The 56,678-nt window shown below is 41.1% G+C and carries 57 protein-coding genes, 23 tRNA genes, 3 rRNA genes and 1 riboswitch (2 of these 84 cut by a window edge); of the genes, 21 read left to right on the plus strand and 62 right to left on the minus strand.

All coding sequences use genetic code 11. The annotated features are described in order from the left end of the window. From glgA to LG307_RS17985, 29 genes are all read right to left on the minus strand, one after another. Positions 1–50 carry the start of a glycogen synthase GlgA gene (glgA, locus tag LG307_RS17845; RefSeq protein ID WP_404444815.1) on the minus strand. Its footprint begins 1,402 nt before the window's first position, so only the first 50 of its 1,452 coding nucleotides appear in the window; the start codon lies at positions 48–50; its stop codon lies off the left edge, out of view. Then, positions 47–1,063, minus strand: coding sequence for a sugar phosphate nucleotidyltransferase (locus tag LG307_RS17850; protein WP_404444817.1), 1,017 nt, complete (start codon positions 1,061–1,063; stop codon positions 47–49). The genes glgA and LG307_RS17850 overlap by 4 nt, the downstream gene beginning before the upstream one ends. Positions 1,064–1,099: 36 nt before the next feature. Next, a complete protein-coding gene (locus LG307_RS17855; protein WP_404444820.1) occupies positions 1,100–2,257 on the minus strand; it encodes a glucose-1-phosphate adenylyltransferase in 1,158 nt (385 codons plus the stop codon). A 4-nt stretch (positions 2,258–2,261) separates the two neighbouring features. After that, a complete protein-coding gene (gene glgB / locus LG307_RS17860; protein ID WP_404450500.1) occupies positions 2,262–4,145 on the minus strand; it encodes a 1,4-alpha-glucan branching protein GlgB in 1,884 nt (627 codons plus the stop codon). 538 nt (positions 4,146–4,683) lie between these two features. Continuing rightward, positions 4,684–4,755: transfer RNA gene (locus tag LG307_RS17865), tRNA-Glu, on the minus strand. Between the two features lie 8 nt (positions 4,756–4,763). Continuing rightward, positions 4,764–4,854, minus strand: a tRNA-Ser gene (locus tag LG307_RS17870). A 4-nt stretch (positions 4,855–4,858) separates the two neighbouring features. Further along, a tRNA-Asn gene (locus LG307_RS17875) sits at positions 4,859–4,933 on the minus strand. Between the two features lie 21 nt (positions 4,934–4,954). Then, positions 4,955–5,031: transfer RNA gene (locus LG307_RS17880), tRNA-Ile, on the minus strand. Between the two features lie 7 nt (positions 5,032–5,038). After that, positions 5,039–5,112 (minus strand) — tRNA-Gly (locus LG307_RS17885). Positions 5,113–5,119: 7 nt separating this feature from the next. After that, positions 5,120–5,192, minus strand: a tRNA-His gene (locus tag LG307_RS17890). Positions 5,193–5,217: 25 nt separating this feature from the next. Further along, positions 5,218–5,293, minus strand: a tRNA-Thr gene (locus tag LG307_RS17895). A gap of 14 nt (positions 5,294–5,307) precedes the next feature. Next, a tRNA-Phe gene (locus LG307_RS17900) sits at positions 5,308–5,380 on the minus strand. A gap of 18 nt (positions 5,381–5,398) precedes the next feature. After that, a tRNA-Asp gene (locus LG307_RS17905) sits at positions 5,399–5,474 on the minus strand. A gap of 4 nt (positions 5,475–5,478) precedes the next feature. Next, positions 5,479–5,555: transfer RNA gene (locus LG307_RS17910), tRNA-Met, on the minus strand. Between the two features lie 57 nt (positions 5,556–5,612). Continuing rightward, a tRNA-Ser gene (locus LG307_RS17915) sits at positions 5,613–5,705 on the minus strand. Positions 5,706–5,720: 15 nt separating this feature from the next. After that, positions 5,721–5,797: transfer RNA gene (locus LG307_RS17920), tRNA-Ile, on the minus strand. Positions 5,798–5,801: 4 nt separating this feature from the next. Then, positions 5,802–5,878 (minus strand) — tRNA-Met (locus tag LG307_RS17925). A 40-nt stretch (positions 5,879–5,918) separates the two neighbouring features. Further along, positions 5,919–5,991: transfer RNA gene (locus LG307_RS17930), tRNA-Ala, on the minus strand. Between the two features lie 23 nt (positions 5,992–6,014). Beyond that, positions 6,015–6,091, minus strand: a tRNA-Pro gene (locus LG307_RS17935). A 4-nt stretch (positions 6,092–6,095) separates the two neighbouring features. Beyond that, positions 6,096–6,172: transfer RNA gene (locus LG307_RS17940), tRNA-Arg, on the minus strand. 23 nt (positions 6,173–6,195) lie between these two features. After that, a tRNA-Leu gene (locus tag LG307_RS17945) sits at positions 6,196–6,284 on the minus strand. A gap of 10 nt (positions 6,285–6,294) precedes the next feature. Next, positions 6,295–6,369, minus strand: a tRNA-Gly gene (locus LG307_RS17950). Positions 6,370–6,385: 16 nt separating this feature from the next. Beyond that, a tRNA-Leu gene (locus tag LG307_RS17955) sits at positions 6,386–6,466 on the minus strand. Positions 6,467–6,474: 8 nt separating this feature from the next. Continuing rightward, positions 6,475–6,550, minus strand: a tRNA-Lys gene (locus tag LG307_RS17960). A 59-nt stretch (positions 6,551–6,609) separates the two neighbouring features. After that, positions 6,610–6,685: transfer RNA gene (locus LG307_RS17965), tRNA-Thr, on the minus strand. Between the two features lie 52 nt (positions 6,686–6,737). After that, a tRNA-Val gene (locus LG307_RS17970) sits at positions 6,738–6,813 on the minus strand. 8 nt (positions 6,814–6,821) lie between these two features. Then, positions 6,822–6,938 (minus strand): 5S ribosomal RNA (gene rrf, locus LG307_RS17975). 124 nt (positions 6,939–7,062) lie between these two features. Then, positions 7,063–9,994 (minus strand): 23S ribosomal RNA (locus tag LG307_RS17980). A 225-nt stretch (positions 9,995–10,219) separates the two neighbouring features. Then, a 16S ribosomal RNA gene (locus LG307_RS17985) occupies positions 10,220–11,771 on the minus strand. Together the 16S, 23S and 5S rRNA genes with 22 tRNA genes alongside form the textbook arrangement of a ribosomal RNA operon. A 413-nt stretch (positions 11,772–12,184) precedes the next feature. Continuing rightward, a riboswitch (TPP riboswitch) is annotated at positions 12,185–12,287 on the plus strand. Between the two features lie 63 nt (positions 12,288–12,350). Here LG307_RS17985 and thiT point away from each other — a divergent pair. Then, the gene (gene thiT, locus LG307_RS17990; RefSeq protein ID WP_404444823.1) at positions 12,351–12,938 is read left to right on the plus strand and encodes an energy-coupled thiamine transporter ThiT; all 588 of its coding nucleotides are present in this window, start codon (positions 12,351–12,353) and stop codon (positions 12,936–12,938) included. A 99-nt stretch (positions 12,939–13,037) separates the two neighbouring features. After that, on the plus strand, positions 13,038–13,220 hold the full coding sequence (locus LG307_RS17995) for a hypothetical protein (RefSeq protein ID WP_404444825.1): 183 nt from the start codon (positions 13,038–13,040) through the stop codon (positions 13,218–13,220). 54 nt (positions 13,221–13,274) lie between these two features. Here the strand turns inward: LG307_RS17995 and LG307_RS18000 are convergent, their stop codons facing one another. Then, on the minus strand, positions 13,275–14,162 hold the full coding sequence (locus LG307_RS18000; protein ID WP_404444828.1) for a DMT family transporter: 888 nt from the start codon (positions 14,160–14,162) through the stop codon (positions 13,275–13,277). A 125-nt stretch (positions 14,163–14,287) separates the two neighbouring features. Between LG307_RS18000 and LG307_RS18005 the strand changes: the two genes are divergently transcribed. The 3 genes from LG307_RS18005 (at position 14,288) to LG307_RS18015 (ending at position 15,972) form a co-directional block, all read left to right on the plus strand. Beyond that, the gene (locus tag LG307_RS18005) at positions 14,288–15,001 is read left to right on the plus strand and encodes an MgtC/SapB family protein (protein WP_404444831.1); all 714 of its coding nucleotides are present in this window, start codon (positions 14,288–14,290) and stop codon (positions 14,999–15,001) included. A 61-nt stretch (positions 15,002–15,062) separates the two neighbouring features. Further along, positions 15,063–15,134 (plus strand) — tRNA-Ala (locus LG307_RS18010). Between the two features lie 142 nt (positions 15,135–15,276). Beyond that, the gene (locus tag LG307_RS18015) at positions 15,277–15,972 is read left to right on the plus strand and encodes an N-acetylmuramoyl-L-alanine amidase (protein WP_404444834.1); all 696 of its coding nucleotides are present in this window, start codon (positions 15,277–15,279) and stop codon (positions 15,970–15,972) included. A gap of 26 nt (positions 15,973–15,998) precedes the next feature. Here the strand turns inward: LG307_RS18015 and LG307_RS18020 are convergent, their stop codons facing one another. The 8 genes from LG307_RS18020 to LG307_RS18055 all read right to left on the minus strand — a co-directional run bounded on the left by LG307_RS18020 (position 15,999) and on the right by LG307_RS18055 (position 22,229). Next, positions 15,999–16,949: a TRM11 family SAM-dependent methyltransferase gene (locus LG307_RS18020; protein WP_404444837.1), complete on the minus strand. Its 951-nt coding sequence runs from the start codon at positions 16,947–16,949 to the stop codon at positions 15,999–16,001. A gap of 30 nt (positions 16,950–16,979) precedes the next feature. Beyond that, entirely contained in the window at positions 16,980–17,219 is a 240-nt protein-coding gene (locus tag LG307_RS18025; RefSeq protein ID WP_404444840.1) for a glutaredoxin family protein, read from the minus strand. 60 nt (positions 17,220–17,279) lie between these two features. After that, a complete protein-coding gene (locus LG307_RS18030) occupies positions 17,280–17,912 on the minus strand; it encodes a response regulator (protein ID WP_404444843.1) in 633 nt (210 codons plus the stop codon). A 6-nt stretch (positions 17,913–17,918) separates the two neighbouring features. Continuing rightward, positions 17,919–18,962: a histidine kinase gene (locus LG307_RS18035; protein ID WP_404444846.1), complete on the minus strand. Its 1,044-nt coding sequence runs from the start codon at positions 18,960–18,962 to the stop codon at positions 17,919–17,921. After that, positions 18,959–19,681: a cell wall-active antibiotics response protein LiaF gene (gene liaF, locus LG307_RS18040; protein ID WP_404444848.1), complete on the minus strand. Its 723-nt coding sequence runs from the start codon at positions 19,679–19,681 to the stop codon at positions 18,959–18,961. The genes LG307_RS18035 and liaF overlap by 4 nt, the downstream gene beginning before the upstream one ends. A gap of 91 nt (positions 19,682–19,772) precedes the next feature. Then, complete coding sequence (locus LG307_RS18045) at positions 19,773–20,423, minus strand: PspA/IM30 family protein (protein WP_404444851.1); 651 nt, start codon at positions 20,421–20,423, stop codon at positions 19,773–19,775. A 26-nt stretch (positions 20,424–20,449) separates the two neighbouring features. Next, the gene (locus tag LG307_RS18050; RefSeq protein WP_404444853.1) at positions 20,450–20,797 is read right to left on the minus strand and encodes a flagellar basal body rod protein; all 348 of its coding nucleotides are present in this window, start codon (positions 20,795–20,797) and stop codon (positions 20,450–20,452) included. Positions 20,798–20,954: 157 nt separating this feature from the next. Further along, on the minus strand, positions 20,955–22,229 hold the full coding sequence (locus LG307_RS18055) for an exosporium glycoprotein BclB-related protein (RefSeq protein ID WP_404444856.1): 1,275 nt from the start codon (positions 22,227–22,229) through the stop codon (positions 20,955–20,957). Positions 22,230–22,476: 247 nt separating this feature from the next. Between LG307_RS18055 and LG307_RS18060 the strand changes: the two genes are divergently transcribed. Continuing rightward, positions 22,477–23,451, plus strand: a complete 975-nt coding sequence (locus LG307_RS18060) for a S8 family peptidase (RefSeq protein WP_404444859.1) — start codon at positions 22,477–22,479, stop codon at positions 23,449–23,451. 39 nt (positions 23,452–23,490) lie between these two features. Here LG307_RS18060 and LG307_RS18065 read toward each other — a convergent pair whose 3' ends face one another. Continuing rightward, entirely contained in the window at positions 23,491–24,039 is a 549-nt protein-coding gene (locus tag LG307_RS18065) for a DUF6944 family repetitive protein (RefSeq protein WP_404444861.1), read from the minus strand. A 260-nt stretch (positions 24,040–24,299) separates the two neighbouring features. Between LG307_RS18065 and LG307_RS18070 the strand changes: the two genes are divergently transcribed. Next, positions 24,300–25,694, plus strand: a complete 1,395-nt coding sequence (locus tag LG307_RS18070) for a YjiH family protein (protein WP_404444863.1) — start codon at positions 24,300–24,302, stop codon at positions 25,692–25,694. A gap of 50 nt (positions 25,695–25,744) precedes the next feature. On the opposite strand, the gene LG307_RS18075 is transcribed toward LG307_RS18070, so the two are convergent. The 12 genes from LG307_RS18075 to LG307_RS18130 form a co-directional block, all read right to left on the minus strand. Further along, a complete protein-coding gene (locus LG307_RS18075) occupies positions 25,745–27,187 on the minus strand; it encodes a DEAD/DEAH box helicase (RefSeq protein WP_404444866.1) in 1,443 nt (480 codons plus the stop codon). Beyond that, a complete protein-coding gene (locus tag LG307_RS18080) occupies positions 27,180–28,262 on the minus strand; it encodes a metallophosphoesterase (protein ID WP_404450501.1) in 1,083 nt (360 codons plus the stop codon). Before LG307_RS18080 ends, LG307_RS18075 begins: the two co-directional genes overlap by 8 nt. A gap of 597 nt (positions 28,263–28,859) precedes the next feature. Next, the gene (locus LG307_RS18085; RefSeq protein WP_404450502.1) at positions 28,860–29,126 is read right to left on the minus strand and encodes a DUF3817 domain-containing protein; all 267 of its coding nucleotides are present in this window, start codon (positions 29,124–29,126) and stop codon (positions 28,860–28,862) included. Between the two features lie 166 nt (positions 29,127–29,292). Next, complete coding sequence (locus LG307_RS18090) at positions 29,293–29,715, minus strand: hypothetical protein (RefSeq protein ID WP_404444868.1); 423 nt, start codon at positions 29,713–29,715, stop codon at positions 29,293–29,295. Next, positions 29,712–30,017 (minus strand): antibiotic biosynthesis monooxygenase family protein, encoded by a 306-nt coding sequence (locus LG307_RS18095; protein ID WP_404444870.1) that lies wholly within the window; start codon positions 30,015–30,017, stop codon positions 29,712–29,714. The genes LG307_RS18090 and LG307_RS18095 overlap by 4 nt, the downstream gene beginning before the upstream one ends. Before the next feature lie 96 nt (positions 30,018–30,113). Beyond that, positions 30,114–30,251, minus strand: a complete 138-nt coding sequence (gene sda / locus LG307_RS18100; protein ID WP_404444873.1) for a sporulation histidine kinase inhibitor Sda — start codon at positions 30,249–30,251, stop codon at positions 30,114–30,116. A gap of 405 nt (positions 30,252–30,656) precedes the next feature. After that, a complete protein-coding gene (locus tag LG307_RS18105; RefSeq protein ID WP_404444876.1) occupies positions 30,657–31,394 on the minus strand; it encodes a LytR/AlgR family response regulator transcription factor in 738 nt (245 codons plus the stop codon). Positions 31,395–31,422: 28 nt separating this feature from the next. After that, positions 31,423–33,051: an ATP-binding protein gene (locus LG307_RS18110; protein ID WP_404444879.1), complete on the minus strand. Its 1,629-nt coding sequence runs from the start codon at positions 33,049–33,051 to the stop codon at positions 31,423–31,425. 607 nt (positions 33,052–33,658) lie between these two features. Then, complete coding sequence (locus LG307_RS18115; protein WP_404444883.1) at positions 33,659–34,720, minus strand: alpha/beta fold hydrolase; 1,062 nt, start codon at positions 34,718–34,720, stop codon at positions 33,659–33,661. Beyond that, a complete protein-coding gene (locus tag LG307_RS18120; RefSeq protein ID WP_404444885.1) occupies positions 34,686–35,147 on the minus strand; it encodes a hypothetical protein in 462 nt (153 codons plus the stop codon). The genes LG307_RS18115 and LG307_RS18120 overlap by 35 nt, the downstream gene beginning before the upstream one ends. A gap of 31 nt (positions 35,148–35,178) precedes the next feature. Continuing rightward, a complete protein-coding gene (locus LG307_RS18125) occupies positions 35,179–35,955 on the minus strand; it encodes an SDR family oxidoreductase (RefSeq protein ID WP_404444887.1) in 777 nt (258 codons plus the stop codon). Positions 35,956–36,151: 196 nt separating this feature from the next. After that, positions 36,152–36,349: a cold-shock protein gene (locus tag LG307_RS18130; protein WP_010196375.1), complete on the minus strand. Its 198-nt coding sequence runs from the start codon at positions 36,347–36,349 to the stop codon at positions 36,152–36,154. 464 nt (positions 36,350–36,813) lie between these two features. Here LG307_RS18130 and LG307_RS18135 point away from each other — a divergent pair, with 464 nt between their 5' ends. Further along, a complete protein-coding gene (locus LG307_RS18135) occupies positions 36,814–37,974 on the plus strand; it encodes a dicarboxylate/amino acid:cation symporter (protein WP_404444889.1) in 1,161 nt (386 codons plus the stop codon). Between the two features lie 59 nt (positions 37,975–38,033). Here the strand turns inward: LG307_RS18135 and LG307_RS18140 are convergent, their stop codons facing one another. Further along, on the minus strand, positions 38,034–38,219 hold the full coding sequence (locus LG307_RS18140) for a hypothetical protein (protein WP_404444892.1): 186 nt from the start codon (positions 38,217–38,219) through the stop codon (positions 38,034–38,036). Between the two features lie 111 nt (positions 38,220–38,330). Beyond that, positions 38,331–38,516, minus strand: a complete 186-nt coding sequence (locus LG307_RS18145) for an H-type small acid-soluble spore protein (protein WP_404444895.1) — start codon at positions 38,514–38,516, stop codon at positions 38,331–38,333. Positions 38,517–38,648: 132 nt separating this feature from the next. Between LG307_RS18145 and LG307_RS18150 the strand changes: the two genes are divergently transcribed. Then, entirely contained in the window at positions 38,649–38,894 is a 246-nt protein-coding gene (locus tag LG307_RS18150; RefSeq protein ID WP_404444896.1) for an atypical membrane-integrating protein (Mistic protein), read from the plus strand. A gap of 3 nt (positions 38,895–38,897) precedes the next feature. Continuing rightward, positions 38,898–39,908 (plus strand): potassium channel family protein, encoded by a 1,011-nt coding sequence (locus LG307_RS18155; protein WP_404444899.1) that lies wholly within the window; start codon positions 38,898–38,900, stop codon positions 39,906–39,908. Here the strand turns inward: LG307_RS18155 and LG307_RS18160 are convergent. The 3 genes from LG307_RS18160 to LG307_RS18170 all read right to left on the minus strand — a co-directional run bounded on the left by LG307_RS18160 (position 39,905) and on the right by LG307_RS18170 (position 42,209). Next, a complete protein-coding gene (locus tag LG307_RS18160) occupies positions 39,905–40,312 on the minus strand; it encodes a YugN-like family protein (RefSeq protein ID WP_404444901.1) in 408 nt (135 codons plus the stop codon). The two genes, LG307_RS18155 and LG307_RS18160, sit on opposite strands and share 4 nt — an antisense overlap. Positions 40,313–40,422: 110 nt before the next feature. Beyond that, a complete protein-coding gene (locus tag LG307_RS18165) occupies positions 40,423–41,772 on the minus strand; it encodes a glucose-6-phosphate isomerase (RefSeq protein WP_404444904.1) in 1,350 nt (449 codons plus the stop codon). Positions 41,773–41,960: 188 nt separating this feature from the next. Next, on the minus strand, positions 41,961–42,209 hold the full coding sequence (locus tag LG307_RS18170) for a hypothetical protein (protein WP_404444907.1): 249 nt from the start codon (positions 42,207–42,209) through the stop codon (positions 41,961–41,963). A gap of 340 nt (positions 42,210–42,549) precedes the next feature. Here LG307_RS18170 and LG307_RS18175 point away from each other — a divergent pair, with 340 nt between their 5' ends. From LG307_RS18175 to mnhG, 7 genes are read left to right on the plus strand one after another with little or no spacing between them, the layout of a single operon-like run. Then, entirely contained in the window at positions 42,550–44,961 is a 2,412-nt protein-coding gene (locus LG307_RS18175) for a Na+/H+ antiporter subunit A (RefSeq protein WP_404444909.1), read from the plus strand. Beyond that, positions 44,948–45,370, plus strand: coding sequence for a Na(+)/H(+) antiporter subunit B (locus tag LG307_RS18180; protein WP_404444911.1), 423 nt, complete (start codon positions 44,948–44,950; stop codon positions 45,368–45,370). The genes LG307_RS18175 and LG307_RS18180 overlap by 14 nt, the downstream gene beginning before the upstream one ends. After that, entirely contained in the window at positions 45,370–45,711 is a 342-nt protein-coding gene (locus LG307_RS18185) for a Na(+)/H(+) antiporter subunit C (protein ID WP_404444912.1), read from the plus strand. Before LG307_RS18180 ends, LG307_RS18185 begins: the two co-directional genes overlap by 1 nt. Beyond that, entirely contained in the window at positions 45,704–47,185 is a 1,482-nt protein-coding gene (locus tag LG307_RS18190; protein WP_404444914.1) for a Na+/H+ antiporter subunit D, read from the plus strand. The genes LG307_RS18185 and LG307_RS18190 overlap by 8 nt, the downstream gene beginning before the upstream one ends. Before the next feature lie 6 nt (positions 47,186–47,191). Continuing rightward, on the plus strand, positions 47,192–47,668 hold the full coding sequence (locus tag LG307_RS18195) for a Na+/H+ antiporter subunit E (RefSeq protein WP_404444917.1): 477 nt from the start codon (positions 47,192–47,194) through the stop codon (positions 47,666–47,668). Between the two features lies 1 nt (position 47,669). Then, positions 47,670–47,966 (plus strand): Na(+)/H(+) antiporter subunit F1, encoded by a 297-nt coding sequence (locus LG307_RS18200; protein ID WP_404444919.1) that lies wholly within the window; start codon positions 47,670–47,672, stop codon positions 47,964–47,966. After that, positions 47,950–48,342 carry a monovalent cation/H(+) antiporter subunit G gene (gene mnhG / locus LG307_RS18205; protein ID WP_404444922.1) on the plus strand — a complete coding sequence of 131 codons (393 nt, stop codon included), beginning with the start codon at positions 47,950–47,952 and terminating at the stop codon, positions 48,340–48,342. The genes LG307_RS18200 and mnhG overlap by 17 nt, the downstream gene beginning before the upstream one ends. A 53-nt stretch (positions 48,343–48,395) precedes the next feature. Here mnhG and LG307_RS18210 read toward each other — a convergent pair whose 3' ends face one another. Beyond that, on the minus strand, positions 48,396–49,559 hold the full coding sequence (locus LG307_RS18210) for an iron-containing alcohol dehydrogenase (protein ID WP_404444925.1): 1,164 nt from the start codon (positions 49,557–49,559) through the stop codon (positions 48,396–48,398). Positions 49,560–49,743: 184 nt separating this feature from the next. On the opposite strand from LG307_RS18210, the gene LG307_RS18215 reads away from it, so the two are divergent. Further along, on the plus strand, positions 49,744–49,977 hold the full coding sequence (locus LG307_RS18215) for a DUF378 domain-containing protein (RefSeq protein ID WP_064098762.1): 234 nt from the start codon (positions 49,744–49,746) through the stop codon (positions 49,975–49,977). 599 nt (positions 49,978–50,576) lie between these two features. On the opposite strand, the gene yugI is transcribed toward LG307_RS18215, so the two are convergent. Continuing rightward, positions 50,577–50,984 (minus strand): S1 domain-containing post-transcriptional regulator GSP13, encoded by a 408-nt coding sequence (yugI, locus tag LG307_RS18220; protein WP_010196422.1) that lies wholly within the window; start codon positions 50,982–50,984, stop codon positions 50,577–50,579. 288 nt (positions 50,985–51,272) lie between these two features. On the opposite strand from yugI, the gene LG307_RS18225 reads away from it, so the two are divergent. After that, a complete protein-coding gene (locus tag LG307_RS18225) occupies positions 51,273–51,635 on the plus strand; it encodes a helix-turn-helix domain-containing protein (RefSeq protein ID WP_404444927.1) in 363 nt (120 codons plus the stop codon). A 123-nt stretch (positions 51,636–51,758) separates the two neighbouring features. Here the strand turns inward: LG307_RS18225 and LG307_RS18230 are convergent, their stop codons facing one another. Together LG307_RS18230 and LG307_RS18235 are read right to left on the minus strand one after the other, a co-directional pair. Further along, positions 51,759–52,919 carry an aminotransferase gene (locus LG307_RS18230; protein WP_404444929.1) on the minus strand — a complete coding sequence of 387 codons (1,161 nt, stop codon included), beginning with the start codon at positions 52,917–52,919 and terminating at the stop codon, positions 51,759–51,761. Then, positions 52,916–53,416: an Lrp/AsnC family transcriptional regulator gene (locus LG307_RS18235; RefSeq protein ID WP_404444931.1), complete on the minus strand. Its 501-nt coding sequence runs from the start codon at positions 53,414–53,416 to the stop codon at positions 52,916–52,918. The genes LG307_RS18230 and LG307_RS18235 overlap by 4 nt, the downstream gene beginning before the upstream one ends. A 165-nt stretch (positions 53,417–53,581) precedes the next feature. On the opposite strand from LG307_RS18235, the gene LG307_RS18240 reads away from it, so the two are divergent. Further along, complete coding sequence (locus LG307_RS18240) at positions 53,582–54,421, plus strand: alpha/beta fold hydrolase (protein WP_404444933.1); 840 nt, start codon at positions 53,582–53,584, stop codon at positions 54,419–54,421. A gap of 82 nt (positions 54,422–54,503) precedes the next feature. Here LG307_RS18240 and LG307_RS18245 read toward each other — a convergent pair whose 3' ends face one another. Beyond that, positions 54,504–54,767 carry a DUF1871 family protein gene (locus tag LG307_RS18245; protein ID WP_404444935.1) on the minus strand — a complete coding sequence of 88 codons (264 nt, stop codon included), beginning with the start codon at positions 54,765–54,767 and terminating at the stop codon, positions 54,504–54,506. A gap of 109 nt (positions 54,768–54,876) precedes the next feature. Between LG307_RS18245 and LG307_RS18250 the strand changes: the two genes are divergently transcribed. Continuing rightward, positions 54,877–56,046, plus strand: coding sequence for a MalY/PatB family protein (locus LG307_RS18250; protein WP_404444937.1), 1,170 nt, complete (start codon positions 54,877–54,879; stop codon positions 56,044–56,046). A 262-nt stretch (positions 56,047–56,308) separates the two neighbouring features. Here the strand turns inward: LG307_RS18250 and LG307_RS18255 are convergent, their stop codons facing one another. Further along, a protein-coding gene (locus tag LG307_RS18255) for a histidine phosphatase family protein (protein ID WP_404444939.1) crosses the window boundary here: on the minus strand, positions 56,309–56,678 show its 3' portion. It continues 236 nt past the right edge of the window; 370 of the gene's 606 nt are visible here — the last part of the coding sequence; its start codon lies off the right edge, out of view; its stop codon occupies positions 56,309–56,311.

Raw genomic sequence — 56,678 nt, forward strand, 5'->3', positions numbered from 1 at the left:
CCTGACTTCACAAATGGGACACATTCTGATACGACAAACAATACCTTCACGAATTCATCAGAGCTCCTTGTACCGATCCTTTTTTCACTAAATACGGGGAATCTGCTTTCCCTGTTAACCTTGTACCGTTTTCTACCTTAACATCTTTGTCTAATATGACCGATTCTAAAACACAATTCTCTCCTATGACACCTTTTTGCATTACTATACTGTTCTTGACTACGGTGCCTTTTCCAATCTTTACTCCTCGAAAGATAATACTGTTCTCTACATGCCCTTCGATGATGGCACCGTTGGCAATCATGGAGTTCTTTACAAAAGCATCTTTGGAATAACTTGTTGGAGGCTCGTCTTTAACTTTTGTGAAGACTGGATGATCCTTCACAAACACTTGTTTCCAGACTACAGGATTTAACAATTCCAAGCTGTGTTCATAATAACTTTCGAGGGAATCAATCACTGCTGCATAATTGCTATACTCATAGTTGCAAATTTTATAACCGCTTGTAATATCCTCTACCACATCCATGATACTTCTATATCCCGTTTGTTCATGGTTCATGAACAATTTCACAAGCAGATCCTTCTCCAGGACATACATATCCAATGTTTCCTCTTCTTTTACCACATGGGTAATATCGCATTTGTTTTGAATATGACGATCAAGTATCAGTTTGTAGTTCATATTTGATACGGTAAAACTATTCGCGATCACGACATATTTCTGACTGCTGCGACCGAAAAAGTCCACATTCTCTTTAAAATGTTGGAAAGAACCCGTATTTTCATTTTCGGAACTTGGAAAGAAAAATAAACCATCACGCTTACGGTCCAGATCCCACTGCTTCCCAGATCCAAGATGATCCATCAGGGATCGGTACTGATAACGTGGGAAGATGGCAACATTCTGTATACCTGAATTGACCATATTCGAGAGCACAAAATCTATCAGCCTATATCGTCCTCCGAATGGGACTGCTGCTATGGAACGCTTTAATGTTAACTCTTGCATTTCTTCATTATGGATTGTTGCATTGATAATACCTAACATTGTTTTATTCATAAATGGACACCCTTCCTGTGTTTGATTTCGCGTCTTTTAACGGGTTATAGAGAAGATCCCTTTATCCATCATTTCCTCTGTCACTAATATGATTTCGTCCTCATTTTTCTCCGGGCAAATTACTGCGCCGTCCGGAATTCTAATTCCAGAAGGGATGATCGCCTTGTTCACATATACATTTTCACCAATGATGGCATCCGGCATGATGACGGAATTTTGAATGACTGAGTTTCTACCCACATTCACACCTTGGAATAATACGGAGTGATCAATTTTCCCTTCAATGAAGCACCCTTCGTTTACTAGAGAGTCCTTAACATCTGCATAAGGTGCGATAAACTGAGGAGGCTGGTTTGGGTTAACGGAATAGATCCGCCAATCATATTCAAAGAGGTTCAATTCACACTCCTCTTTTAACAGGTCCATATTGGCTTCCCATAAGCTCTTTACCGTTCCAACATCCTTCCAATATCCCTTAAACGGATAAGCTACCAATCTCTTATTTTCTTCTAATAACAAAGGAATAACATCCTTACCAAAGTCATGGCTGGATTCAGGGTTTCTGTCATCCATTTCTAGGTACTCCTTTAAGACAGACCACTTGAAAATATAGATTCCCATCGACGCTAAGTTACTCTTAGGATGTGCCGGCTTTTCATCAAATTCAACCACTTCAAGCTTCTCGTTCGTATTCATGATTCCAAACCTGCTAGCTTCTTCCCACGGAACTTCCACTACTGATATAGATACATCCGCATCCTTCTTAATATGGTAATCTAGCATTTCCTCATAATTCATTTTATAGATATGATCACCAGACAGAATAAGGACATACTCCGGATCATATTGGGTGAGATAGTTGATATTCTGATAGATGGCGCTCGCTGTTCCTGTATACCACTTCACACCTGAAGATTCGGTGTATGGGGGCAATACTGTAACCCCTCCATTTTTCCGATCAAGATCCCATGTACTTCCAATCCCGATATAAGAGTTCAGAACCAAGGGTTGGTACTGAGTCAATACACCAACAGTTGTAATACCTGAGTTCGTGCAATTACTTAATGCAAAATCAATGATTCTATATTTGCCCCCAAAAGGGACGGCCGGCTTTGCCAACGTTTTTGTCAAGGAACTGAGTCTGCTCCCTTTCCCCCCTGCCAGTAACATTGCTACACATTTATTTTTCGCCATCGCGTTATCTCTCCCCTCTAATTTTCTTCGGTCGCCATATACTTACACCAAATGATGCAACATTGACCATCATATGATAGTCCTTCCCATGATATGCTCCCTCTTTTGCACTAACTTCCTGCGCATTTAAATTGCCGCCTCCACCGAATTCTCTAGCATCCGAGCTGAAAACTTCCTCATAATCCGCAAGATATGGCACGCCTAGTTTAAACCCTTCATATGAAGCTCCCTTGAAGTTACAAACAACAACTAATGTATCACCAGGTTTTTTTCCTTTTCGGATATAAGAGAAGACACTTTGCTCCCTGTTATCTGCATCAATCCATTCAAACCCTTCTGGATCATGGTCCAATTCATACAATGCTTTATACTGCTGATAAAAAGCCAAAAGCTCCTTAAAGTAATGATGCATCTGTTGATGGGATTCATACTGATTCACTAAAAACCAATCCAACTGCTCAAGGTCTTTCCATTCGTCAAATTGCCCAAATTCCCCGCCCATATAGAGAAGTTTCTTTCCGGGGTGCGTGAGGAAAAAGCCGTACAGTAAGCGTAATTGAGCAAACTTTTCTTCATAATTTCCAGGCATTTTGTTTAACAGAGACTTCTTGCCATGAACAACTTCATCATGTGAAAAAGGCAGGATGAAATTTTCGGAAAATGCATACACGATGGAAAAAGTCACTTTGTCGTGGAGATGTGTTCTTTGCTCAGGAGTAGCCTCCATGTACCGCAAAATATCATTCATCCAACCCATGTTCCATTTGTAATTGAATCCAAGTCCTCCATTGGATGTCGGCGAGGTAACTAATGGCCAATCTGTTGAATCTTCGGCAATCATCAATACACTATAATCTTGTTCAAATACCGCTTCATTCAGCTTTCTTAAAAACTCTTGTGCAAAAGGATTCGCATGCTCTTCTTTGGAGTTTGCCCAATAAAGCATGTTGGCCACTGCATCCACTCTAAAGCCGTCAACATGGAAATACTCCATCCAGAACAATGCATTTGATATCAAAAAGCTTCTTACCTCCGGCTTCCCTAAATCAAAGTTTGCCGTTCCCCATACTTCATTCTCTCTATCGTGGTAATTTTTATATTCAAAGACTGGCGCCCCATCAAACATATACAGCCCATGAGCATCTTTACAAAAATGGCCTGGTACCCAGTCTAATATCACGCCTATGTCCTCTTGATGACATGCATCAATAAACGCCATTAACTCTTTAGGATTTCCATATCTGCTCGTAGCAGCATAATAACCCGTACCTTGATACCCCCATGAACGGTCATATGGATGTTCCACTAAAGGAAGTAATTCTATATGTGTAAATCCATGTTCTTTTATATAAGGAATCAGTTCCGTAATTAGGTCTATATAGGAGTAAAGTTCTCCGTCATCCTTTTTTTTCCACGAACCAAGGTGCAGCTCATAGATAAACATCGGTTTTTCATAAACTAATTTCCGTTTCTTCTTCCGGCGCCAGTTTTGATCTTTCCATTTGAATCCTTCTAAGTCATACACCATCGATGCAGTATTAGGTCTTACTTCTGCATGAAAAGCAAATGGATCTGCTTTATGTAATATTTCTCCGGATTGAGTAACAATTTCGTATTTATATAAATGACCTGATAGGTCTTCCTCTATTTGGATACTCCAAACACCTTCGTTATTAAGTTTTTCAAGAGGATGCATCTCTCCATTCCACTCGTTAAAAGACCCCATTACACGCACCTTCATAGCATTGGGAGCCCAAACAGTGAACCTAGTCCCCAATACTTTCTTACGGTGCCGAACTAGATGGGAGCCAAAAAGTTCATAACTTTTATACAATGTTCCCTCATGAAAAAGGTGCAGCTGAAAATCCGTCGCACTCGTAGCAATCAATTTTTTCACCCTTCCATCATTCCTTATAAAAAAGAATATTGTTATACACTACTATTCTCTTTTTTATAATATTCTCCTTTATCCGACAAGTTGAAATCGTATGACACAAATCAACAATATACATATTTTTTAATTCTTCTGTAAAAATTGTGAAATTTTAAGAAACCGTTTCCATCGTTGTCCTCACTGAAACGGCGGTAAATCAACGTTTTTGAAAGGGGTTACATTCTGAAGAAATATAACTAAATATTAGGAGGATTAATGTAGTTTTTTGTCGAAAAGTTTTTGCTATCAATACAGTCTTAAAGCATTAATGTACACGCTTACATGGATAGATTATATTAAAATAATGATTTTACTTTTGAAATTAGCGTTTGAATTGTGAATGTAAGGGGTATTAAATGTGTTGGAGTATTTCAAGGAGTGATTACTTTCATTTGGTTAAATCATCTAAATCAGATCTAAGTAGGAAACCAAGAGGAAGAAAAATGGACAAATAAAAAAAGCCATAGTATTTAAAAAATACCACAACTTTTGATGACCCGTACGGGATTCGAACCCGTGTTACCGCCGTGAAAGGGCGGTGTCTTAACCGCTTGACCAACGGGCCGGATATTCTGGCGGAGAAGGAGGGATTTGAACCCTCGCGCCGCTTACACGACCTACACCCTTAGCAGGGGCGCCTCTTCAGCCACTTGAGTACTTCCCCAGAATGGCTCCACCAGTAGGATTCGAACCTACGACCCTTCGGTTAACAGCCGAATGCTCTACCGCTGAGCTATGGTGGAATAAAACGGTATATATAAAAATGGTGGGCCTAAGTGGACTCGAACCACCGACCTCACGCTTATCAGGCGTGCGCTCTAACCAGCTGAGCTATAGGCCCACAAAAATGGAGCGGGTGATGGGAATCGAACCCACGACATCAGCTTGGAAGGCTGAGGTTTTACCATTAAACTACACCCGCTAAAAAGGGCGACTGATGGGAATCGAACCCACGAATGCCTGAACCACAATCAGGTGCGTTAACCACTTCGCCACAACCGCCATAATAATATTTATTTAGTAAAAATGGTGCCGGCGATAGGAGTCGAACCCACGACCTACTGATTACAAGTCAGTTGCTCTACCAACTGAGCTACACCGGCGTTAAAAATCAAAGTGGCTCGGGACGGAATCGAACCGCCGACACATGGATTTTCAGTCCATTGCTCTACCAACTGAGCTACCGAGCCTTACTATTTATTTAAAAATGGCGGTCCCGACCGGGATCGAACCGGCGATCTCCTGCGTGACAGGCAGGCATGTTAACCGCTACACCACGGGACCATTTTGGTTGCGGGGACAGGATTTGAACCTGCGACCTTCGGGTTATGAGCCCGACGAGCTACCGGACTGCTCCACCCCGCGACAATAATAAAGTTTTAGATCTCATGTACACCTATACTCACCATATTTTATAATATATGGCAGAGGAAGAGGGATTCGAACCCCCGCGGGCTTTGACACCCCTGTCGGTTTTCAAGACCGATCCCTTCAGCCGGACTTGGGTATTCCTCCGCGTATAGAAAGTACTGGTGGACCTTGTAGGACTCGAACCTACGACCGGACGGTTATGAGCCGTCTGCTCTAACCAGCTGAGCTAAAGGTCCTTTTTGGTAGCGGCGGAGGGAGTCGAACCCACGACCTCACGGGTATGAACCGTACGCTCTAGCCAGCTGAGCTACACCGCCAAAAAAGATCAAGTATTTCATTTTATTAAAAGAAATAAAGTGGAGCCTAGCGGGATCGAACCGCTGACCTCCTGCGTGCAAAGCAGGCGCTCTCCCAGCTGAGCTAAGGCCCCCTATTTATAAGTGGGATACATAATGGTCGGGAAGACAGGATTCGAACCTGCGACCCCTTGGTCCCAAACCAAGTGCTCTACCAAGCTGAGCTACTCCCCGATAATGGCGCGCCCGAGAGGACTCGAACCCCTAACCTTTTGATCCGTAGTCAAACGCTCTATCCAATTGAGCTACGGGCGCAATATATAAGTTTGAAAAAAATCTGGTGCCGAGGACCGGAATCGAACCGGTACGGTAGTCACCTACCGCAGGATTTTAAGTCCTGTGCGTCTGCCAGTTCCGCCACCCCGGCAAGTCTGTTTTGGAGCGGAAGACGGGATTCGAACCCGCGACCCCCACCTTGGCAAGGTGGTGTTCTACCACTGAACTACTTCCGCTAATATAAAATTACAATGCGGGTGAAGGGACTCGAACCCCCACGTCAAAGACACTAGATCCTAAGTCTAGCGCGTCTGCCAATTCCGCCACACCCGCAAGATAAATGGTGTGCCATGAAGGACTCGAACCTTCGACCCTCTGATTAAAAGTCAGATGCTCTACCGACTGAGCTAATGGCACGTAATAAAAGTGGTATTATGCAATTCAATTAATCATAACTACGTTATGTCAAGGATGAATGGTGCCGGCGATAGGAGTCGAACCCACGACCTACTGATTACAAGTCAGTTGCTCTACCAACTGAGCTACACCGGCATAAAATGGTTGGTTATTTTCACTACGTGAAAAAACCTATGCGAAAAAATAATGGTGGAGGATGACGGGATCGAACCGCCGACCCTCTGCTTGTAAGGCAGATGCTCTCCCAGCTGAGCTAATCCTCCATATATCTGCCTGGCAACGTCCTACTCTCACAGGGGGAGATCCCCCAACTACCATCGGCGCTGAAGAGCTTAACTTCCGTGTTCGGTATGGGAACGGGTGTGACCTCTTCGCCATCATTACCAGACAAATTTTATTATACAAAATTGAGAAAGAAAATCAAGAAGTTTTGACAAATTTCTTGTTCCTTCAAAACTAGATAATGTGTTCATATCAAGAATTCATATCGTTCACTTATTTCGATACTTATTTGGGTTAAGTCCTCGATCGATTAGTATTCGTCAGCTGCACGTGTCGCCACGCTTCCACCTCGAACCTATCTACCTGATCATCTTTCAGGGATCTTACTTGCCGAAACAAAAGGAAATCTCATCTTGAGGGGGGCTTCATGCTTAGATGCTTTCAGCACTTATCCCGTCCGCACGTAGCTACCCAGCTATGCCTTTGGCAAGACAACTGGTACACCAGCGGTGCGTCCATCCCGGTCCTCTCGTACTAAGGACAGCTCCTCTCAAATTTCCTGCGCCCACGACGGATAGGGACCGAACTGTCTCACGACGTTCTGAACCCAGCTCGCGTACCGCTTTAATGGGCGAACAGCCCAACCCTTGGGACCGACTACAGCCCCAGGATGCGATGAGCCGACATCGAGGTGCCAAACCTCCCCGTCGATGTGGACTCTTGGGGGAGATAAGCCTGTTATCCCCGGGGTAGCTTTTATCCGTTGAGCGATGGCCCTTCCATGCGGAACCACCGGATCACTAAGCCCGACTTTCGTCCCTGCTCGACTTGTAGGTCTCGCAGTCAAGCTCCCTTGTGCCTTTACACTCTGCGAATGATTTCCAACCATTCTGAGGGAACCTTTGGGCGCCTCCGTTACTCTTTAGGAGGCGACCGCCCCAGTCAAACTGCCCACCTGACACTGTCTCCCAGCCCGATAAGGGCTGCGGGTTAGAATTTCAATACAGCCAGGGTAGTATCCCACCGACGCCTCCACCGAAGCTAGCGCTCCGGCTTCTCAGGCTCCTACCTATCCTGTACAAGCTGTACCAAAATTCAATATCAGGCTACAGTAAAGCTCCACGGGGTCTTTCCGTCCTGTCGCGGGTAACCTGCATCTTCACAGGTACTATAATTTCACCGAGTCTCTGGTTGAGACAGTGCCCAGATCGTTACGCCTTTCGTGCGGGTCGGAACTTACCCGACAAGGAATTTCGCTACCTTAGGACCGTTATAGTTACGGCCGCCGTTTACTGGGGCTTCGGTTCAAAGCTTCGCTTGCGCTAACCTCTCCCCTTAACCTTCCAGCACCGGGCAGGCGTCAGCCCCTATACTTCGCCTTACGGCTTCGCAGAGACCTGTGTTTTTGCTAAACAGTCGCCTGGGCCTATTCACTGCGGCTCTCTCGGGCTTTAACACCCTAACAGAGCACCCCTTCTCCCGAAGTTACGGGGTCATTTTGCCGAGTTCCTTAACCAGAGTTCTCTCGCTCACCTTAGGATTCTCTCCTCGCCTACCTGTGTCGGTTTGCGGTACGGGCACCATACTCCTCGCTAGAGGCTTTTCTTGGCAGTGTGAAATCAGGAACTTCGGTACTATATTTCCCTCGCTATCACAGCTCAGCCTTAATAAGAAGCGGATTTGCCTACTTCTCAGCCTTGCTGCTTAGACGCGCATATCCAACAGCGCGCTTACCCTATCCTTCTGCGTCCCCCCATTGCTCAAACGGAGTGGAGGTGGTACAGGAATATCAACCTGTTATCCATCGCCTACGCCTTTCGGCCTCGGCTTAGGTCCCGACTAACCCTGAGCGGACGAGCCTTCCTCAGGAAACCTTAGGCATTCGGTGGAAGGGATTCTCACCCTTCTTTCGCTACTCATACCGGCATTCTCACTTCTAAGCGCTCCACCAGTCCTTACGGTCTAGCTTCAACGCCCTTAGAACGCTCTCCTACCACTGTTCGTAAGAACAGTCCGCAGCTTCGGTGATACGTTTAGCCCCGGTACATTTTCGGCGCAGAGTCACTCGACCAGTGAGCTATTACGCACTCTTTAAATGGTGGCTGCTTCTAAGCCAACATCCTGGTTGTCTAAGCAACTCCACATCCTTTTCCACTTAACGTATACTTGGGGACCTTAGCTGGCGGTCTGGGCTGTTTCCCTCTTGACTACGGATCTTATCACTCGCAGTCTGACTCCCATGGATAAGTCTTTGGCATTCGGAGTTTGACTGAATTCGGTAATCCGATGAGGACCCCTAGTCCAATCAGTGCTCTACCTCCAAGACTCTAACACATGAGGCTAGCCCTAAAGCTATTTCGGAGAGAACCAGCTATCTCCAGGTTCGATTGGCATTTCACCCCTACCCACACCTCATCCGCTCACTTTTCAACGTGAGTCGGTTCGGGCCTCCATTCAGTGTTACCTGAACTTCACCCTGGACATGGGTAGATCACCTGGTTTCGGGTCTACGACCACGTACTCATTCGCCCTATTCAGACTCGCTTTCGCTACGGCTCCGTCTCATCGACTTAACCTTGCACGTAATCGTAACTCGCCGGTTCATTCTACAAAAGGCACGCTATCACCCATTAACGGGCTCTAACTACTTGTAGGCACACGGTTTCAGGATCTATTTCACTCCCCTTCCGGGGTGCTTTTCACCTTTCCCTCACGGTACTGGTTCACTATCGGTCACTAGGGAGTATTTAGCCTTGGGAGATGGTCCTCCCTGCTTCCGACGGGATTTCTCGTGTCCCGCCGTACTCAGGATCCACTCAGGAGGGAACGAAGTTTCAACTACAGGGTTTTTACCTTCTATGACGGACCTTTCCAGGTCGCTTCATTTACCCCGTTCCTTTGTAACTCCATGTTGAGTGTCCTACAACCCCAAGAGGCAAGCCTCTTGGTTTGGGCTAATTCCGTTTCGCTCGCCGCTACTCAGGAAATCGCATTTGCTTTCTCTTCCTCCGGGTACTAAGATGTTTCAGTTCCCCGGGTCTGCCTTCCATACCCTATGTATTCAGATAAGGATACTGTTCCATTACGAACAGTGGGTTTCCCCATTCGGAAATCTCCGGATCAAAGCTTACTTACAGCTCCCCGAAGCATATCGGTGTTAGTCCCGTCCTTCATCGGCTCCTAGTGCCAAGGCATCCACCGTGCGCCCTTAATAACTTAACCGTTGACCAATATGGTCATGTGTCGATATCAGCGATGATATCTATAAAGAAAATTACTAAGATGAACGATATTCTGTGAATATCTTGATATTAGTTACATTATCTAGTTTTCAAGGAACAACTATGACAATTCGGAAGAATTGTCTAGGGATAAATCCGAAGATTTATCTAAACAGAGAGAATGCTCTCTCAAAACTAAACAAAACAACAAGCGTACATTCCTTAGAAAGGAGGTGATCCAGCCGCACCTTCCGATACGGCTACCTTGTTACGACTTCACCCCAATCATCTGTCCCACCTTAGGCGGCTGGCTCCAAAAGGTTACCCCACCGACTTCGGGTGTTACAAACTCTCGTGGTGTGACGGGCGGTGTGTACAAGGCCCGGGAACGTATTCACCGCGGCATGCTGATCCGCGATTACTAGCGATTCCGGCTTCATGCAGGCGAGTTGCAGCCTGCAATCCGAACTGAGAACGGTTTTATGGGATTGGCTCGACCTCGCGGTTTTGCTGCCCTTTGTACCGTCCATTGTAGCACGTGTGTAGCCCAGGTCATAAGGGGCATGATGATTTGACGTCATCCCCACCTTCCTCCGGTTTGTCACCGGCAGTCACCTTAGAGTGCCCAACTGAATGCTGGCAACTAAGATCAAGGGTTGCGCTCGTTGCGGGACTTAACCCAACATCTCACGACACGAGCTGACGACAACCATGCACCACCTGTCACTCTGTCCCCCGAAGGGGAACGTCCTATCTCTAGGAGTGTCAGAGGATGTCAAGACCTGGTAAGGTTCTTCGCGTTGCTTCGAATTAAACCACATGCTCCACCGCTTGTGCGGGCCCCCGTCAATTCCTTTGAGTTTCAGTCTTGCGACCGTACTCCCCAGGCGGAGTGCTTAATGCGTTAGCTGCAGCACTAAAGGGCGGAAACCCTCTAACACTTAGCACTCATCGTTTACGGCGTGGACTACCAGGGTATCTAATCCTGTTTGCTCCCCACGCTTTCGCGCCTCAGTGTCAGTTACAGACCAGAAAGTCGCCTTCGCCACTGGTGTTCCTCCAAATCTCTACGCATTTCACCGCTACACTTGGAATTCCACTTTCCTCTTCTGCACTCAAGTCCCCCAGTTTCCAATGACCCTCCACGGTTGAGCCGTGGGCTTTCACATCAGACTTAAAGGACCACCTGCGCGCGCTTTACGCCCAATAATTCCGGACAACGCTTGCCACCTACGTATTACCGCGGCTGCTGGCACGTAGTTAGCCGTGGCTTTCTGGTTAGGTACCGTCAAGGTGCGAGCAGTTACTCTCGCACTTGTTCTTCCCTAACAACAGAGCTTTACGACCCGAAGGCCTTCATCGCTCACGCGGCGTTGCTCCATCAGACTTTCGTCCATTGTGGAAGATTCCCTACTGCTGCCTCCCGTAGGAGTCTGGGCCGTGTCTCAGTCCCAGTGTGGCCGATCACCCTCTCAGGTCGGCTACGCATCGTCGCCTTGGTGAGCCGTTACCTCACCAACTAGCTAATGCGCCGCGGGCCCATCTGTAAGTGATAGCCGAAACCATCTTTCAATAAAGAACCAGGAGGTTCTTTATATTATCCGGTATTAGCTCCGGTTTCCCGAAGTTATCCCAGTCTTACAGGCAGGTTGCCCACGTGTTACTCACCCGTCCGCCGCTGACCTTTTAAAAGCAAGCTTTTAAAAGATCCGCTCGACTTGCATGTATTAGGCACGCCGCCAGCGTTCGTCCTGAGCCAGGATCAAACTCTCCAATAAAGAGTCTGAGCATTTGCTCAAAATTTGCTAGCTTGTCTTACTTAAATCATTTTGTCGTGTTCCGTAGAACCGACGTTATGACGCTGTTGTTTTGTTTAGTTTTCAAAGATCATTTCCTTACAAGATTCGCCCAAAAGCGACTTCCTAATCATAACAACTTGTCGATATAAAGTCAAGCTGTTTTTTCACTTTTTAAAAGCGTCGTTTTTAACACTTTTCACTGCCCTCGCAGCGACGAAATTAAATATACCACCCCCACAACTATATTGCAATACTTTTCTTGAATATTTTTCAATTAATTTTTCTGCATATTAGAATATAATTTACTTTCTTCTATATAGTAGAATGGAAACTGGTAAAACACTTGTCGTTTTGATAATGGTTATGTATGATGAAGGAAGACAATTGAATTCTTTTTCCACGAGGGGAGCCTTTAATGGCTGAGAGTGAACTAAATGTTCTGACCCTTTGAACCTGTTAGTTAGTACTATCGTAGGGATGTGGCGGATTTATTACTTATTTCATCTAAGCAATAAAGGAGCCTCCTTTATTGCTTTTTTTATTTTAGGGGGGATTTACATGAAGAAGAACAACACATTATTTCTAGTTGAAGTTGCAATTTTTGGAGCACTAGGTTACTTACTTGATCTATTGGCGGGAGTCTTATCTTTAAAGATTTGGGCACAAGGTGGGTCCATCACTATCTCTATGGTCCCGGTATTTATTATGGCTTTTCGTTGGGGATTAAAAGGAGGTATTTTATCAGGTTTTATTCTAGGTTTACTCCAGATTGTTACTGGCCAGTTATTCGGAATAGATCCAGTACAAATATTTCTAGATTATATTGTAGCTTTTTCTGCATTAGGGTTTGCTGGTGTAGTAGCAAATCAAGTTGCAGCATCTGCTAGGGAAGATAATATGAAAAAGCTAGTATTATATGTAGCTATTGGCTCTTTTATAGCCTGCCTTTTAAGATTCTTGGCTCATTATGCTGCAGGAGTAATCTACTTCGGCTATCTAGCGCCGGAAGGACAAGCGGTATGGTTATATTCTTTACTATATAACGGGTCATTTATGCTACCTAGCTTCTTAATTGCAACAATTGTGACGGTACTATTGATTAAAACGGTCCCTCGAATATTCACTTTTAATAATAGCATCGCATAAGCTGGCCTTCCTGGTCAGCTTTTTTATACGAAAAATAATAGAATGTTCTAGTATAATCCCTCATACAATCTAGTAATAAGTGAAACAGGGGGATACGACATGGATCAAGTAAAATACGCAGCATATATTGTAGCATTAATCACTTCAATCGGCTTAATACTGTTTGCATACTTTGAAGGATTGCGTATATGTGAGGAAGAAGGAAAGGTACGGGGAGAGGGGTTTATAGCAAGCTTTTCACTTGGCATTTTTTTTGCAATGATGGCTACTAGACTCCAATGAATCTTACATATATTAGATAAAGCCGACTATTTGTCGGCTTTTCGTTTGCATTCACTATAAATTCACTTGCTTATTTTTCCGATTATCCTTTAAGAAATATCCTACACTTAGCATTACGAGCAATCCTCCAATAAATTGAGTCCATGTCACCATTTCATTTAATATGAGATAGGCGAGGATAGCCGCCCCTATCGGTTCAAATAGAATACTCATCGATATGACATTGGTGCTGATATATTTTACAGCCCAATTGAAGAATGAATGCCCCAATAATGTTGGAATGATTGCAAGCAAAATGAACCATAGCCAATCTGTAGTAGGGTATCCGGTTAGTGGTTCTCCTGTGACTAGGACATAAAAAAACAAGGTAACGCAGCTGAAACCATATACAATAAAGGTATAGGTAATTAGTGAAAGTCTTTTTCTGACGTCCTGCCCGAATAATAAATAAGCCGTGACAAGAGCACAGGCCACCAAGGCCAATATATCTCCAAATAGAGCCATACCACTAATTCGGAAATCACCCCAGCTGATGATTATACTCCCCACTATTGCTATCAATCCACTAATCATTGCTTTTACACTTAGCCTTTCTTTGAAAAACAAATAAGTACCAATAAACGCAAACAAAGGCTGAAGTGTTACGAGAACAGTGGAACTTGCTACACTGGTATAGTTTAATGATTCAAACCATAGAATAAAATGAAACGCCAAAAATACACCTGCCAACACCGAGAAGAGCCAATCTCTCTTCGTAATATCCCTCAATTCCCCAACATATTTATATAAGAATATGGGTAGTAGTATTATCACAGAGAAAAATAACCGGTAGAAGGCAATCACTTCCGCTGGGGCCTCCGCTAGCTTTACAAAAATGGCGGATGTGGAAACAGTTATTACTCCCACAAACAGGGCCACATATGGATTAAACCACTTATTCATTTGCTTTCACCCAAACTGTCATTATTTTTAAATAATCTTTCTAATTTTACAGAATATTGTTATAATTTTCTAACAAATATTTTATTATAGAATATCATACCTTAATTTTTTACAGGAGGGGCCTTATGGAGTTGTTTTTAGAATATTTTTTGGAATTTGTCGATGAATACGATTTTATTATTAAACTTATTTTTGCTTCAATTGCCGGAATAATTATAGGATTGGAACGAGAATTAAAAGGCAAACCTCTTGGACTAAAAACCTGCGTTATCGTATCAGTGATGGCCTGTTTATTAACAATTGTTTCCTATGAATCTGCTTTTCTTTACTCTAAAGAATATTCAAGACCAATGGATCCTGGACGAATCCCTTCCTATGTAATCAGCGGAATAGGTTTCTTAGGCGCAGGGGTAATTCTTAGAAGAAGCAATGAAGCGATATCCGGTCTGACAACTGCTGCCCTAGTTTTGGCTTCTGCTGCTCTTGGGATTACAATTGGAGCAGGATTTTTTATGGAAGGTGCATTTGGTGTCATCTTCATCATTTTAGGTGTGAAGATAATCCCCTCCCTCTTTGATAAGATTGGACCGAAGAAATTGAAGGAAAAAGAAATAAAGGTGAAAATCTTTATTGAGAAAGATATTGACTTGACCATGGTGATGAAGGAGATTCATCATAAAAACTTGTCCATTAAGCGAGTGAAAGTAAAAGAGGAAAAGGATGATATTGTCCTTAATTGCATCATCACAACAAAGAAAAGCGTTTATACTACAGATGTATACTATGATCTAAAATCACTAACAGGTGTCATTCAAGCTGAAGTGGAAAACTTGGACTGAAACTTTTTAAAAAAACGTTTGCAAAAGTTAGATTTTTTGATAAAATAAATTCATTCTCACCGGGGCGGTAGTTCAGTGGGAGAATACTTCGCTGGCAGCGAAGGGGTCGTGGGTTCGAATCCCATCCGCTCCATACTTAAAGGTTGTTAAAAAGATTAATTCTATCTTTTTAACAACCTTTTTTATTTGTATATAAACATCTTCATGGAAAGAAGGATATCCGCTCCATTGAAAAGAATATCTGTAGGAGAAGCTTCTATAATAGAGGAGAAATTATGCCTAAGACTATTTATCTACTTATAACTTTTTTCATTTTAACGGGGTGCTCGACCTCCACTGTTCAAAAGGATACGTCAATAAAAGAGAGTCCGCCAATTGTAAAGTCTGTCGACATGGAATCTCCTGAAACGATTAATCTGGACATAGAGGAATGGCTCCTTCCAAAGAGAAATTCAAGAGTAAGGGCTGCCCCGATTACACATGTCATGCTGCATTTCACAAATAACGCGCTTCGAGCACCACAAGATCCGTATAATATAGAGGAAATTTATTCACTGTTCGAAGAGTACGAGGTGTCTGCTCATTATCTAATAGGCAGAGAAGGCGAGATTTATTTATTAGTACCAGAAGAGCGCGCCGCCTTTCATGCCGGAAAAGGGCATCTGCTCAATTATCAAGATTATCATTATGGACTTAACGATTATTCAATCGGGATAGAACTTTTGGCAGTTGGGATGAAAGAAGAGATGCTTTCCATTATGCCAGAAGATATATATGATTCCATTAAAACAGAAGATATCGGCTATACGGATTCACAGTACGAGGCTTTGAATCAATTATTGGAGGATATATTGAAACGAAATCCCGGAATAAAAAAAGACAGGGAACATATCATCGGTCATGATGAATATGCCCCTGTTCGAAAAAGCGATCCCGGGGAGCTTTTTGATTGGGAAAAACTTGGATTTTAAGGATGTATTGAGGGGCCATACGCCCCTTACGTGCAAACCAATATTTCTCTAGTAAAGTGTCCTTTTTGGGTTAAGCATCGGTCCTGAATACTAAAACCTGATTCTTTCACCTTTTCATCCATGGATTCGATAGTAATGACAATAACTTTATCTGCTATTCGTCGGGCTTGTTTCAAGATAGAGAATTGGTCCTCTGGGGTTGCGTGTGTATAAAGGTTATATGGAAGATCAATGATGGCAACATCATATTTTTCGGTTACTTCCGAAATAGGTCCCATTGTAACGGTTCCATTGAAGCCAAAATGAGCTATATTTTCCCTCGAACCTGTAACGACAAGCGGGTTGATATCCCTTCCTTCTATATTAATCCCCATTGACAAACCTTCGACAAGCACTGTTCCAATCCCGCAACATGGATCGATAGCTTTAATACCTTGTGGATTGGGAACCGCAATATTCATCACTGCCCTCGCCACCCTGGTGCTCAGGGCAGTGGAATATTCTCTCGGTTTTTTCGTATGCTGAAGCCAAACTGCTTCACTTTTTTCATAGTGACCGAAATACCACCTGCCACCAACCGTGGCCATTCCAAAGGTATGATCAGGTTGGTGGACGTCTGCCTCTCCTTCAATCAGCCAGCCAACGGAACGCTCAATATCCCGCCGTTCTTGATATTCAATGGTATGAGGCGGCTTTCTGTCATTGGTTTTTGAAAAGATTACTTTAAAGGTCTCATCTGCCATCTTAATCGCAGTTACCTGATCTAGAATATCTTGCAACTCGTCGCCTTCTAAGGTTACTTCGATTCGCTCCCTAATAAATGGGCTCCTGCTAGGTGAAATGTTAACGTGGCTTATCAAGATGTTTTCATCTGTTTCTTTGCCAAAGAAACAGCGCATCTCTAAATGACAAAGTTCACGTTCCTCCTTGCTGTAGCCAAATGTATATATAAATGTCGGTTTAGTTTGTTCGGTCAATCTTTTTTACTCCTCTTTTTGCTCCGACCTTTATTTTACAAGATCAATCAGCTTATTTAATTCCTGTGGATTGAATCCTTTAACAGCCTTGTCATCCACTGCTGTTACCGGGATACCCATGAATCCGAATTTCTCCACTTCCTGTTGGTATTCCCTGTTTGCTAATAAATCTCTAACCTCAAACGCTACCTGATGCTCTTTTAGGAATTCCTTTACCAGTTCACAATCCCTGCAGCCCGGGGCTGAATAGACGATTAGTTGTTTGTTCATTACAGATGCCTCCCAAGATGAAATTTGTCTCTACTTAAATAGTATCATAAAAAACACCCATTATTTCACTAATGAGTGTTTAAATGCATAGATGACCGCCTGGGTTCGATCCTGTACTTGAAGTTTTGCCAATATATTGCTTACATGCACCTTTACTGTCTTAAGAGCGATAAAAAGTTCGTCCGCAATTTCTTGATTCGTCTTTCCTTGTGTCATATGAAGGAGAATCTCCATTTCTCTGTTGGTCAGTTCCTCATGTGGTAAAACCTCTGTTTTCCTACGCATTTTCTTCATCATTTTCCCTGCTACTTCCGGCTCTAAAATGGATTGTCCTTTGTGAGTGGAGCGGACTGCATTGGCAATTTCACTTGCTTTAGAAGTTTTCAGCATATAACTGGTAGCCCCCGCTTCAAGAGCAGGATACACTTTTTCATCATCTAAAAAGCTTGTGACGATGATGATTTTGGCTTCTGGCCATTGTTCAATAATTCTTCGGGTCGCTTCAATTCCGTCCATTTCTTTCATAACCAGATCCATCAAGATAATATCCGGTTTATGTTCGAGGGCCAACTCTATTGCGAGAGATCCATCATCAGCCTCTGCCACGACTTCTATATCTGGTTGAGCGGATAAATAAGCCGTCACACCAATTCTAACCATTTCATGATCATCTACAAACAATACTCTAATCAATTTGGGTCAAGCCCCCTCTGCATCTATTTTTGGAACTTTCACTTCAAGCCTTGTACCTTCGTTTTCCACGCTCACAATTTTTAAAGTGCCACCTAATTCCACGGCACGCTCATGCATGTTTTGTAAGCCATAAGAACCTACTTTTGCCTGTTCCACATCAAAGCCAATACCATCATCGACCACACGTAATATGATAAGATTCTCTCTTTGAATTAGGAGCACCTCAAGCGCATTTGCTTTGGAATGCCGCAAAGTGTTAGATAGAGTCTCTTGCAGAATTCTAAATAGATGATCCTCCACACCTTTATCGATAGGGAAAGATTCGATTTTCCACGTAATGCTCATTGGCACTTTTTGCATAAGCTCAATTAATAATTCCTCTGCACCTTCTTGGAGCGTTTTTCCTTTTAATGCCACCGGTCGTAAATGGAGTAGCAATGCCCGCATCTCTAACTGAGACTGGTGAATCATCTCCTCCACTAAATTTAACTGCTTTGTTTCATTGGTGTTCTCATCCGTTTCTATTCTAGTTTCCGTTAATGCCGACATTAACATGGAGGCGGCGAAAAGCTGCTGGCTGACAGAGTCATGCAATTCTCTTGCCAGTCTATTCCGTTCTTGTGAGACGATTTCCTGAATCCTGTTTTCGAGATCCTCTGCCTTTTCGTTCGCGATTTTTTGAGAGATTTTTGTTTGTTCTTGTATCTGACTATGCAGTTTCCATATGACTTTTTCCATGGAAACCAGTTCCTGAACACTGCTTTTCGGAACTTCCGAAAGGTTTCTCCCTTGTTCTACAGCTTTCAGTTCCTCATAAACAGTGTTTAATTGCTTTTTCCAATACACCCCCGAAAATAAACCGAACAGGATGCCCAAGCCAAGACTGACAATAATTAAAAACAAGATGAACGGCAGGTCCATCACATTTAGGACCCATAGCGCTTGCAAACTGATAATCGGGAAAAACAAATAAACTATCGTCCCCAGAACGAGGAAGCTTATTAAGGATATACAAGTCGCCCACAAAACTTGCCTTTGCAGTGTGCTCATACTCTCTTCACCTCTATGCTTCCGACGAAAATCGAGGTGACGATTTTCACTTTATGAGTGGCTTCTCGAAAATTGCCTGTTTGATAATGAACAGTCCGGTTGAGGATGCTTTTCTCCTCATGATCTAAGATGTGGACAGATCCCACCATCCCAGAGTGAACGATACTAAGTTCCAACTCGTAAGGGACCAATATCTGAATGTTTCCTATTACATTCCGAACAAAAATGATGGCTTCTCCTTTTGGCAATACCGTATAGCTCAAATCTATCTGAGTGTCACTGATGCCGCATTGAATGTTCACATCATCCCATGTATAAGATTGTTCCGGTGTCTTTTGTCTGCCAAAAAGTTTGTTCGAAAACCATTTTTGTTCATTTCTAACCAGCTCTTCTTGTTCGGTCTGAATGGCAGGCTGTATTTCAACAGGCTGTTTCTTGGCTTGAAGGAATTTGTACAAGATATACAAAACTGTTGCCAGCAAGATAAAGTTGAATGTCATCATATTGAATACGGTAAATGTGATGGACAACAACCCAATTGCAAATAAAGCCTTTCCTATTAACCAATGCCATTTCTTCCTACCTACATACATTAGAAAGCTGGAAAACAAAAAGGAAAAAATAAGGCCCGTATTGAAAAAGAGAATTTCTAAAAGAAATATCAAGCAAGCCACAACTATAATAAAACTGAGATAATCAGATTTGACTTTATTCAACATGCGCCTTATCCCTCCTTTTTCTCTAAGTTCACAATTTTTCCGCACCCTAAAAAGGCGCCACATGCACGCCTTTTTAGAATAGCAGTTTTCTTTATGAAAGAGAATGAGTTTTCTCTTCTGTTTGCGTAATTTCTTTTTCAATTTGGGCAATGCGAGCATCTATCGTATTGCGATGATAAGAGGAATTTACTTGATGCTCCAACCGATCTAAGTAGTTTTCCATTTCATTGAATTTTGTAATGGAGTGTTCTGATTTGCTCGAATCCACTACCTGATTCATGCGATGCGTGGCACGGGCAACATTTTCCCTCCCCATCAATTCCATTCGCTTGATGTACATATCCTTTAGGCGGTGCTTCATTTCTTCATATTTATGCTCTAGGTTTGTCAAATCCTCTGAAACCTTTTCTAAAGAAAGCTTCAAGTGGTTGGCGCGTTCCTCATATTGTTGGTGCTCCCGTGTCGCAAATGCTTCCAGTTCGGTCTCACCGGCTTTTTCCGCAATAATTGCTTGAGACTTGCGTTTTTCCGCCAGACTTCCTGCCTCTTGGTACTCCCTTTGAAACTCTTCTTTGAGTAAATTTTGACGTTCTACTAGCTTGCGCACTTTCTCTACTTCTTTTTCACAATCACGCAAATATTGATTCAGCATCGCGATCGGGTTTTTCTGCTGTTTTTTATCCAATACCTCATGAAAGTCTGCAGATATTGTCTGTTTAATTCGTGAAAATAGATTTGTCATTGTACCGTTCCTCTCCTTGTATCGTTTTATTTGTTCAATGAGTTCCACTGTTTTTCAAAATTAGTGAATGGGTCGCCAGCTTCCATGATGTCATTCTCCGCTTTTTCTTTGTTCCAATTCTTATAAACAACGTATAAGATGTACGCTGCTACGACTGCTAATACCGCCGGTACATTTGCAACAGAAAATGCGATGGCTATAAAAGCGACAAAGCCCCACAAAAATTTCGTGCCAGTAGAATCTGTTTTGATGAATTCTTTAACCGAATAATAAGTGACTACCAAACTGATGGCCAACCCTAAAAGCGGACCTATGTTAGCAAGCAAAACAAAAAATGCGATGACTCCTACCAAAAACAATCCAAATTTTTTCAATTGTTGTTCCTCCCTTCTATGTCTCTATCTTACCTTCACATCAGATTTCGTATAATGAGCCTGAGCCATATTTTGAAGTAAGGCTTGGGGCTTAGTGGCGATAAGACCGATTATGTAACAAAGGGGCATAGCCAAGTTACACTATGCCCCCAGAATATTAATTTATGGCAAGACTCGCACTTGCAAACCCTGTAACTACAGATGCTAGGGCTGTATCTGAATCTGTGTAGAAAACTAATAAAAGCCTTGTTCCTGCTGGGAAGGTTTCTGAAAGTCCCGTAACGGTGCCTGTCAATACTTCTCCAATGGTTATGACTCCATCCAATTCAGGCTGCAAGGTAACGGTAACTGCCGTTTCAGTAAAGAGAGTATCTCCTGGTGGAGCACTAAATACCGATGCAATTACGGATACAGGAGTTGCAAGAGAGACCTCTGCAGTGACAGTGAAATAGGCACTGATGCCTGTGATGGTTGTATCTCTTGGAAGAGGGAATGCAAAGTTGAGAATCGCACCTCCCCCTGACACATCAATGGTATCATCATCTATGTTAACGCCTTCGAAAGAGCTTCCAAAACCAATTGTGGCGCCAGTACTTATTAAATCCCCTAATACGGTTGTCAGTACTACCGGTGTTCCAGAAGAGTACGGCAAAATGGCACTTTGACCGTCCACTCCAGCTGGTCCTTCTGGTCCGGCTGGCCCCTCTGGTCCTGCTGGTCCTTCTGCTCCGGCTGGTCCCTCTGGTCCTGCTGGTCCTTCCGCTCCGGCTGGTCCCTCTGGTCCTGCTGGTCCTTCTGCTCCGGCTGGTCCTTCCGCTCCGGCTGGTCCTTCTGGTCCTTCTGCTCCGGCTGGTCCGGCTGGTCCCTCTGGTCCTTCCGCTCCGGCTGGTCCCTCTGGTCCTGCTGGCCCTTCTGCTCCCTCTGGTCCTGCTGGTCCTTCCGCTCCGGCTGGTCCCTCTGGTCCTGCTGGTCCTTCCGCTCCTGCTGGTCCCTCTGGTCCGGCTGGTCCTTCTGCTCCGGCTGGTCCCTCTGGCCCTGCTGGTCCTTCTGCTCCGGCTGGTCCTTCTGGTCCTTCTGCTCCGGCTGGTCCCTCTGGTCCTTCCGCTCCGGCTGGTCCCTCTGGTCCTGCTGGCCCTTCTGCTCCTTCTGGTCCCTCTGGTCCGGCAGCGCCCGTTGGTCCTTGGATGCCAGCTGGCCCTTCTGGTCCTGCTGGTCCTGCCACTCCTTGAGCTCCGGCTGGTCCTGCTGGTCCAGCTACACCTTGAGGTCCAGCTGGTCCTGCTTCTCCTTGAGGTCCTTGTGGCCCAGCTACAGGTATCACTCCACCTCCACCGTTCGCGCTATCACCACTAGTACTAGTACTAGTACAAGTAACATTTATCGTCCCGGGCACATTGTGTCTTGAGCAGCTTCTTTCTGAATATAATCCCAAAGCCAAACCTCCTAATTCTTATGTTTTCCAACCCACCTCACCATTGTACTCACTTTTAGGTAATTGGTAGCTTATTCAATAAATTTCCAAAAATGTATTCTTTATATTACTTTATGGAGTTTAGGAGGTTAAGCACTTGTAAAATAATAGTTTTATTGATAGAATCTTCTGAAAGTAATACTGAAACACGCTACACCTTCTTTCTTTTTCACACTGTTTGAAAATATTGATTAGGAGGCGTTTTTGTATGCAAAAAGAAAAACTAGTTCATTTAATCCCTTACAAATTGGAAAACCAGTTATTTGAGACTCAACAGATCCCAGAAGGCGTCGAATTAATTCAAGCACCTGCCATTTGGCAATGCGGGTATAAGGGTAAAGGGATTGTCGTAGCAGTCATTGATACCGGATGCGATGTCCAGCACCCTGACCTTGAAGGAAGGATAATCGGAGGGAAAAATTTCACAGAAGACGATAATGGAGATTCTGAGAACTTCAAAGACTATAGCGGTCATGGTACACATGTTGCGGGAACCATCGCAGCAATCAACCCAGGATCAGGTGTGGTTGGCGTAGCTCCAGAAGCTCAGTTACTGATCCTTAAGGCTCTTGGAGGCAAAAATGGTTCAGGAGAGTATGAATGGATAATCAACGCCATAAATTACGCTGTTTCACAGGATGTGGATGTTATTTCTATGTCACTTGGTGGCCCGATTGACGTTCCAGAACTTCATGATTCTATTAAAGCGGCAATCAACAAAAATATTCTCGTTGTTTGCGCTGCCGGCAATGAAGGGGATGGTAATCAGTATACAGAAGAATTCTCATATCCAGCCGCTTATCCAGAAGTGATTTCTGTAGGTTCTATTAATCTTCAACGTAAATCCTCTTATTTTACTAACTCGAATAACGAAATTGACCTTGTCGCACCTGGTGAAAAAATCATTTCAACCATACCAGGAGGAAGATATGCGGTATTCAGTGGTACATCCATGTCAGCTCCCCATGTTGCTGGAGCACTCGCGTTAATTAAGAAGCTTTCAGAAAAAGAATTCGGCCGCACACTTTCCGAGCCAGAACTTTATGCGCAACTTATTAAAAGGACGATTCCGCTTGGCTATCCAAAAAGCTTGGAAGGTAATGGGCTTGTCTATTTAACGACCCCTCAACTTCTGGCTGAATACCTTAGACAATCAAATATAGCCGAAAGCATCGGTGTGTAACTAATAAATTTTATCCCCCGGTATGTAAAAATCGGGGGATTATTTTATCCATTCATCTGTCACACCTATTGCAATAATGATGGTACCAATTGCTTGTATCCAGCTTCCGAGAGCAATAATATCTTCATTATTGTTCTCTTCATAAGCAGAATAATGCGATTCATCTTGCAACTCACGAATTCCTCCTACTGCTTGTAAGGAGTTGCCTGCTGCTTGCAGAAGATTTCCAACAGACAAATATAAACGATCAGCACTTCCTAGTGCAGTTAACGCTCCCAATGCCTGTGTGAAATCACCAGTTATGATTAATTTTTCATTAGTATCTTCGGGAAAATCAATGGTAAGACCCATACTGACGGTCAGATTTCCTGTTGCTTGAATAATATTTCCCAACTTTCCATAGGTCAGTTCTTCTTGCGCGTCTGCTTCAAGTCCGTTTCCGCCCGCCTGAAGGATATTACCAACCAACTGTAAACCTGTTTTGCCACTATTATCTATTGGAACAGAAGGCGTACTTCCTATTGCAGCAACCACTGTACCTACCGCTTGTGTCCATACGCCTATTAGTTGCTTGTTATCTTTTTGCATACAATATTCCGCCCATCAAACAGTTAACTTTGATTATACATACGTCCGTAACATTTCTTCGTCACCATGTTTTAGCATATGACAGTGATCATCATAAAGTCCTGATAATTATTTATGTTTTATCCTAATAGCCTGCCTATATCTGACCATCCAAGACTGATAGTAATTATAAAAGATAGGGTTGTATAAATATACGTAAAGTGTTATTTTTATTAATATTATATTCTATCATTCGAATTTTTCAAAAGGGGACAAAACGTATGAGTACACAATCTGCCAAACAAACAACTTACTCTAAACAAACAGGAACACCAACCTATTCAGCTTCATCAATACTGAAATTCGCCATCCCTTCATTGATTGGGATTCTTCTTTTCCTTATACCTGTATCTTTCAACGGAAATGTCACCATTGGTCTTGGGATAATGGCGGACTTGGTTTTGACTACATTTAGCGGAGCAATCCCAGCTTTCATGACAGTCATTTTAGTAGCTTCGGCTGTTAGCAGTTTGCTAGTAAAGATTATTCCGGTACCTTTTATTAAAAAAGATAGTTTTTTAGATTCCTTATTAAACGTAGGGGGAATATGGCTTGCCTTGCGTGTTTTAGGAGCAGCGTTCGCAGTTATGACGTTGATGGAATTTGGCCCTAGCTTCATCACATCTGAATTCACTGGGGTTATTGTCCTATATGATCTTATTCCTGTCCTTACTGTATGGTTTCTATTTGCAAGTCTCTTCATGCCACTTCTTTTAGAATTTGGTTTAATGGATTTCATTGGTACACTGGTACGAAAAGTGATGCAGCCCCTCTTCAAGTTGCCTGGACGTTCTTCTATAGACGCCATGGCTTCTTGGATGGGTAGTGGAACTGTTGGGGTGCTATTAACCACACAGCAATATGAATCTGGCTATTATACGAAAAGGGAAGCAGCGGTGGTTGCCACAAACTTCTCCATCGCTTCCATCGCATTCAGTCTTGTCATCGCCAAATTTATCGGGATTGATCATATGTTTGTACCTTTTTATTTTACAGTAGTGGTTACTGGGATCATTGCGGCAGTCATCTGTCCAAGAATACCGCCACTCTCCCGTAAAAAGGATACGTATTACGAGCCTGTCGGACAGAAAATTGACGAGAAGGTTCCAAGCGGAGTATCTAGTTTTCAATGGGGGCTACAGCAAGCTGTAGAAAAAGCAAGTGAAGTAAAAAGTGCAAAGCAAGTAATAAAAAAAGGTATTTATAACGTAATTGATATTTGGATGGCACTTATTCCACTTGTGATGGCACTAGGCACAGTTGCACTTGTTGTAGCAGAATACACGGACGTATTCAATATTCTATCCTATCCATTCATCCCATTCCTTCAACTCTTGCAAATTCCGGAGGCACAAGCCGCTGCACCAGCTATGATTGTAGGATTTGCGGATATGTTCCTTCCAGCAGTAATCGGAAGTGGGATAGAATCTGAGCTTACTAGATTTGTTATTGCTGTCATGTCATTGACTCAGTTAATCTACATGTCTGAGATTGGGATTCTGTTGATTAAGTCTAAGATTCCGTTATCCATTCTGGAGCTGTTCATTATCTTCCTGCAACGAACCATCATTACATTGCCTGTTGCAGCACTAATGGCTCATTTGTTCTTTTTCTAATCTTAAAATTTAAAAGCTCGTCCATTCACTGCTGGAATGGACGAGCTTTTTTAATTTCGTGCCTCATGAACTTTTAATTGTTTGCCTTTGATGGTGCGATCTCTCATTTCTTTTAAAACTAAAGGTCCCTTTCCATTTAGAATATCAACATACGTCTGATTTTCTTGAATGGAAATAATCCCTATATCATCTGATGTGATGCCCTCAATCTGGCAAATAGTCCCTACAAAGTCCACCGCTCTGACTTTCTTTTTCTTACCGCCATTAAAATAGAGCTTCATAATATTACTCTCTAATTTAGCTCCTTTATCTTCTTTCATCGTTGGTCTTTGCTTCACCTTATCCCAAAAAGCATTTTCAGCCCTTGCAACAGCATCCCGATCTGGAGCTTCAACTTTTGAAAGCTTATTGCCAATAAAATCCTCAATCTCCATCAAATGATTAGATTCCCGCTCCGTCCCAAACGTGATAGCCTTCCCTGATTTCCCGGCTCTCGCTGTCCGACCGATACGATGTACATATCGCTCCTTGTCAGAAGGGATATCATAATTGATGACCAGGCTTATATCTTCAATATCAATTCCCCTTGATGCCACGTCGGTAGCAATAAGGTAACGGAATTCTCCCCTTTTAAAAGCATTCATGACAGAGAACCTGTCTTCCTGTACAAGTCCTCCATGAAGTTTACCGCATGGATATCCAGCCCGATGAAGTTTACGGTAAACTCTTTCCACTTCTTCTTGTGTAGCGCAAAATACAATACAACTATCAGGATTTTCCACTACTGTAATATCTTTAAGAAGAGAAAATTTACGCTCATCCTCCACTTCATACACAACATGCTTTATCTTCTGTGTGGTAATCCCCTCGGCTTTAATTTCAATGAAGGCAGGATCTTTCATATATTCATTGGATAATTGTGCAATATCATGAGGCAAAGTAGCAGAAAACAACATAGTTACCCGATTCTCGGGAAGCTTTTGGATGATTGCTTCCACCTGATCAATAAAGCCCATGTTTAACATCTCATCCGCTTCATCAATGACAAGAAACGCAAGCTTGTCCACTTCAAGCGTACCTTTTTCAAGATGATCCAATACGCGACCTGGTGTACCTACGACTATATGAGACTTTTGTTTAAGCTCAAGCTTTTGCTTCTGAAAAGATTGTTTTCCATATATAGCCGTCGCCTTAATCCGCTTGTAGCGACCGATATTCGTTATATCGTCCTTCACTTGGGCGGCAAGCTCCCTTGTTGGAGTAAGCACTAAAGCTTGAGGCTTATTTTCTTCCCATTGGACAAGCTCACAAAGAGGGACCGCAAAAGAAGCTGTTTTCCCGCTCCCTGTCTGTGATTTTACAATGATATCATTTTTAACTAGAGCTTGTGGAATCACTTCTTCTTGGACATTCGTTGGCTTAATATAGTTAAGGCTTGTTAAAGCTTTTACAATATCTTCGCCTAGATTAAATTGCTGAAACGTTTTATTCATTAGTTGATAACCCTTCTTTACCTTCAAATTCTACGACAATTTCTAATACTTCCGATCTGCTGCCAATTCTAAGTGGAGGGCCCCAAAAACCAAAGCCTGAGGAAACAAATACATGCAACTGGCCCTTTTTCAAATAACCCCAATCCAAATCGAACAGCCTTTTGGTAATAAGGTGATTTGGTGCCATCTGTCCTCTGTGGGTATGGCCGGATACGATAAGATCCACACCACTTTCCTGCGCTTCCTTCAGCTCTGCAGGCTGGTGATCCATAGCAATTAGAGGCAGCGATCCATCTATTTCGCTATCTCTTACCAGCTGATCAAACGACTTTCTCCTTGAATCTGTTTTATCTTTTCTACCTAGCAGATAAAAGCTGTTTCCTACTTGAATCATTTCGTCCATCAATATGCGGATATCCACCTTTTCCATTTCTTTAAGGAATGCCGGAATCTCTCTTCCGTAGTATTCATGGTTTCCTAAAACCCCATATATGCCAAGTGGAGCGTGAAGCTGTTTCATGATAGCACCCATATTCTTCTTTTGAAAATGCTCTGGCTCATCATCAATGATATCCCCAGGCAGTAGAATGATATCGGGTTTGATGCGATTCATCATTTTCACCAGCCTTTTGGCATGGGCAACGCCTGATAGTTTACCAAAATGCATATCAGAAGCTACGGCTATACGAAGTTTTTTGATATCTGCTTTTTTCGGTATCGTCACTTCATATTTTCTGATTACCGGGCTGTAGGCATTGTAAATACCTAATGCGAAGATACTGGTTAGGATGATGGTGGTAACGGTCCCAACTGCAATAACAGCAGTTTGTTCTTGAACACCAAGGATGCTAAGTACCCAGACAGCAAGATTTGCCACCGGAAACAGAAGCAATCCATACTGAATAAACCCAAACCATATTGAACCGATTATGGATAAACAGGAAAGAGCTTTTACCATTCTACCCAGGATATAGGCATACGATAAAATGGCGATTACTATCCAATATAAGGCTTCTTGTTGGAACGAAAATATCGCTTTTAACCAAACTAAGCCGTTCCATCCAAGATAAAACATTAAGATATTATATAATGAGAAAAATGCAACGATCGATAATACCCGACCAACGTTCACGAAAGCAACTACTCCTTTATTACGATAAATATATCCTACTCATTATAGCGAATAATGCTGGGGAAAGGGAAATCACACCGATTTTGTATTTTGTATTTTGTACCGTTCAAACTTTTCTATTAGACAGCTCTATCGGTTTCCCTATCGCTTCGGGCGATTAGAGCCCCTCTATTAGACAACTCTTCCCGTTTCCCTATCGCTTCGGGCGATTAAAGCCCCTCTATTAGACTACTCTATCCGTTTCCCTAACACTTTGGGCGATTAGAGCCCCTCTATTAGACAACTCTTCCCGTTTCCCTATCGCTTCGGGCGATTAAAGCCCCTCTATTAGACAGCTCTATCGGTTTCCCTAACACTTTTTGGCGATTAGAGCCCCTCTATTAGACAACTCTTCCCGTTTCCCTATCGCTTCGGGCGATTAAAGCCCCTCTATTAGACAACTCTTCCCGTTTCCCTAACACTTTGGGCGATTAGAGCCTCAAATAGAGCAATACACGAGTCTCCTCCCTAACAGCAAAAAAACTGACCCCGCCAGTAGAGTCAGTTCACAAGAGAAGATTTTTTTAAGTAGTTGTCAAATACAAAGTTTCCAAATGGAATAAACGCAACAACCACAGCACCTGCAGCCCATTTAAGAGACCATCTTATTTTAAACGTGATATATGCAATGAACAGAACATAAGTGATAAACAAAAAGCCGTGTAAAGCTCCTACAACACTTACTGCTTGCGGGATGTCAAACCAATATTTCAATGGCATTGCTAAAAATAGCAGGACAAGTAATGATCCGCCTTCTATTAAACCCATCATTCGAAATTTCCCCATAGTGTTTGTCATTATCTATCAGCCTTTCTTAACCAAACATGATTTCTTATATTATAAATCACTTCTGAAGTTCCTCATCCACATATCCATGACAATCCTGTGAATATCATACAGAAAGACAGTGCGGTCCACACTGTTTTCCTAACATTTATTCACTTTCGTTAGCCTGCTTATATTCCTTTAGCGCCAGAATGCCTTCATCCAAATAGGATAAAAAGCTAACTTCCACTTCCTTATCCAACATTCCTATCATATTTTCCTGGATCTTTTCAAAATTATAAATGATCATTTCTGTTTTTAAGCCACGACTCACGAGTACACTATTAAGCCACATTACATAGTCTACAAAAGTCTGAGTATCATTGAGTTTGTATGCTGTGTGGAGGTATAAGAAGTGATAGTAATTATCTTCAATGGTTCTTTCTCGTCCTTTATCACCAAACTTTTCATCTAGGAAAGGAAAATCATTATACATGGTTATGACGACTTTTTCTACAATCGGTCCTACGTCCAAGTCACCTATGTCTGCTTTTATTTTTTGAACGGTTGATGACTGCGAATGATTATTCATGTTGCCACCACCTTGAACTTCGTAATGGTTGGGATAATGGAGGCAAGCTCTTGGTCTGGGTATTTCTTCTCAAGTTCATGAATTCTTTTATACTCTTCACTTCTAACCCAGAGCAAGAATTCTTCTTTAGTATCCCATTCCATGAACACGGTGAGCTCTCCAGCTTTATTTTCATTTTGGAGTAATAGAAAACGCTGAAAGCCCTTTGCCTTTTCCACAAGTCTAGAACGGTTATGATAGATCGAAATTACTTCATCTGCTTTTTCAGGTGGTACTACGAAAGTAGAATGAACAATGTACATAATATGTGTCTCCCTCTGATTGTAATCATAAAGAAAAAAAAGATGCTGACTACTAACATCTCATCCCATGTTTTCTATTTATCTATCGGTGCATCCTTACATGTTAGATACAGGTAATTCAATATTTCGCCGCTTCAATTCATCAAGTATAAGCTTCAAAAACTCTTCATTTAAGTCATTTATTATCGCTGCTTCATAAACTTCTATCAAAGATTCATTACTTAACAAATCCATTGAAACCCCTCCCATATAACGGATATTTTAAGTATTCGATGAATGCCACTTATTTAATTTTCAAAACGGTACGTATAACCCATCAAGGTATGTTTGTGATTATTTTAAATAAGATAGCCGTACATCATCTTTTTAAAATTCCCATCATTTATATGTGAAGTAATAGGATTCGTAAGTTTATCCCTATATTTTTAGTTATCTTATCTAGCATTCTAACGAAACACATTCCTTTTTGTCCAATTTCTCTTATACATTTGAGCATTTTATTGTTGCTTTTCGGTGCACTACTATGCCATTTCACCCGTAAAGATTCAACATTTAACAACCATCATTGGAATTTTTATGAAATGCTGGTTAGCAAAGCATTGTAAAAAAGAAAAGCTCAAACCACGAAGTTCTAAAACGTTAAAATTTCGTGATTTGAGCCAATAGTTCTTGGACTTCATTTATTTTCAATTTGGAAATGTGTGCATACTTCTCATGGTTGGTAAAGTAAGCAAAATATGTTTCGTTTTTAGGTGTAATATGTGATAACATTCTTAAATTAACAATATAGGATCGATGTGTCCGGTAAAAATTCTGATCCAACTGTTTATAGATATCACTAATATTTTCATAAGTTTCAATTGCCTGGTTGGTAGTATAGATTATACATTTCTTCCCTGACTTTTCAATGAAAATGATATCCTCAAAAGGTATATAGTAAAAGGAACTATTGGAACGGATTGATAACCTTTTATTCTGGTTTTTTTCATCCGCATCTTCCATCTCAGTAAGCAACTGGGCTTTTGCACGCTCCAGTGCTTTGTATAATCTGATTTTCTCAATAGGCTTTACAATATAGTCGACTGCAGAAATAGCAAATGCCTCCACCGCAAAGTCGTTATAACCTGTCACAAAAATAACCTTTAGGGTAGGAGAGAATTCAAGGCATTCTTTTATTGCCTCCAGGCCACTTTTCCCTGGCATATTAATGTCGGCGATAACAAGATCCACTTTGTTTTTCATTACACTATCAATCAATTCTTCTCCACTATTACAAGTATCTACAATTAGAAACTCTTTCAGTTCTCCAATAAAAAACTCCAATATTTCAAGAGAATCTTGATTGTCATCAACAATAACTAAATTTATTGGTTTCAATCGAAGAAAACCCCTTTCTTTCGATGTATTATATCGGTACCTTTACCCAGAAGGTACTCCCTGTTCCCTCTATACTTGATACGCCAACAGTACCTTTCATTTCTAAAACGTTCTGCTTTACTAGAGTCAAACCAATGCCTGTCCCTTCAATCCCTGGAGTGGCATGATTTACTCTATAAAAAGGTTCAAAGATGTTTTCTTGATGCTTTTGAGGGATGCCAATACCCGTATCTTTTACAAAGATAGCTAAATAACTGCCGTCCACTCTCCAATAGAGGGTGACGGCTCCATTCCTTTTATTGTATTTAATGGCATTGTTTAATAGATTAACTAATACTTGCTGAAAACGGATCGGATCGATTTCAATGGAAAGATCCTCTACATCTTTTTCAATGTGAAGCGTTATTCCTTTTTCCGTTGCATTGTTGCGAACAGAATGCAAGCTATCCCAGATTGCATCTTTTATCTGAACCGCCTTAACATTTGTTTTGATTGCTTCTGGTTTTGTATCTATTCTGATTAGCTCTAAGATGTTATTAATCAGTTGCAGAAGATGCCTGCTCGAACTCAATATTTTGGCAAGTCTGGATTTTTGTTTTTCGGTAAGCGGATCTTTTTGATCATTCTCCAAAACTTGACTGTATCCAATGATGGAATTTAAAGGTGTTCTTAACTCATGGCTAATCATAGCCAAAAAATTCGTTTTTGTTGTGCTTGCTCTTTCTACTTCATTTCGTTCAATGATAAGCTTTAACTTTCTCTCGTTTTCCATAAGGTGCAGATTTGCCACTTCCAACGTTTCTGTGTTTTGAGTGAGCTCGTCCACTTTAGTCATTCTGTCCAACACAATGGTTACCTGATGACAAATAGAATGAATTAAATCAAGTTCTTCTGATGTAAAGGTGGCACGTTTTTTAGAACCAAAAGAAATGGTACCAACAAGTTCTCCAAAGGATAATAGGGGTTCACAAACATATGCTTTAATCCCCAATGGACGAATTAGGTTCAAAATCTCATCCTCGCAATCATCCATATTCTCGAACACCATTCTTTTCTTATTTAGTGCAACAGCACCACACACGGCATATCCCTTTTCAAGAAACTTGAAAGTATCCACTTCTTCCATACGAATTCCATAATGGTTTGTTAACACTAGACAATTTTGCTCTTTGTCCCAAATATAATTAAAATAAATATCCAAGTCCAACACTTGTGAAAGCCTATTGTATAAGGAATCTAATAGTTCTTTCGGATCCTTGATGGAAGTCAACATAGCAGCAAATTCATTTAGAACATGAAGCTTTTCAGTTTGTCTGAGTAGTTCTTCTACCGTACTCTTTTGTACACTGATGTCTAAAAATAGCATGCAGAAATTGGTTGAATCAAATGGATAGATGATGACTTTAAACCACCGAACTGGATTTTCCGAAAGTTTCATTTCGTGTTGTACAAAAATGCCTTTTTGTATTACACTGTATGTATATTTAAGTAATATATTAAATGCATCTTTATTCAATAAATCAGGGAGTAATTTCCCCGCTACCGATTGATTGTTTTGACCAAGGATATTCATGGCCCCATCATCAATAGAACTGACTTTGAGGTCAGAATTGAATAGAATCAATCCCTTAGATACAAGAAGAGATTCACGTTGCATTAAACTATTAACCCCGATTATCCCCAACCTCCTTATCTTTGCTTATTGAAGGATATACCACAAATCATATAAGAAACGTATAATTAGCATGTCTTACCTCAATTAGAAAGTGTAAAGGTAGGTGATGATCATAATCACACATGCCCGTATTTTTCACATGAATAGCACATTAAAACTTGTACTATATGCATTATAGCTTTTATAGTTTAATATTTGAACCTTATGTTTCTTATCTTCATTATGTATGCTTTGCTATTTTACATCTAAACACTATTGAACAACCACTCAAAACGGCACTTTTCATGTAGCTTTTCCCTTCCTTTCACGCCAAAATCCCCTTATTTCACAAGCTTTTTTCTACTTTTTGATAATAATACAAAAAACATCATACCTTTTATTGAAATAATGTTTACCATATAGAAACTTAACAATATTTACCGCCCCAAAACAACAAAAATAGAGAAGCAAAAGCCCCCCTACTAGTTTTCTGTAAGACTTATAAGAAATTGCATAAACACGGTTGCTCCTATCCCCATATACTCTATATAAGGGTTCATCTCCCACATTCCATGCTGATATAATCCATTCATCACTATATCCCTCCCTTCTATAAATCTACTGGCTCTGACCGCTCCTGCAACCAATTATTCAGGTATTCAGGCAGCCTCCCATTTTGAACAGAAGTTCCTGTATGTCCACCTTTTAAAATGTGAGCAGTCTTATCGACACTAGCTACCTCGTTCATAATAGGAAGGATGTGATCTAGCGGTACAAGTCGATCTCCCTCTGTACCTACAACTAGAAGACTTGCCTTGATATTGGATAGCTTGGCTTGTTTGCCGTCAATTTTACTTTTATTTTTAATAAGCTTGTTGTCCCTCGTAAAATCTTCAATGATTTGTTTGGCAACACCACTTGTTAATGGAATATGTCCTTTAGTCCAAGTATTAAAACGATGCCATTTCTCTACATATGCTTTATCCTCCCTGTTCAGCAGTAGAGAAAGATAAGGGGTAAAATAAACAGGCGATGTAACCAAACGTATGCCTGCTTCTACATGGGAGGATGGAATAATTCCAAGCTCATCGATATACCGGGTGCTGTCCATTTTATCTTCTCTCAAAGCCTTTACCCATTCATCAAAATATGCAGGGTTGCTGAAATCAACAGGAGTGACAAATAGGACAAGATTTTTTATTGGTTCTTGTGCAACAGATGCATACATAGCCGCGAGAGTGCCACCCAGACAATAACCCAAGATGGTTATCTCATCGGCACCGGAATGCTTGATTGCCTTATTTACCCCATTCTGAATATACTCAGTAATGAAGCTATCCAAGGTCATATCCCTATCCTCTAAACCCGGTTTGCCGAAATCGATCATATACACATCAAACCCTTTTTTCACAAGAGCTTCAATGGTACTTCCGCCGGGAATCATATCCAAAATAAAGGGCTGATTAATCAAGGAATAGATGATAAATATTGGAACGTTGTACTTTTTCTTAGGTGCCTTGTAATACCAGAGTACGGCTTTGTTTTTTCTCCAAACAGCTTTCCTTGCCGTCACTCCATCCTTAAATGGTGTTTCATTATAGTGCATCATTTCCTTTTTCCATGCATTAAAATAAACATCACTCATCTTGATCACTGGCCATGGAACGGACAATCTTTTCATCCTGACCAGGTAATATAGATACTATTGCATGACGTTCGGCCATATCCTCCATGATCACTTTCACCATGTTTTTTCCCATGGATAACTGTTGAGCTTGTGTTTGTCCAGTTGTGGCCAACCCTTCATCAAACTGTTCTTCAAGACGGTCTATCTTTTCTTCAATTTGAATAAGCAACCTGGCAATATTGGCAACATCGTTCTTAGTGGGAAAGTTATATTTTAATGACAGCACTTCTACTTGTTCTCTCACCATACGTAATTTTTCAGCTTCTAACTCGCTTTCCAATCCAACAATATGGAATACCGATTCCTTGTTGAGACCTGACTTTATCGTTTCATTCCACTCATTTTCCACTTTTATTGCTTTGACCTTTAACTTTTTTTTCCTTTCATCTTTATTATTGCTTGAATGCAACATCCATCATTCACCCTTTCATTCCATTTCAACATCATATTAAGGAGGTCATTCCTCCATCTACCACCAAAATGTGACCAACACAATAGTCTGATGCATGGGAGGATAAAAACACCGCTGCTCCCTTTAAATCATGTTCGCCTCCAAAACGCTTTGCAGGAATCTGTTCTTTTAACATTGGCGCAGAGTGCTCGATTATTTTTTCGGTAATTTTTGTAGGAAACATTCCAGGAGCAATCGCATTCACTTGTATATTAAATGGTGCTAGTTTTACTGCTAGATCTTTTGTAAATGTAATGACCCCTCCTTTGCTCGTATTGTAGGCAATGGTGTCCATTAATTTTGGATCTGTCCCGCCCATGCCGGATACAGACGCAATATTGATTATTTTGCCGTACCCTTGCTTTTGCATCACTCTTGCTGCCTTTTGACTGAATAAAAATAATCCCTTTAAATTAACATTCATCACTTTATCCCACTTGTCAGCCGGCAAATCCAATGTTGGCGCCATCCAGGAAGTGCCACTGTTGTTTATAAGGATGTCCAATGACCCAAAATGCTTTACCGTTTCATCCACTACATGTTGAATTTCTTCCTCTTTTGTAACATCACACGGAAATGAAAGTGATTTTACGCCTTTTTGTTTCAATTCCTCGCTTACTTTTTGGCAAGATGCCAGATCACGTGAACAAACAACAACGTTCGCCCCAGCCTCAGCAAGTGCATATGCCATCTGTGCCCCAAGCCCTTTTCCTCCACCTGTCACAATTGCAGTCTTGTTCTTTAAATTGAATAAATCTTTTACCTCCATGTTGTGTCCCCCTCTTTTGGTTGCTAGTTTTCCATTTTCAATCTAGTACCAATTAATAGATTCCATATAGTATAGTAGGGAACCACTCAAGAGGTGTGAAAAATGATGAAATGGTGGAGGCGGAAAGTAAAAGGTTAAAAAAGTACGAAAAAAAGGCCCTCCATCTGGAGGGCCTTTTTTTCAACCTATGTCAAAATTACTTTTGAACGTTAGTTGCTTGAGGTCCACGAGCGCCTTGCTCGATTTCGAAAGTTACTGTTTGACCTTCTTCTAAAGATTTGAAACCTTCGCCTTGAATAGCGGAGAAGTGAACGAATACATCGTCTTGTCCGTCTACTTCGATGAAACCGAAACCTTTTTCAGCGTTGAACCATTTTACTTTACCTTCTAACATTATGTTTCCTCCTACAGTGGAACATTTCCACAATTGTATTACCATTCTTGCTCTGCATAATCTTTCAAGACGAAAAACTTTGAAGTAAATTCCTTCTATCAGCCTTACCGAACAAAAACAATTAACTTAATCATAGAGGTTATGTATCAAAAAATCAAGTTTTATTTGGTTTTGCTAGTAACTTCCATTAAAAAGTATTCTTTGTTACGGGTGAAGACAATCAAGATTTGCTGCAACGATGGTGATTTTCTATAGTAGTGTACCCATTTTTCAACTTTTTATAAACCTATATTCTATAAATTTTTTTAAAAGTACCCCTTCATTTTTTTCATATGCTTTCTCTGGAAAATACTTTTTTAAAAAATAAGTCATTTAATACTTTTCTTTTTTCATTTGTTTTTGTAAGATAGTACAATATTCAAAAACAATAGACAAATGTACTTTTAGGGAGGACATCAGACACCATGAGAAAATTTGGGCTTTTACCAAGAATTATTCTTGCCATTATACTAGGTGTGGCTGTCGGAAGTTTTGCACCGGAATGGTTTGTTAAGGTATTCGTTACCTTTAATGAAATATTCGGCAACTTTTTAGGATTTGCCATTCCATTAATTATTATTGCATTCATTGCGCCAGGTATAGGGGAAATCGGGAAAGGTGCAGGCAAATTTCTTGGATTGACTGCTTCTATAGCCTATCTGTCGACTATCGCAGCTGGAGTCCTGGCCTATTTCGCGGCAAGTGCGTTGTATCCTACTATTTTAAAGAACGCAAATTTAACAGGTGAGATGGAAAATCCAGAGGAAGCATTGGTGAAGCCTTTCTTAGAGCTAGAAATTCCAGCACCATTTGAGGTGATGACTGCCTTAATTATTGCATTTACAGTAGGGCTTGGAATGTCAGCAATCAAAGGAGACGCGTTAAAGATTGTCATGATTGAGTTCAGAAGCATCATCGAACTTGTCATTTCCAAAGTAATCATCCCACTTCTACCTATTCATATCCTTGGAATATTCGCCAACATGACCTACGGCGGGCAAGTTCAAACGATTATCAATGTGTTTGCAAAAGTATTTGTATTGATTATTTTATTGCATTTATCCATGTTGCTCATTCAATATTCCGTAAGCGGTGCTATGTCACGAAAGAACCCTTTTGTGATGCTTAAATCTATGATGGCTGCCTATTTTACAGCACTTGGCACACAGTCATCAGCCTCCACCATTCCAGTTACTTTAGAGCGTACCAAGAGAATGGGAGTTAGAGAAAAGACAGCAGATTTTACGGTTCCTTTACTTGCCAACATCCATCTTTCAGGGAGTACTATAACGATTGTTTCATGTGCGATGGCGATTATGTTCATTAATGGAATGGATTATTCCCTGTATATTGTACTACCTTTCATTATGATGCTTGGTGTAACAATGATCGCTGCTCCTGGAGTACCGGGTGGGGCTGTGATGGCTGCTATCGGACTCTTACAGACCATGCTTGAGTTTGATGCAACCATGGTCTCCTTGATGATTGCACTTTATCTTGCACAAGATAGCTTTGGTACAGCTTGTAATGTGACTGGTGACGGCGCGATTGCAAATGCTGTCGACAGACTTACGGTTTCTAAATAATATAAAAAGGTGGCGCCCAATTATTCTATCGGGCGCCACCTTTTTGGTGAAAATATATTTTATTTAACCGCACAAGCTACTCTATCATAGCCAAATTGTTCTAAGAATTCGTTATACGCTTCAATTTTTCCGAGAATTATGTCATGCTCTGCTCCTCCGGGAGTAGTAGCTTCCATCTCCTTGCAATACTCCTTGATTCTTGATTCCACATAAGAAATAATGGCTGTTTCATTAAAAGAAGTCATTTCCTATCACCTCACAAATTGATAGTAATCAAATACCCTTCTTCCAAATACAACAAACAAGACCAAGCACATCCATAAAAAAGAGACTCACACCTGAGTCCCCTATTTTTGCTATTCTCCTAATTCCACCAAATCAGAAACAGAAACTTGTGTCCGTTCTTCTCCCGGTCCGCGAAGATGCACTGTCGCAGTCTGGCCATCCTCACTTAGGGAGTCAATCCACACTTTTGTTCCTTCAAAAGTTACCTCTATTGTTGCGGAAGAGGCTAATATTTGTCTTGCACGTCTTTCATCCATTCTCGTCACTCCCTGCTTCATTATTCATTCATCACTTGATTCAAACTTATTCTTCCAATAATAAGTCATTTTATCCCTTGGAAGTTTAAGCTTTAAGGTATTTTGTCAACAATGGAAAAAGAGGTGAATGAGATGAAGTTAAGGCAGGAAGAAAAAGAACAACTAAGCGAAGCCATTGATAAGATGAATGAAAGCCTGGACAGATTTATTGAATTCTATAATGAATCTGAAGATGATAAACCCATCATTTCATTCAACGATGAGGTGACACGACTGATAGAAGCAGGAAAACAAAAATACGGGGAAGAAGCATTAACACAAAAAATTAATTCGATTGTAAAAGAAGTGCTCTCTTTTATTTCCTCAGAGGATGAGTAATAGATGGATAGAATTAAAGAACAAACTTCCCTTATTTTCCGGTTCGTACACTGGCCTTTAATCGCACGAATACTAGTCATCATATTTATCATAAATATTACGTTTGGAGTTCTCATCCATTTTATTGAACCTGCCGAGTTTCCATCTATTTTCGATGGGGTATGGTGGGCAATTGTTACTACAGCAACCTTAGGTTATGGAGATTATGTTCCGGTTACCGTCACTGGCCGATCATTAGCTATTATTCTTATTTTATTTGGTACAGGGTTTGTCACTACTTATTTTGTATCACTGGCTGCAAGTGCCATCGCCACACAAAATGATTACTTGGAGGGCAAAGTGGATTATCGAGGTTCTGAACATATTATCGTTATTGGCTGGAATGAGCGGGTAAGAGAAACGTTAAGACAAATCAATTCAATGAGCAAAAAACCTTTATCAATTGTACTTGTTGATTCAACCTTGGAAAAAAATCCTCTGCATGATCAGAACGTGCATTTTATAAAGGGAAACCCTTGTTATGATCAGACTTTGCTTTCGGCCAATGTAAAAAGTGCCGAATTTGTTGTCATATCAGCGGATCAAAGTAAGGATGAAGTTCAAGCAGATATGAACTCTGTGTTAACACTTTTGGCTGTAAAAGGATTAAATCCGGATGTGTACACAATTGTAGAGATTTTGACGTCTGCGCAAGTGATTAACGCAAAACGTGCTGGAGCGGATGAAGTGATTCAAACCAATATGTTTACAAGTTATGTTATGACGAACAGCATGATGTCCAATGGAATGTCCAATACCTTGTTAACTATGTTGGATCAACTAAAAGGAAGCAAACTGAAGTATCTAGAAGTGGAGAAGGATATGGCAGGAAGCACATTTGAAACATTGAGCAATCAAATGCTTCAGAAGAAAATACTTCTCATTGGCATAAAAAGAAGAGGCGACACAATGGTCAATCCTCCTCTCTACACGCTCATACAAGCGGATGACTGTCTGCTTGTTATTAAAGACTAATCTCTGCCAAGTGCTGCTTCTAATTCATGTACAAGTGTATGACCAAGTTCAATAAATTCTTTTGGGAAAGTGGCATCCGGGTCTTCCGGTTCTGAGAACTGGTCAAATGATGCCGTTCTGTTCCAGACATGAACGTTGTCATCTATCCCAATTTGGTATTTGTGAGAAAGCAAGAACGGTCTGCCTAATTCGACTGTGGTCCCTTGTGAATCCAATTGACCGTCTACTGATTGAAATGGAACTCTCAAAAATTGATAGCCGACCTCATCGTCTATTTTGTAGTCAAAATAGCCGTGGTCATAGTCCCAGTTTCCTCCGATGGAATATCCGATGGCTTTTAGTTCCTGCTCTAATTTATACAACTGAAACTCCGCACCTTCGATTTTTGAAGGAATAGGAATCATAGCAATCCCTCCTTTTATATGGGTAGGTTTCCCCATGGAGGGGTTTTCATGCATAAGAAACAGGGATCGTTCTAGACCTTTTTGGTCAAAGAACGATCCCTGTTTTCATTTTACTTTAATCGTTTTTCTAGTTCTGCTTTGACTTCTTCGAAACCAGGTTTGCCTAGAAGTGCGAACATGTTCACTTTGTATGCTTCTACTCCAGGTTGGTCAAATGGGTTTACTCCAAGAAGGTATCCGCTCATCGCACATGCTTTTTCAAAGAAGTAGACAAGGTAACCGAACGTGTATGCGTCCATTGCAGGAATGTTGACTACAAGGTTTGGTACTCCTCCGTCTGTATGAGCCAGTAGCGTTCCTTCGTATGCTTTTGTGTTAACAAAATCAACTGTTTCCCCTGCAAGGTAGTTTAGGCCATCCAAATCAGCCGCTTCTTCCTCTACTGTCAACTCATGGCGTGGGTTGTCCACTTTGATGATGGTTTCAAAAAGGTCACGACGGCCCTCTTGAACATATTGACCCATGGAATGAAGGTCTGTAGAGAAGTTGGCGGACGCCGGGAAGATGCCCTTTTGGTCTTTTCCTTCACTCTCTCCGAAAAGTTGCTTCCACCATTCAGAGAAGTATTGAAGGCCTGGTTCATAGTTAATCAGCATTTCGATTGTTTTTCCTTTGTTGTAAAGGACGTTACGAACAGCAGCGTATTGGTAAGCCTGATTTTCTTCTAATTCTGAGTTAGAAAACTCGCGGCTTGCATCTGCTGCACCTTTCATCATCGCTTCGATATCCGCTCCAGATACAGCAATCGGCAATAATCCAACCGCTGTAAGTACAGAATAGCGTCCTCCTACGTCATCCGGAATGACAAAGGATTCATAGCCTTCTTCTGTAGCCAATGTTTTAAGAGCTCCGCGCGCTTTGTCTGTTGTAGCGTAGATACGCTTGCGAGCTTCTTCTTTCCCGTATTTTTCTTCTAGAATTTTACGGAAAATACGGAATGCCAATGCCGGTTCTGTTGTTGTACCAGATTTGGAAATTACGTTAATAGAGAAATCTTTTCCTTCTATTAGTTCCATTAGATCTTTCATATAAGTGGAACTAATATTATTTCCAACAAACACAACCTGAGGAGTTTTTCTTTGTTCCTTTGTTAAAGCGTTATAGAAAGAATGATTTAGCATTTCTAGAGCTGCTCGTGCGCCAAGATATGAACCACCGATTCCGACTACTAATAAAATATCCGAATCGTTTTTGATTTTTTCTGCGCTTTTTACAATGCGTGCAAACTCTTCTTTGTCATAATCTGTAGGCAGATCAATCCAACCAAGGTAGTCATTCCCCGCACCTGTTTTTTCATGTAATGAGTGATGGGCAACCTTAACCGCATCACGTAAGTATGTAATTTCATGTTCGCCAAAAAAAGATAAAGCTTTTTTATAATCAAAGCGAATATGTGTCATTTATAATAACCTCCAAAAACATATTTGCATGCCAATTTTCACTTTACATAATCCTGTCCGATAATTCAAGGATTCCCCTTCTCTGTAAGCGGATACAACTGAAATAATTAATTTCCTGTTGCTTATACTCACAAGAAAACGGTTATACATAATGTATAACCGCTCTCTATCTTCACTTTTCTTTACCATCAAGTCGGTTCTACTTCCACTTCTTCTTTTTCCTTTTTCGCCACGACAATTCGAATGTATTCCCGTGGCTTAAATGGTTGGATGACATTCGAGCTTCCCTGTTGATTAGATCCAATAAGCACAATGGAAGAATCCCCATTGTAATAATGGTCCACATAATCCCTTTTTTGCTCAACGCTCAACCACCATGCACCAGCAAATAAAGTAGAAAATATGGATAGTGCAACAGCTGCTTTTCTTTTCACCATATCTACCACCACCTACAACTAGGATGGCTAAAAAATCGACATTTTATGCAGTTGGAAAAAATTTTTTTTGAGACATTTTGACGAGTTTCTATCATATTTAATATGCAGGACAAAATCGGTCCATACTAACAAACAGTAAGGATGCAAGCGGTTATGATTTAGTATATAATTTGATTTAGTAATTTTTCTTTACAAATAATTATTCCTTTTTACATGTAACAAGGCAGGTACCAACCCGGTAGATTGACACTACCATAGAAAAAAGTGGTATTTGGCGTTGTTTTCTTATGTTCAGGAGGGAATACTATTATTTATAGAAGAAACAAAGGAGGTTTGTGTCTTGTCACTGATTCATTTAGTGATTTTATCGCCTTTCTTGTTGGCGATTCTTGTGCCTTTTGCGCATAAGTATTTTAAAAGCATACATACTGGGTGGTTTGCATTCGTTTTGCCACTCGTTTTATTCATTTACTTTCTCCAATACTTAGGCACCACCATGAACGGGGAAACGTACACAAGCACGATGAAATGGATTCCTTCCATTGGGATAGATTTTACTGTTTATCTGGATGGACTAGGACTGCTCTTTGCCTTACTAATAACAGGTATCGGCGCCTTAGTCGTTCTATACTCCATTTATTATCTGTCTAAAGAGAAAGAAGCGCTCAATACGTTCTATGTATATTTACTCATGTTCATGGGTGCTATGCTCGGGGTTGTACTTTCGGACAACCTACTTGTTATGTATTCCTTCTGGGAGTTGACTAGTATTTCTTCCTTCCTGTTGATCAGTTATTGGTATCATCGTGAGAAGTCTCGTTATGGTGCACAGAAGTCCATGCTGATAACAGTATTTGGTGGACTGGCAATGCTCGCTGGAATCATCCTCTTATATTTAATGACTGGTACGTTCAGCATTCGAGAGAACATCGCGAATGTGGATATTATCACTAGTCATGAACTATTTGTACCGGCACTTCTTTTATTCTTGCTTGGTGCCTTCACAAAATCAGCTCAATTCCCATTTCATATTTGGTTGCCGGACGCTATGGAAGCACCTACACCTGTCAGTGCCTACCTGCATTCCGCTACCATGGTTAAGGCGGGTATTTATCTAGTAGCTCGTATGAGTCCTGTTTTCGCAGGTGCTCCCGAATGGTTCTGGCTTGTATCAGGATTCGGTATTGTCACCTTGTTCTGGGGATCATTCTCTGCTGTGAAACAAACGGATTTGAAAGCAATATTGGCTTTCTCCACCGTCAGTCAGCTCGGATTGATTATGTCCTTGCTCGGTATCGGGAGTGCAGCAGCACATTACGACTACATTGGTGAAAATGCTTATACCATCGCAACCCTAGCAGCGGTGTTCCATTTAATTAACCATGCAACCTTTAAAGGAAGTTTGTTCATGGTTGTCGGAATTGTTGATCACGAAACAGGAACACGTGATATACGAAAGCTTGGCGGGTTGATGAACCTCATGCCGATTACCTTTACCTTGGCTATCATCGGGGCATTCTCGATGGCTGGTTTACCTCCTTTCAACGGCTTCCTAAGTAAAGAAATGTTCTTTACAGGCATGTTGCAGGCATTAGAGATCAGTGCATGGAATATGGAAACGCTTGGTATGATTTTCCCCGTTCTGGCTTGGGTTGCAAGTGTATTCACCTTTATTTATAGCATGATTTTAGTTTTCAAAACTTTTACAGGGAAATATCAACCAGAGAAGCTTGACAAAAAACCGCATGAAGCACCGATTGGTATGCTTATTCCACCAATCATCCTTGCATCTTTAGTCGTTATCTTCGGTTTCTTCCCAATGTTGCTAAAAGGGGTTATTGAACCTGCTTTATATTCCATCCTTCCATCTAATGTTTTATCTGTGGAAGTGAAAATTTATCATTGGCACGGCTTTAATACAGAGCTGTTTATGACGATTGGAGTAATTCTTGCTGGGGTTCTTCTTTACCTTACCGTTGCAAAATGGGGGAAAATCTATGAATGGTTTCCACAGAGACTTACACTCAACAAATTGTATGATGGTGGGTTAGTGGCACTAGATAGGGGTTCTTCTGCTTTTACCAAATCACATATGACAGGCTTTATCCGTGACTACCTTGTGTTGATTTTCGGATTCATGATTGTCCTGTTAGGTGTACTACTCTTTTCCACCGATGCATTTAATGTGAATCTGACAAATGTAGCACCTGCAGGCGTTTATGAAGTGATTTTAGCTCTTGTTATGGTCATTTCAGCGGTAACGATTCTATTTGTAAAATCAAGATTAGCAGCCATCATCGCACTTGGTGCAGTAGGATATTCTATGTCCCTGTTCTTCGTATTGTTTAGAGCACCGGATTTGGCATTGACTCAATTAATTGTTGAAACAGTGTCGGTAGCGCTCTTCTTATTGTGTTTCTATCACTTGCCAGAACTATCAAAGAAGAAGGACAGAATACGTTTTAAAGTGACGAATTTCATTATTTCACTAGGTGTCGGTCTTGTTGTCATCTTTATCGGTCTTTCTGTTAACAGCTCAAAGTTGTTCGAATCCATATCCAGTTATTTTGAGGCTGCTTCTTATGAAGAGGCTGGAGGAAAGAACATGGTAAACGTTATACTTGTTGATTTCCGTGGCTTTGATACATTATTTGAAATTGCGGTGCTTACTATAGCTGCTTTTGGAATTTACGCCATGATTAAGCTAAGACTTGCAGATAAGAAGGGAGGAGTAAAAGGTGAAAGTAAATGATTTAATCTTACAAACCACCACTACACTTTTAACTTTTATCATTTTAATCTTCTCGGTCTATCTATTCTTTGCTGGACACTACACTCCAGGTGGAGGATTTATTGGTGGGTTGATGACATCTGCTGCTCTGGTGTTGCTTTTACTTGCTTTTGACAAAAAAACTGTACAAAAAGCACTCCCATTCAACTTTCTTTCTATTGCAGCGGTAGGTTTGATGATATCCATCATTACAGGGGTCATTGCTCTTTTCTTTGACGTACCATTTCTTACACATACCTTTGGATATGTAGAATTGCCCCTATTGGGGGAAACTGCATTAACTTCTACTTTACCATTTGATCTAGGTGTTTATTTAGTTGTAGTAGGAGTTGCAATGACCATTATTCAAACGATAGGAGAGAGTGAATAATGGAAATTATTATGACGATCGTGGCGGGTGTGCTTGTTGCAACCGCTACTTACCTAATGTTATCTAAAAGTATTCTACGGATTATTATTGGAACAGCACTATTATCCCACGGGGCCCATTTGTTGTTATTGACAATGGGGGGATTAAAAAGAGGGGCTGCACCTTTACTTGGCCAAGAAGCAAATGCTTATAGCGATCCTTTGCCGCAAGCCTTAATTTTAACGGCAATCGTTATTGCATTCGGTGTTACTTCCTTCTTATTAGTTCTAGCCTATAGAGCTTACCAGGAACTAAAAACTGATGATATGGATCAATTAAGGGGAAATGAAAATCATGAATAACTTAGTTATATTACCGATACTGATCCCTTTAATTACAGCAACTTTATTATTGCTGATACCTAAAAAGGTGCAGCTTCAAAAAGTGATCAGCGTCATTTCGTTAACGGCCACAACCATTGCAGCAATGGTTCTGGTCCATAGTGTATATATGAACGGCATTCAAACATTGGAAATAGGGAGTTGGAGACCGCCCTTTGGTATAGTACTCGTTGCGGACATGTTTGCGTCCCTGCTTGTACTTACCGGTGTGATTGTTAGTTTTACCTGCGTCCTCTTCTCCTTTCGCAACATAGGCAGGGAAAGGGAAAAGTTTTTCTATTATGCCTTTTTACAGTTTTTGATCACAGGTGTAATGGGCGCATTCCTTACAGGTGATTTGTTCAATCTGTTCGTATTCTTTGAAGTTATGCTTATGTCCTCCTATGCATTGATTGTTCTGGGTGGTACACGCATACAGCTTAGAGAGTCCATCAAGTATCTACTGGTTAACATTATCTCTTCTGCTTTATTTGTTATCGCATTAGCTTACTTATACGGATTAGTAGGGACGTTGAACATGGCCGATGTTTCCAATAAAATTGCACAATCCGGCCAAACGGATATCGTGACAGTCGTTGCCATTCTATTCTTAATCGTATTTGGATTAAAAGGTGGAATCTTTCCACTTTACTTCTGGCTTCCAGGGTCCTATCAGGCACCACCTTATGCCATTACTGCCATTTTTGGTGCCTTGTTGACAAAGGTCGGCGTGTATTCTATCTATCGGATCTTTACGCTGATCTTCTATCATGAACCGCAAATAACCCATCAGATTATTGCTGCATTAGCCATTATCACCATTCTAATAGGCGCAATTGGGGCAATAGCATACTGGGATGTTAAGAAAATTTTAATATATAACATTGTTACAGCAGTAGGAGTGATCATTTACGGAATTTCCATTGCTACTGAAACAGGATACGCAGGCGGCATTTATTATCTTGTTCATGATATGGTGATTAAAGGTGCTTTGTTCTTATTAGCAGGAGCCATGTTCACCATTACCGGAACAGATAATATCAAAAAAATGGGTGGATTAATTAAGCGCCATCCCCTATTAGGCTGGATGTTCTTTACAGCCTGCCTAGCCCTTGCCGGAATTCCACCTCTTAGTGGTTTTGTCGGGAAAATCTTACTTACTCAAGGCGGTTTGGAGCAAGAACATTATCTATTCGTCGGAGTCATGCTCTTCAGTAGTTTGCTTGTATTATATTCCGTGATGAAAATATTCATGAACTGTTTCTTTAGGGAAGAAGTATTAAGTCCTAAAGAAGAAAAAGGGACAACCAAGGGCCTTGTCTATCCGTCGGTTATCTTAATCGCACTCTCTGCTTTCCTTGGTCTAGGGGCAGAATTCGTATATCCATACGTTTTTGAGGCGGCAGAAACATTGATGGATCCTTCCATCTATATCCAAGCAGTTTTAAAGGAGTAGTTTCGCATGGCTTTTCAAATTTTGATAAATGTAGTAATTGCATTCAGTTGGATGTTTCTTAAAAATCAATGGGCGTTCCCAGACTTTATCATCGGATATTTCTGGGGGCTTGTTATCTTATTTTTAATGAGAAAGTTTCTTCCAGGCAGATTTTATTTTGATCGAGTGCTGGCGGCAGGAAAACTATTCTTCTTATTTTTACGGGAGCTCGTTCTTGCCAATGTCCAAGTAATCCGTGATATCCTGCGCCCTCAGTTGAAAATTGAACCCGGCATATTCGCGATGCCTACAGAATTAAAAGGCGATTGGGAAATAACATTACTTTCCCTATTAATCACGTTAACTCCCGGTACCTTGGTAATGGATATTTCTGATGATAATAAGATTCTCTATATCCATGCCATGAACATCCCGGATGCAGATCAGGCGGTTGCAGAGATTAAAAACACCTTTGAGAAAGCAATAATGGAGGTGACCCGTTAGGATGTTTGAGAGCACATTAGATTTATTGTTAACCATCAGCTTATTTATCATTTCTATAGCCACTTTAGGGCTAGTATATCGGGTTATTAAAGGACCATCTGTTCCAGACCGTGTGATGGCTTTGGATTCTATCGGAATCAATCTAATTGCCATTACAGCGATTACCTCCATTATGTTAAGAACCGATGCTTTTTTGGAAGTAATTCTTCTAATTGGTGTGATTGCTTTTGTAGGAACCGTTGCTTTTTCGAAATTCCTTCAAAAAGGAGAGATAATTGAGTATGACAGAGACAATTAACACATTCATTGGAGTTGTCGTACTGCTAGGTTCTCTTCTAAGCTTAGTAACGACCATTGGCTTAATCAGACTACCAGATGTATATACGCGCAGTCACGCAGCCTCCAAGAGCGCCACACTTGGTGTCTTGCTGATACTAGTTGCTGCATTGTTGTATTTTTGGTTTGCAGATAATTATTTTAGTGCGCGATTGGTGCTTGGAATAGTGTTTGTCTTTATTACAGCACCGGTTGCAGGACATCTCATTTCAAGAGCAGCCTATTACACAGACGTTCCTCTTTGGGAAAAGACTGTGCAGGATGATTTAAAAACAAAGGAACGACCAAAAACAAAAAAGGAAGTAGAAAATAGACAAAAGGCCCATTCTGAGGCATAAATAAAAAAAGCTGGCAGGACCGTATCCGGTCCTGCCAGCTTTTTTTATTTATATTATAGAGAAGCTTTCAAGATGGAAGTCACATCTTCATGGGAAAGTGACTTGAAATTCCCTACTGCTCCTTGTGACATAACATGGTCAGCCATCTTATCGATGTTCTGGTCATCAATGTCATAATCGGCTAAACGTGTAGGAGCTCCTAGACTTGTCCAGAATTCACGAAGTCTGCGTATGCCCTCGAGAGCTATTTCTTTGTCCGGTGAGCCATTATCCTGCACACCAAACACCCTCACAGCCAACTGTTTAAAGCGGCCAAGATTTGCATCCATAACATGGTCCATCCAATTTGGGAAAAGGATAGCCAATCCACCTGCATGAGGAATATCATAAATGGCAGAAACAGCATGCTCAATGCCATGAGTCGCCCAATCACCACGATAGCCCATTTGTAGCATGCCATTAAGCGCGATGGTCCCATTGTAAAGGATCGTCTCGCGGTGTTCATAGCTTTCTAAGTCTTCTAAGAGCTTAGGAGCCGTTTCCATCACTGTTGTTAGCACAGCCTCACACATACGATCTTGCAGCGGTGTATTTGTTGTCTGATGGAAGTACTGCTCTAACACATGGGACATCATGTCAACAATACCGTAAACGGTGTGATCTTTAGGAACAGTAAAAGTATTAACTGGGTCCAGGATAGAGAACTTCGGAAACGTTACAGGGCTGCCCCAACCGTATTTCTCATTCGTTTCCCAATTTGTGATAACAGATCCCGCATTCATTTCAGATCCTGTTGCAGCAAGTGTCAACACGGTTCCAAACGGCAGAGCTTCTGTTGCGATTTGCTTTTTAAGTACAATATCCCATACATCGCCATCATATTTAGCACCTGCAGCGATTGCTTTTGTACAATCAATGACACTTCCTCCACCAACCGCTAAAAGGAAATCAATTTGATTTTCTTTGCAAAGCTCGACACCTTTTCTTACAGTCGATAACCTTGGGTTAGGTTCCACCCCTGCAAGCTCTGTAACCGTTGCTCCTGCTTTATGTAGAGTATTTATCACATTATCATAAAGCCCGCTTCTTTTAATACTTCCTCCACCATAAACCAGGAGAACATTCTTGCCGTATGCCTCCATTTCTTGTGGCAATGCTTCAAGTTGCCCTTTCCCGAATATTAACTTCGTTGGATTATAAAAAGTAAAATTATCCATTACTATTACCTCCCTTTTGCCATGATTATGGATGATTTTTTAATTGGTTGCAAAGAATTAGCTTTTAAGAATGCTCCTGCCCACTTTTATCATGCTTCCACAGAAAAAAATTATAAATGAATAATTTTTATACAGTTACAAATTATATGGAGGAAAGCACTTATATTCTCAAGGAGGGAATGTCATGAGTACTATTCAACGAATTGCACTAGTACTGACTATTGTCGGAGCTATTAACTGGGGATTGATTGGTTTCTTCCAATTTGATCTGGTGGCAGCTATTTTTGGCGGCCAAAGCGCAGCCTTATCACGTATTATATATGGCCTGGTTGGAATTGCCGGACTAATCAACTTAGGCCTTCTATTCGTGCCATCTGAGCAGCACGAAAGAGAAGTAGAACCAAGAACAACTCGATAACCACACAAAAACCGCCTCTTAAGCAGGGGCGGTTTTTATTTTTGCCGGATTCGGCGATGTTAAGGTGATTGTGAATTTTTAGTGGTTGATTGTAACTAATTTGCTGGTTATTGTAACTAATTTGGCTTTGATTGTAACTTTTTTATGGGTTATTGTGATAATTCGGCAATCGAAAGAATGGGACAGCACAAGAATAACCGATAGTTGTATGGTTTATCACCGCTGTTCCTTTCCGCAAATGGCTTCGCTTTCCGCGGGACGGTGCTTGAGCCTCCTCACCACGCTTCAGGGGTCTCAAGCTATCGTTACTCCCCCGCAGGAGTCTCCGCCATTTGCTCCAATCCACAGCTAAAAATTACTTAAATCAAATGTTAACGCTATATCATTTAACCCGGTCAGATCTCTTTCCCAATACCCTTCATTGAATGAAACCCCCTCGTTGATTGGAGTGGAAGGCGCGTAGACGCCCGCGGGAGGAAGGGACAGGTGAGACCCCGCAGGCAAGCGAAGCGCCTGGAACGGAAATCAACCGTATTACCTATCCACTGATCATCAAAAAAAGAGACACCCGTTTAATAGGATATCTCTTCAATAAAAGATTACTTCTTAATTAGATCGTTACGGTTGGATTGCTCAATCCACTCTTCTAATTTGTCTTTAAGCGTGTTGAAACCGCCAGGAGCCGCTTCTGTGTGGTTTTTCACTACAGTAGCTTGACGTTTCTTAGGCTTTCTTGGTGCAGCTGCTGGAGCTTCAGCAGGAGCTTCTTGAGTTGCTTTAATGGACAAGCTGATTTTGTTAGACTTTTCGTCAACAGAAAGAACCTTCACTTGAACCTCATCGCCCATTTTTAAATGTTCGTTTACATCTTTCACATAACCGTGCGTAATTTCGGAAATATGAACAAGACCTTGAGTTTCTTCGTCAAGCGCAACGAACGCTCCGTAAGGTTGAATACCTGTTACTTTACCAGTTAATACACTTCCAATTTCGAATTTATCAGACATGAAAACACTCCTAAATAATTTAATTTTTATACACATTGAACGCAATAAAAGATTATACCACAAATTCGCCATTTAATCAAAAATACTTTTTTGCTACCCGAAGTCTCTGTTATTATTTGTGAATTTAATCGCTAATATCCTTTAAATGTAGAAAATAGCCTTTTGGTTCATGATTTACTTAAATTTTTATAAACTAATAACAGAAAGAGTAAAAATATGTTCAAACTTTCTCTAGATTTAACATGGTATGATAAAAGTAAGAAAATGCTTACATTGGAGGTTATAGGAATGAGAAATATCGGGGAAAACATCCGCTTTTATCGGGAACGTGCAAAAATGACCGCTGCTGAGCTTGCTTTAAAGATCCGCGTGGGAACCGGCACCATTGAAAAATATGAAGCTGGTCTACAAACACCTGACATGCAAACCATCCTAAAGATTTCAACGGTTTTAGATGTACCTGCTTCCGAACTATTAGAATCCTTCACTTCCAAAAACTCTTCAGGTTTGGATCCTGAACTAGAAGAATTAATTAAAGAAGTTGGGGTTAAAAGAGCAAAGTTAATTCTTCGAAAAGCCAAAGATTATACCGATGAAGATTTTTTAAATGTAATGCAAGTGCTGTATGAAAAAAAATATAGCACCCAATAAAGAATTTTCTAAAATTAGGTTTTAAAATTTAAAATCGTGGGAATACTTATACCATCAAGGCTTTCTAGTATTCCCCCTTTTGTTAGGACCAAATCCGAGCTGGAATTGGTCCCTTTTTTTGCACTAACGATATTGTTTAACAAACCGCTCCATCCTTTTGATCGCTTCCTGTAACTGTTCTAAGGATGATGCATACGAGCATCTCACATAGCCTTCTCCACTTTCACCGAACACATCGCCCGGTACCACTGCTACCTTTTCCTCTAACAGTAATTTTTCCGCAAATTCCTGTGAGCTAAGTCCGGTTCGCTTAACGGAAGGAAAAGCATAAAATGCACCTCCTGGATTATGACAATCCAGTCCGATCTCATTAAGAGAAGCCACAAAATAATTCCGTCTTCTTCGATAGCTTTTTTTCATTGCTTCTATATCCTCTCGGCCATTTTTTAACGCCTCGATAGCGCCATACTGTGCCATCGTAGAAGCGCACATCATGGCATACTGATGGATTTTAAGCATTGCCTCAATAATGTCTGTCGGGCCGGCTACAAAGCCTAAGCGCCACCCCGTCATTGCAAAGCCTTTTGAGAAACCTGAAATCAGGATGGTCCTTTCCTTCATTCCAGGAAGAGTGGCAAAGCTGGTAAACTTCTCATCAAAGCTTAGTTCAGCATAAATTTCATCTGACATAACGAGCAAGTCATGTTTTTCAACGAGTTGACTTACTTGTATGAGTTCTTCCATAGAAAGCATGGTACCTGTTGGATTGTTTGGAAAGCAAAGCAAAATTGCCTTGGTTCTGTCACTGATCGCTTTTTCCAACTCAAGAAAATCAATGCTGAACCCTTTATCAGCATCTGCTCCCACTCTCACGGCAGTTCCCCCAACCAGTTCGATAAGCGGTGCATAAGAAACAAAACAAGGTTCAATTACGATCACTTCATCACCCGGATCCACAATTGCACGGATGGAGAGGTCCAACGCCTGACTTGCTCCCACTGTCACAATCACGTCGCTATCAGGACGGTATTCCACATCAAATTGCTCGACCAAATAACGGCTGATTTCTTTTCTTAATTCCAGCAAACCAGCATTTGCTGTATATGATGTATATCCATTATGTAAGGATGCAATGCATGCTTCCCTCACTCCCCAAGATGTTACGAAGTCTGGTTCCCCCACACCTAAGGAGATAACCCCTTCCATATTCGCAGCTAAATCGAAGAAACGGCGAATTCCAGAAGGCTGAAGGTTTTGAACATGACTTGCTATTCTGTTTCTCATGGGGACACCACAATTCGACGATCATCTTCTCCCTGATCAAAGATGGTTCCATCATGTTTGTATTTTTTCAAAATGAAATGAGTGGTCGTAGAGATGACCGAGTCCAAGGTAGAAAGTTTTTCAGATACAAAATTTGCTACTTGAGAGAGTGATTTCCCTTCTATTACGACAGATAAGTCGTAGGCCCCAGACATTAAATATACAGATTTGACTTCAGGGAACCGATAAATATTTTTAGCAATTTCATCAAATCCGACCTCACGTTTTGGAGTTACCTTGACATCAATCATCGCCGTCACGCCTTCAAAATTGTCGACCTTGCGCCAATCGATTACTGCGCCGTATTCAACAATGATTCGCTTTTCTTCCAACCGCTTTAACATGTTTTCTGTTTCCGCTTCTGTAAGTTCCACCATTTTGGAAAGTACATCTATATTCATTCTTCCGTTTTCTTCAATAATCTGAAGCAAGTCCAATTCTTTTTCTGTTAATTGCATACGCTTTTCCCAGCTCCTTTATATAAACATTGACTCATTATAGCAAATATTCCACCTTAATGTATTACGATTATTTTACAGAACACATTAAATAAAATACACAGGTTTGAAATGGCAATGAGAGGTTAAAATACCTATAACCATTCCAACTTAGGAGGGACATAGATGAAGACCAACCAATACACCACCAATATCGGGGGAATAAATGTATTTTATGAGTTTCACCATGACTCTAACTCCCCATTCATCCATAAGCCGACACTTGTCCTTATCCATGGGTTTCTTTCGTCCTCGTTCAGTTTTCGCCGCTTGATTCCATTGCTGACGAAGGAATACACGGTACTAGCTATTGATTTACCTCCATTTGGGAAAAGTGAAAAATCTAAGAAATTTGTTTATTCATATGAAAATATGGCAAAAGTGGTGATTTCCCTACTGGAAAAGCTGGGAATTAACCGAACCGTTCTAATAGGTCATTCAATGGGTGGGCAGATTTCTTTAAATATCAGCAATCAAAAACCTGAGCTTGTAGAAAGAGTCGTCCTGTTGTGCAGTTCTGGCTACTTAAAAAGGATGAGCAGGTCTGTCATCTACTCATCACGGATTCCGTACTTCTATATCTGGTTAAAATACTGGCTGGCTAGACAAGGCCCTATCCAGAATTTATTGAATGTGGTCTATGATCATTCTTTAATTGATGATGAGATGATTGCCGGATACACGGAGCCTTTTTATGACGATCAAATTTTTGTGGCCCTGACCAGGATGATTCGCGACCGGGAAGGAGATCTTGCAGCGGAAATTTTGAGAAAGATTGAAACACCAAGCCTTTTGATTTGGGGGGAAGAGGATAAAGTTGTTCCTCTTGAGATCGGAAAAAGACTTCATAGAGACTTGCCGAATTCGAGGTTAATTACTTATAAAAAGACAGGTCATCTTCTTCCTGAGGAAAAGCCGCAAGATGTTCATGATAACATCCTGGACTTTCTTCAAACTTCACCATAATGAAAGGAGAAAAGCTCCTATTGGCTTTTCTCCTTCTTTATGTGGAAGTTATCTTTCATGACAATCAAGATCCAAAGGCTTATTATAGAGAACAAGTATCCTCTTCGTTTTTGATGAAAATCAGCTCTGTCGCCTTTTCTTTGCATTTGGATAGAGGGATAAACTCTTCGAAAGAGAATTCATAGATATCCTGAATCTTTTTTGCCAATTTGTTTATATCATCAAGTTCATGCACTGCTTGAACAACGTCGACACATTCCGTCTCATAGGCATCAACCCCATAGCCTAGTGGATCCCATTGTAGTAAAATTTCCATTAATCTAACATTTATACTTGCTTTTATCATCAAGTTTTCACCTTGCTTTCCGAGAACAGTTACTGCCTATATTATAACTTGTTTTTGCGAAATTGTTTAGTAGACTCAGTTTCAGATTGATTGGAGGCGCCAAACACTTATGAAAACCTACGATTTCAATGAATACATTAACAGATTAAATACATCAAGCGTCAAATGGGATGAAACTGCTCGAGTTTTCGGCACTAGTGATGTATTGCCGATGTGGGTCGCAGATATGGACTTCCAGGCTCCAAAAGAGGTAACCCAGGCCATCATCACTAAGGCCGAGCACGGAATTTTTGGCTATACCTCCATTTCCCCCTCTGTCCACGATGCCGTTTTAAGCTGGTACCAAAAACAACACGGCTGGAAGATGGAACAAGAGTGGCTCACCTATATCTCAGGTGTGGTTCCGGCCCTTAGCACAACCATCCAGACACTATCAAATCCTGGTGATAAGGTAATTGTTTTTTCACCTGTCTATTATCCTTTTTATGACATGATTACATATAACGACCGAAAACTGATTACTAGTCCTATGGAATATAGAGATGGCCGGTACCATATGGACCTTCATCATTTCGAAGCTCAATTAGATGGGGATGTAAAACTTCTTTTATTTTGCAACCCTCATAATCCTGGAGGAACAGTTTGGACTCGGGAGGAATTAGAGCAGTTAGGGAACATCTGTGTAAAACACAAATTGATGATAGTTTCTGATGAAATACATGCCGATTTAGTATTCAAAAATCATAAATATACTCCTCTTGCTTCCATTTCTGAGGACATTTCCATGGTGACTGTTACCTGTATTGCACCAACCAAAACCTTTAATATTGCTGGGTTACAAGTCTCCGCAATGGTCACATCCAACAGATCCATTCGTGAAAAACTGGAGCTATTCATGAAAAAACAGGGACATTTCACCTTGAACATGTTAGGAATCACCGCGATGGAAGCAGCATACACCCATGGAAAGCCATGGCTGGACGAAGTGTTGGCTTATATAGAAGAGAACATGGATTACGCGGTAGATTATATTCATAAAGAGATTCCTGGTATTTTTGCCTCTAAGCCCGAAGGAACTTATTTACTGTGGATTGATTGCACAAAACTAGGTTTGGAAGAGGACGAATTAAAGCGCCGGCTCCTTCATAAGGGAAAACTTGCCCTTGAGTCCGGAAGTAAATTCGGTAAAGAAGGAAACGGCTACTTACGAATGAATGTCGCCTGCTCAAAAGCAACCTTACAAGAAGGCTTACAAAGACTAAAGACTGCCTTGGAGTAAATAGATATATAGAGAGTTTAAGGAATCCTAGCTGTTGATTGGAGCAAAAGGCGAAGACCCCTCGAAAATGCTACGCATTTTCTTCGTGCGATGTTTCGCTGTCGAAGCCTTCCTTGTCCTGAGGGAGATAGCGCTAGGTGGAGACCCCACAGGCGAAGCCGAGGGGGCTCCAGCAGCTCTCCTAGGAAAGCCTAGCCATTTGCGAAAATCAACAGCGTCGTAAAAAATATGGGTTATGCAGCACTCAGCTTGCATAACCCGATTACATACTGTATAAGTGCTCAGAATTATTCAACGAAACAACCGTTATACCCTCGTCACTTTTCCTAATAATATGCATCCCTGTATCTCCCGTCGGAAACTTAATGTTCGTATGAACAGGTAATTGCAGCAATGCTTTTAATAAATTGGAAGTAGTCCCCCCATGAGAAACGATCGCAATCCTGACAACAGCCGAACTCTCTGATAAGATTTTTGATAAAGTCATTTCCACCCTCATGCGGAATTCTATTTCTGATTCTCCATTTTGAATCCTCTCATGCGGCTTTCTTCCTCCCACCGGCAATGGATACTTCGTAGCAGCCACTTCTCTGGGTAAGCCTGCTAGCACCCCATTGTTGTATTCCATCAGC

The organism is Sutcliffiella horikoshii (genome assembly GCF_044809035.1).
GTDB lineage: Bacteria > Bacillota > Bacilli > Bacillales > Bacillaceae_I > Sutcliffiella_A > Sutcliffiella_A horikoshii_G.

What these genes read in the sequence shown, in the direction of transcription:
- yugI (WP_010196422.1), bottom strand. Translation starts at nt 50,984, where the DNA reads ATGTCTGATAAATTCGAAATTGGAAGTGTATTAACTGGTAAAGTAACA.
- LG307_RS18195 (WP_404444917.1), top strand. Translation starts at nt 47,192, where the DNA reads ATGGCTTTTCAAATTTTGATAAATGTAGTAATTGCATTCAGTTGGATG.
- mnhG (WP_404444922.1), top strand. Translation starts at nt 47,950, where the DNA reads ATGACAGAGACAATTAACACATTCATTGGAGTTGTCGTACTGCTAGGT.
- LG307_RS18155 (WP_404444899.1), top strand. Translation starts at nt 38,898, where the DNA reads ATGGATAGAATTAAAGAACAAACTTCCCTTATTTTCCGGTTCGTACAC.
- thiT (WP_404444823.1), top strand. Translation starts at nt 12,351, where the DNA reads ATGAAGAAGAACAACACATTATTTCTAGTTGAAGTTGCAATTTTTGGA.
- LG307_RS18095 (WP_404444870.1), bottom strand. Translation starts at nt 30,017, where the DNA reads ATGTACATTGTTCATTCTACTTTCGTAGTACCACCTGAAAAAGCAGAT.
- LG307_RS18160 (WP_404444901.1), bottom strand. Translation starts at nt 40,312, where the DNA reads ATGATTCCTATTCCTTCAAAAATCGAAGGTGCGGAGTTTCAGTTGTAT.
- LG307_RS18130 (WP_010196375.1), bottom strand. Translation starts at nt 36,349, where the DNA reads ATGTTAGAAGGTAAAGTAAAATGGTTCAACGCTGAAAAAGGTTTCGGT.
- LG307_RS18200 (WP_404444919.1), top strand. Translation starts at nt 47,670, where the DNA reads ATGTTTGAGAGCACATTAGATTTATTGTTAACCATCAGCTTATTTATC.
- LG307_RS18210 (WP_404444925.1), bottom strand. Translation starts at nt 49,559, where the DNA reads ATGGATAATTTTACTTTTTATAATCCAACGAAGTTAATATTCGGGAAA.
- LG307_RS18245 (WP_404444935.1), bottom strand. Translation starts at nt 54,767, where the DNA reads ATGATAAAAGCAAGTATAAATGTTAGATTAATGGAAATTTTACTACAA.
- LG307_RS18080 (WP_404450501.1), bottom strand. Translation starts at nt 28,262, where the DNA reads ATGTTTTATCTTGGATGGAACGGCTTAGTTTGGTTAAAAGCGATATTT.
- LG307_RS18140 (WP_404444892.1), bottom strand. Translation starts at nt 38,219, where the DNA reads ATGACTTCTTTTAATGAAACAGCCATTATTTCTTATGTGGAATCAAGA.
- LG307_RS18015 (WP_404444834.1), top strand. Translation starts at nt 15,277, where the DNA reads ATGCCTAAGACTATTTATCTACTTATAACTTTTTTCATTTTAACGGGG.
- LG307_RS18000 (WP_404444828.1), bottom strand. Translation starts at nt 14,162, where the DNA reads ATGAATAAGTGGTTTAATCCATATGTGGCCCTGTTTGTGGGAGTAATA.
- LG307_RS18170 (WP_404444907.1), bottom strand. Translation starts at nt 42,209, where the DNA reads ATGGTGAAAAGAAAAGCAGCTGTTGCACTATCCATATTTTCTACTTTA.
- LG307_RS18235 (WP_404444931.1), bottom strand. Translation starts at nt 53,416, where the DNA reads ATGCAATTAACAGAAAAAGAATTGGACTTGCTTCAGATTATTGAAGAA.
- LG307_RS18045 (WP_404444851.1), bottom strand. Translation starts at nt 20,423, where the DNA reads ATGACAAATCTATTTTCACGAATTAAACAGACAATATCTGCAGACTTT.
- LG307_RS18225 (WP_404444927.1), top strand. Translation starts at nt 51,273, where the DNA reads ATGAGAAATATCGGGGAAAACATCCGCTTTTATCGGGAACGTGCAAAA.
- LG307_RS18085 (WP_404450502.1), bottom strand. Translation starts at nt 29,126, where the DNA reads ATGGGTTTAATAGAAGGCGGATCATTACTTGTCCTGCTATTTTTAGCA.
- LG307_RS18185 (WP_404444912.1), top strand. Translation starts at nt 45,370, where the DNA reads ATGGAAATTATTATGACGATCGTGGCGGGTGTGCTTGTTGCAACCGCT.
- LG307_RS18005 (WP_404444831.1), top strand. Translation starts at nt 14,288, where the DNA reads ATGGAGTTGTTTTTAGAATATTTTTTGGAATTTGTCGATGAATACGAT.
- liaF (WP_404444848.1), bottom strand. Translation starts at nt 19,681, where the DNA reads ATGTTGAATAAAGTCAAATCTGATTATCTCAGTTTTATTATAGTTGTG.
- LG307_RS18120 (WP_404444885.1), bottom strand. Translation starts at nt 35,147, where the DNA reads ATGTTGCATTCAAGCAATAATAAAGATGAAAGGAAAAAAAAGTTAAAG.
- LG307_RS18230 (WP_404444929.1), bottom strand. Translation starts at nt 52,919, where the DNA reads ATGAGAAACAGAATAGCAAGTCATGTTCAAAACCTTCAGCCTTCTGGA.
- LG307_RS18070 (WP_404444863.1), top strand. Translation starts at nt 24,300, where the DNA reads ATGAGTACACAATCTGCCAAACAAACAACTTACTCTAAACAAACAGGA.
- LG307_RS18190 (WP_404444914.1), top strand. Translation starts at nt 45,704, where the DNA reads ATGAATAACTTAGTTATATTACCGATACTGATCCCTTTAATTACAGCA.
- LG307_RS18075 (WP_404444866.1), bottom strand. Translation starts at nt 27,187, where the DNA reads ATGAATAAAACGTTTCAGCAATTTAATCTAGGCGAAGATATTGTAAAA.
- LG307_RS17850 (WP_404444817.1), bottom strand. Translation starts at nt 1,063, where the DNA reads ATGAATAAAACAATGTTAGGTATTATCAATGCAACAATCCATAATGAA.
- LG307_RS18035 (WP_404444846.1), bottom strand. Translation starts at nt 18,962, where the DNA reads ATGAGCACACTGCAAAGGCAAGTTTTGTGGGCGACTTGTATATCCTTA.
- LG307_RS18215 (WP_064098762.1), top strand. Translation starts at nt 49,744, where the DNA reads ATGAGTACTATTCAACGAATTGCACTAGTACTGACTATTGTCGGAGCT.
- LG307_RS18150 (WP_404444896.1), top strand. Translation starts at nt 38,649, where the DNA reads ATGAAGTTAAGGCAGGAAGAAAAAGAACAACTAAGCGAAGCCATTGAT.
- LG307_RS18025 (WP_404444840.1), bottom strand. Translation starts at nt 17,219, where the DNA reads ATGAACAAACAACTAATCGTCTATTCAGCCCCGGGCTGCAGGGATTGT.
- LG307_RS18060 (WP_404444859.1), top strand. Translation starts at nt 22,477, where the DNA reads ATGCAAAAAGAAAAACTAGTTCATTTAATCCCTTACAAATTGGAAAAC.
- LG307_RS18240 (WP_404444933.1), top strand. Translation starts at nt 53,582, where the DNA reads ATGAAGACCAACCAATACACCACCAATATCGGGGGAATAAATGTATTT.
- LG307_RS18090 (WP_404444868.1), bottom strand. Translation starts at nt 29,715, where the DNA reads ATGAATAATCATTCGCAGTCATCAACCGTTCAAAAAATAAAAGCAGAC.
- LG307_RS18065 (WP_404444861.1), bottom strand. Translation starts at nt 24,039, where the DNA reads ATGCAAAAAGATAACAAGCAACTAATAGGCGTATGGACACAAGCGGTA.
- LG307_RS18135 (WP_404444889.1), top strand. Translation starts at nt 36,814, where the DNA reads ATGAGAAAATTTGGGCTTTTACCAAGAATTATTCTTGCCATTATACTA.
- LG307_RS18145 (WP_404444895.1), bottom strand. Translation starts at nt 38,516, where the DNA reads ATGGATGAAAGACGTGCAAGACAAATATTAGCCTCTTCCGCAACAATA.
- LG307_RS18125 (WP_404444887.1), bottom strand. Translation starts at nt 35,955, where the DNA reads ATGGAGGTAAAAGATTTATTCAATTTAAAGAACAAGACTGCAATTGTG.
- LG307_RS18165 (WP_404444904.1), bottom strand. Translation starts at nt 41,772, where the DNA reads ATGACACATATTCGCTTTGATTATAAAAAAGCTTTATCTTTTTTTGGC.
- LG307_RS18110 (WP_404444879.1), bottom strand. Translation starts at nt 33,051, where the DNA reads ATGCAACGTGAATCTCTTCTTGTATCTAAGGGATTGATTCTATTCAAT.
- sda (WP_404444873.1), bottom strand. Translation starts at nt 30,251, where the DNA reads ATGGATTTGTTAAGTAATGAATCTTTGATAGAAGTTTATGAAGCAGCG.
- LG307_RS17995 (WP_404444825.1), top strand. Translation starts at nt 13,038, where the DNA reads ATGGATCAAGTAAAATACGCAGCATATATTGTAGCATTAATCACTTCA.
- LG307_RS18250 (WP_404444937.1), top strand. Translation starts at nt 54,877, where the DNA reads ATGAAAACCTACGATTTCAATGAATACATTAACAGATTAAATACATCA.
- LG307_RS17855 (WP_404444820.1), bottom strand. Translation starts at nt 2,257, where the DNA reads ATGGCGAAAAATAAATGTGTAGCAATGTTACTGGCAGGGGGGAAAGGG.